Consider the following 57671-nt stretch of genomic DNA (forward strand, 5'->3'; position numbering starts at 1 on the left):
CTATCAGAAGAAACTTGCAAATCGAACAAAAATCAACCAGAGTTAAATAACACCTCTTTGTTCTTCCACCTGAGAGAAAAGGTGGTGCTTTGGTGTACCTGTATGTTTTTTAGCTAATATCAAAACGAGGTCAGAATCAATGAGTATGTCTACGAATTCAGCTGAGGAGAGCCAACCCAAGAAAAATGCGCCATTATCAATAATCTGTAATGATGCACCCTATGCGACTATCAGTGAACTTGCTGAAATTTACGATATTGAAACGAATATTGTTCAGCAACGCTTAGAAGCTCACTGGTCGCTAGAAAAAGCGTTGACCACTCATAATTAATTCGATTCGATCTTAGCCACTAAAAAGCCCACATTATCAAATAATGTGGGCTTTTCATTTGCATATACCAAACTTTACAAAGCTTAGATTATCACCAATTAGTGACTTCTCTTAACGCTTTACCAATGTCAGCTAAACTGCGAACTGTTTTAACGCCGGCATCTTCAAGTGCTGCAAATTTTTCAGCCGCTGTCCCCTTGCCTCCGGCAATAATCGCTCCAGCATGTCCCATGCGTTTACCCGCTGGTGCTGTTACCCCTGCAATATAAGAAACCACAGGCTTGGTTACATTTGCTTTGATATAAGCTGCCGCTTCTTCTTCAGCAGAACCGCCAATTTCACCTATCATCACAATCGCTTGAGTTTCATCGTCGGCTTCAAACAATGCCAAAATATCGATAAAACTAGCGCCAGGGATTGGGTCACCGCCAATACCAATACAACTAGATTGGCCGAATCCTTCATCTGTTGTCTGTTTTACCGCTTCATAGGTTAACGTTCCTGAACGCGACACAATCCCAACTTTACCAGGCAGATGAATGTGTCCGGGCATAATACCGATTTTGCACTGCCCCGGAGTAATAATCCCAGGGCAGTTAGGTCCTATCATCTGCACACCGGTCTGCTCAAGTTTTTGCTTCACAATAAGCATATCAAGTGTTGGGATACCTTCGGTAATGCAAACAATCAACTGAATCCCAGAATCAATCGCCTCTAAAATGGCATCTTTGCAAAACGGTGCAGGAACATAAATGACAGAAGCAGTTGCACCAGTGGCGTTGACAGCTTCTCGAACGGTATTAAATACAGGCAGACCTAAATGTTCGCTCCCACCTTTACCTGGAGAGACACCGCCCACTAATTGGGTTCCGTATTCCAGAGCTTGCTGCGAGTGGAATGTTCCTTGGCCTCCGGTAAAGCCCTGGCAGATCACTTTGGTATTTTTATCAATTAAAATACTCATTGCACTCCTCCTGCCGCTTTAACCACCTGACTTGCAGCATCAGACAAACTCTTTGCAGCAATGATATTTAGTCCCGAATCAGCCAGTTTTTTAGAACCAACATCGGCATTATTACCTTCTAAGCGGACAACCACAGGAACATGAACTCCAACCTCAGCAACAGCACCAATAATTCCGTCTGCAATCAAGTCGCAACGAACGATGCCGCCGAAAATATTAACTAGCACGGCTTTAACATTGCTGTCAGAGAGAATAATTTTAAACGCTTCAACCACGCGCTCTTTAGTTGCTCCGCCACCAACATCTAAGAAGTTGGCCGGCTCTCCACCATGAATTTTAATAATATCCATGGTTCCCATTGCAAGCCCTGCACCATTGACCATACAACCAATGTTGCCATCAAGTGCAACATAGTTTAGTTCCCACTGTTCGGCGCGTGCTTCACGCTCATCTTCTTGTGTTAAATCCTGCATATCACGCAATTTGGGCTGGCGATAAAGCGCATTATTATCAACATTAATTTTGCCGTCTAAGCACAATAAATCACCCTGCTGAGTAATAATCAGCGGGTTAATTTCAATCAATGAAAGATCATACTGCTGAAATAAAGTTGCAAGTCCCATAAACAATTTGACGAACTGTTTTTGTTGATTTGCATCTAAGTTAAGCTTAAACGCCAACTCACGAGCTTGATAAGGTTGAGGACCAGTTAGTGGGTCAATTGCTGCGGTATGAATCAACTCAGGTGATTCACTCGCCACTTTTTCAATTTCAACGCCACCTTCTGTCGAGGCCATAAACACAATTCGTTGACTGGCTCGGTCAACCACCGCACCTAAATACAGTTCTGAAGAAATATCAGATGCTTGTTCAACTAAAATTTTATGAACTGGCTGCCCTTTTTCATCGGTTTGATAAGTTACTAAATTTTTACCAAGCCAGTGCTGCGCAAACTGACGAATTTCTTCTTTACTACTTGTGACTTTCACGCCACCTGCTTTGCCTCGCCCACCTGCATGAACCTGACATTTTACAACCCATTTGTTGCCTCCTAGTGAGTCAACATTACGAGCAGCATCCTGCGGATTCTCAGCAACATATCCTTCCGGAACAGGCAGACCAAACTCGCGAAATAGCTGTTTTGCTTGATATTCGTGAAGATTCATGGTGTTTGTTTCCGTTCTGTTTGCATCTCTAAATTAATTATTATTTATACTTACTTGGTTATAGTTATACATCTAGAAGTAATCGTGCTGGATCTTCCAATAACTCTTTAATCGTAACCAAAAAGCTTACTGATTCACGACCATCAACTTGTCGATGATCATATGATAAAGCCAAATACATCATTGGTAAGATCTCAACTTTACCATCAACTGCCATTGGGCGATCTTGAATTTTATGCATTCCAAGAATCGCACTTTGTGGCGGATTAATAATTGGAGTTGACATCAAAGAGCCAAATACACCGCCATTAGTAATGGTGAAGTTGCCTCCCATCATTTCATCAACTGTTAATTTACCATCCCGACCTTTAATTGCTAACTCTTTAATTTTCTTCTCAATGTCAGCAAGCCCTAAGAGATCGCAATCGCGTAAAACAGGAGTGACTAACCCTCGAGGAGTCGAAACCGCGATGCTAACATCAAAATAGTTATGGTAAACAATATCCTCACCATCAATCGATGCGTTTACATCAGGGAAACGTTTAAGCGCCTCAACAACGGCTTTGACATAAAAAGACATAAAGCCTAAGCGAATACCATGACGCTCTTCAAATACATCACGATACTTCTTACGCAACTCCATAATTGGCTTCATGTTAACTTCGTTAAACGTGGTTAACATCGCCGTCGTATTTTTAGCTTCTAATAAACGCTCAGCCACTCGTCGGCGAAGCCGAGTCATCGGAACTCGTTTTTCACTTCGGCCAGGATGAGCTAACGCTTGGTCAAATTGAGCACTGGCTTTAGGTGCTTCTTTTGGCTGCTCAGGCGCTTTTTTAAGATGCGCTTCGATATCAGCTTTGGTGATTCGGCCATGTTTTCCACTACCTTTGACCTGACTAGCATCAAGAGAGTGTTCGGCCAAAAGACGCCGAATCGATGGCCCTACAGCATCTGTTGCGCTTTGGTCATCGCTATCATCCGATGATACAGCAGCTTGTTGAGCATGGGTTGGATCAACCGCTTTAGTTTCTTCACCCACAACAACATCTGTTCTTACAACACCGATAATTTGTTGGGCTGTAACTGTCTCACCTTCTGGACAATTAATGGCCTCAAGAACCCCACTTTCGAGAGCTGATACCTCTAACACAACTTTATCTGTTTCAATATCTACAATGACTTCGTCTCTTTCGACTGGATCGCCAACCTGTTTATGCCAAGTTGCAATTGTTGCATCTGCGACCGATTCGGGAAGATCAGGTACCTTGATTTCGATGGTCATTCCATAATTCCTATACTATTTATTCGTTTTAATTGTCAGCGCATCCTCTACTAATGCGCGCTGTTGCTCAAGGTGCAACGACATATAACCTACTGCAGGTGACGCAGAAGCCCGTCGACCTGCATATGATAAACTTGCCCCTTTAGGGATAGCGGCCAAGAAGTGATGTTGACTGCTATACCACGCCCCCTGGTTTTGTGGTTCTTCCTGACACCAAACAAAATGCTTCACATGTTCAAGGGGCGCTAAAACTTCTTGAATCTCTTCATAAGGGAACGGATATAACTGTTCGATTCGAATAATGGCGACGTTATTTTGCTGCGCTTTTCGTCTGGCATCGAGTAAATCGTAATAAACCTTACCCGAACACATCACCACTTGTTCAACTTCACTCGGATTAATGTCGTCAATCTCACCAAGGACGTTATAAAATCGACCATGAGCTAGCTCTTCTAGAGTTGAAACAGCCAGTGGGTGACGTAATAGTGATTTAGGAGACATCACAATCAATGGTCGGCGCACTTTGCGAATGTGCTGACGGCGTAACATATGGTACACCTGAGCTGGTGTTGAAGGGACGCACACCTGCATATTTTCTTCAGCACACAATTGCAGATAACGCTCTAAACGAGCCGATGAATGTTCTGGCCCCTGCCCCTCATACCCATGCGGAAGCAACATGACCAATCCACACATTCTTCCCCATTTTTGCTCTCCAGAAGAGAGGAATTGGTCGATAACAACCTGGGCACCATTGGCAAAGTCGCCAAACTGTGCTTCCCAGAGCACGAGTGACTCAGGTTGGGCAGTTGAATAACCATATTCGAATGCCAAAACGGCTGCTTCCGATAACACCGAATCATACAATGATAATACACCTTGATTATCACTGAGGTGCTTAAGCGGCATATAAACAGAACCATCTTCCTGACTGTGCAGTACTGCGTGACGGTGGAAGAACGTGCCTCGGCCTGAATCTTGTCCGGTTAATCGGATCCCTGCACCAATATCAAGTAATGTGGCATACGCTAAGTTTTCAGCAAAGCCCCAGTCCGCTGGTTTTTCGCCACGCGCCATAAGCTCGCGGTCTTCATACACTTTACGAACCCTAGGGTGCAATGTATGGTTACTCGGATAATGTGCAATCTTAGCGGCTAGTTCTTTTAAATGATCCAAGTCCATTCGCGTATCGTAATCAATATTCCACGAATGATTCAGAAAAGGTTTCCAGTTCACTGAATGGCCCGTCATCGGGCGCCACTCTTCAACAACGCATTCACCGCGATCGAGTTGATCACGATAACCATTCGCTAAAGCAATCACCTGCGAATCACTCAAGGTATTTTCACCGATCAGCTGATCGGCATATACTTTACGCGGCGTTGGATGCTTTTTAATCTTCTGATACATCAATGGCTGCGTTGCATTCGGCTCGTCAGCTTCGTTATGGCCATGACGGCGATAACAAACCAGCTCAATGACCACATCACGCTTAAAGGTATTACGAAAATCGAGCGCAAGCTGACTAACAAAAGCAACGGCTTGTGGATCGTCACCATTAACATGGAAAATAGGCGCCTGCACCATTTTTGCAATGTCGGTACAGTATTGGGTTGAGCGAGAATCCCGAGGGTTAGATGTGGTAAAACCAATTTGGTTGTTTATCACCACTCGCACAGTACCACCGACACTGTATCCACGAGTCTGCGACATATTAAAGGTTTCTTGGACAACGCCTTGCCCGGCAATGGCTGCATCCCCATGAATGGTGACCGGCAAACACTGTTCGCCTCGGCGATCCTGTCTGGCTCGCACTGAGCCCATCACGACAGGATTTACAATTTCCAAATGAGAGGGGTTAAACGCGAGCGATAAATGCACATTTCCAGCGGGCGTTGCAAAGTCTGAGCTAAATCCTTGATGATATTTCACATCACCTGTACCCCAACTGCCATCATGGCGACCTGCAAATTCATCAAATAATTCAGCTGACGTTTTACCTAAAACATTCACCAAGACATTTAACCGGCCACGGTGAGCCATACCAATGACAACTTCTTTAATACCACCTAATCCACTGGAGCGAATCAACTCTTTAAGCAAGACAATCAGGCTATCACCGCCTTCAAGTGAAAATCGCTTAGCTCCTGGGAATTTAGCCCCCAAATATTTTTCTAGACCTTCGGCTGCTGTTAGGCTTTTTAGCAACCGAATTTTATCATCCTGAGTGTATGTTCCACACCCTTCAACCGATTCAAGATGAGCCTGAATCCAACGTTTTTCTTCGGTGTCGGTGATATGCATATATTCAGCACCGATAGACCCGCAGTAGGTTTTCTGCAACGAGCGATAAAGCTCGTCAAGCTGCATGGTCTCTTTACCGATAGCATATGAACCGACATTAAAAGATTGTGAAAAATCAGATTCATCCAAGCTATGAAAAGCCGGATCAAGGTCCGGCACTCGAGGTTGCTTCCAAAGCTCTAGTGGATCAAGGTTTGCGTGCTGATGACCACGAAAACGGAAGGCGTTGATCAACTGTAAAACTTTGACCTGTTTAGACCCGGTTAATGGATCTTGTGCAACAGAATTAAACCGCGAGTTGTCTTTCGCTAAATGTTTAAAATATTCTTTTAAAGGTGAAAGCGGTATTTCTTGAGGGAGATTCTTTAACCGAGGTAGAGCGTTAAATACCTCTACCCAGTCTTCAGGAACAGATTCAGGATCTTCAAGATAGGCTTCATACAGCTCTTCAACGTAGGCGATATTGGCGCCATATAAGTGAGAAGAATCGAGCCAATCCTTCATCATGCTGTTTTGCATTAAACTTTCCCTTATACTCGTCTAATTTAGACAACTCAATTATTAGTTAAGTCTTCTTAAAATAGCCTGTCAAAAGCTAAATAGAAAGGCCATTTCAGTGATTTATCCCAATAATTACTTTAGAGAGCCTCTTTTATCAGCATTGTTTTAATTTTACCGATAGCTTTGGTCGGATTTAGCCCTTTTGGACAAACACTGACACAATTCATAATGCTGTGACAGCGGAAAACACTAAAGGCATCATCCAGCTCAGACAACCGAACTTGCTCTGCATTATCGCGACTGTCTGCCAACCAACGATAGGCGGCCAATAAACCAGCAGGCCCAACAAACTTGTCAGGATTCCACCAGAAAGATGGACACGATGTCGAACAACAAGCGCAAAGAATACATTCATACAAACCGTCTAGCTGCTCTCGTTGCTCAGGCGTTTGTAAATGTTCACGTGCCGGTGGTGGATTAACGCTATCTTCATGCATCAAGTAGGGTTTGATACGCTGATAATTTTCATAAAACTGATTCATGTCGATAATCAGATCGCGAACCACAGGTAGTCCAGGTAACGGGCGAATAACTACCTCACCTTGATTGAGCAGATCAGATAGCGGCGTGATGCAAGCAAGACCATTTTTACCATTCATATTCACGCCATCAGAACCACACACACCTTCACGACATGAGCGTCTAAAAGCTAATGATGGATCCTGCTCTTTGAGCTTAATTAATGCATCCAACACCATCATGTCAGAACCTTCCGGTACATCCAGCAAATAGTCTTTCATATACGGTTTGCTGTCCGCTGCTGGGTTGTAACGATAAATGGAAAATTTCACATTCATGATTGCCTCGGCATTAATAAGTTCTGATTTTTGGTGGGAATGCTTCGCGCAGGTGTGGATGCATATTGACGCTGCGACGCTGCATCTGTTTCGTACGCGGATTAAAGACGCTATGACACAACCAGTTTTCATCGTCTCGTTCTGGATAATCTTCACGGCTGTGAGCACCGCGGCTCTCGGTTCTAAAATTAGCGGCGCTAGCCGTTACCAATGCCGTGCTAAGCAGGTTATCCAACTCTAAACATTCAACACGCTGAGTATTAAAGTCACGCGATTTATCATCAAGACGCGCATTTGCCAACCGATCTTTAAGCTGTTTTAACTGCTCAAAACCTTCAGCCATAACGCTGCCTTCACGAAATACTGAAAAATGCATCTGCATACAGTGCTGGAGTTCCTTGCGGATGACGGATGGATCTTCGCCATCAGCTGATGAATCTTCCCAGCGCTGATAGCGAGCAAGCGCTTGGTCAATATCATCACTAACAGCATCTTGAGGCATTGCCGTTTCTGCTAGATATTGTCCTAAATATTTACCAGCTGCTCGGCCAAATACCACTAAGTCAAGAAGCGAATTACCACCTAAGCGGTTTGCTCCATGCACCGACACACAAGCGATTTCACCAACAGCAAATAATCCATTCACAATCTTATCTTGACCATTTTCGTCAAGACCAATGGCCTGGCCATGAATATTGGTTGGGATCCCGCCCATCTGATAGTGACAAGTCGGAATAACTGGAATTGGCTCTTTGACCGGGTCAACATGAGCGAATGTACGCGATAACTCACAGATGCCAGGTAATCTTGATTCGAGAACTTCTTGACCAAGATGATCTAGTTTTAATTTAAGATGCGTTCCCCATGGGCCATCACAACCACGACCTTCGCGAATTTCGGTCATCATTGAGCGGGCTACGACATCACGACTGGCTAAATCTTTCGCATTTGGCGCATAACGCTCCATAAAGCGCTCACCATCTTTATTTAGCAGATAGCCACCTTCACCACGACAGCCTTCGGTGACTAACACCCCAGCTCCAGCGATACCCGTTGGGTGAAATTGCCACATCTCCATATCTTGCACAGGTACGCCAGCGCGAACTGCCATTCCAATCCCATCGCCAGTATTGATGTGGGCATTGGTGGTTGAGGCAAAAATCCGCCCTGCACCACCGGTGGCTAAAACAGTTGCTCGCGCTTTAAAATAAACGAGTTCGCCCGTTTCAATGCAGATAGCGGTCACACCAACCACATCACCTTGGCTATTTTTAACGAGATCCAACGCATACCATTCAGAAAAAACAGTGGTCTTATTCTTAATATTTTGCTGATACAGCGTATGCAATAAGGCATGTCCCGTGCGATCTGCTGCTGCTGCGGTGCGAGAGGCCTGTTCTTTACCAAAATCTTTCGATTGGCCACCAAACGGACGCTGATAAATTTTGCCATTATCCAATCGAGAGAATGGCAGCCCCATATGTTCCAGTTCAATAATCGCTTCGGGACCTTCATGGCACATGTACTCAATTGCATCCTGATCACCGATGTAATCAGAACCTTTGACCGTATCATACATATGCCACTGCCAGTTATCTGGGTGCACATTTCCCAAAGCAACTGTTATTCCCCCCTGGGCCGAAACGGTATGAGAGCGGGTCGGAAAAACTTTAGAAACCAGTGCGCAACTATTACCTTGTTGCGAGATCTGTAAGGCTGCGCGCATGCCAGCTCCGCCAGCTCCTACTACAACTGCATCAAATTCACGAATAGAGATAGTCACTTTATACACTCCATAAAATCACAACACCGGCAGCAACATAAAATAATGCGACCAAATTAAGGACGCCCTGAAGAAACATCCGCCAATAGGTGTGATGAACATAATCACTGAGCACTTGCCAAAGGCCAATCCATGCATGCACAAGCATCGAAACAAGCGCTAATAACGTGAAAGCTTTGGTACTGACCTGACTAAAAAAACCTTGCCAGATTTGATAACTAAGGTCATGGCAGGCAATGAAACTCACTAAATAAATAAAGTACAATCCCAGCACAATTGCTGATGCTCGTACTAAAAGATAACTATGAGTTCCACTGCGTCCCAGTGTTGCCGCATTATTTACCATATGATTATCCCCATCAAAATGATCAAAACTAACGCGACGATAAAACAGATACGCGCGCTAGCTGTTGCACTGGTGAGTTCTTCCCAATAGCCACAGTCCATCACCATATGGCGGATACCGAATACCAAGTGGTAACAAAATACAGCCGCAATTAGCCATATAATCAATCTGACAAAAAACGAGTCAAACCAACTTGCAACCGTAGCAAAACCGTCAGCAGAGCCTAACGATTTTGCCAAAAGGCTCAATAAAATAGCTAAAGCAAAAAAAGTTATAACACCAGAAATTCGATGCAAAATTGAGGCAATTGCATTCACCGGAAAACGAATGGTTTGTAATTGTAAATTTACAGGTCTGGATTGCTTATTCACGATATTTATCCACTTGTGTCCATTTATTTAAGAGAAATATTTTGCACAAAAAATATTAAAATGTTTCTTAATTGTTAACACAAAATTACTATTATTTACTCATTAGAAGGCTGCATTTTCACAGCTAAATACCTATCTAAATCATTTAGTTGAATAACACACACCACAGCCAGTATAGTGAGCGGTTTTCACAAATACAATTAACAACTATGTAAACTATGATTTTTTTCAATTATGAGGGACATCTCACATACACATATTTAACAAATAGCTAACCTCATGTATTAGCTAATGTTAGTTCCTACTCGTTTGACAACCCCCTACATCAGGGTAATACTAATTTCACGTTTGAACGATATTAATAACAAGTATAGAGCAAGGGAGACGTGCTATGGCTGAGAAAGTGGCCACTTTACATCTGCCCGGACAGGAACCTATTGAACTTCCAATCATGTCTGGTACTGCAGGAAATGACGTGATTGATGTCCGGCAGTTAGGCTCAAAAGGCTATTTCACCTTTGATCCCGGGTTTTTAGCAACCGCTTCGTGTGAATCACAAATTACGTATATCGACGGTGAAAAAGGAATTTTGCTGCACCGTGGGTATCCTATTGAACAACTCGCCGAGAATTCCGAATATTTGGAAGTTTGTTACTTGCTATTGTTTGGTCAACGACCAACTGAAAAACAGTACGAACAATTCAAACAGACGGTTACTCGTCACACGATGGTTCATGAGCAGTTAATCCATTTTTTCCAGGGATTTAGACGCGATTCTCACCCAATGGCGATTATGGTCGCGGTTGTGGGAGCATTGTCGGCGTTTTATCATGACTCGTTAGATGTCACCAATGAACGCCACCGTGAAATAGCTGCATATCGGCTTTTATCTAAAATGCCTACATTGGCGGCCATGAGTTACAAATACTCAATTGGTCAGCCATTTGTCTATCCGCGCAATGATTTAAGTTATGCGGGCAACTTTTTAAATATGATGTTCTCAGTTCCAACTGAAGAATATATTGTGAACCCCGTTGTTGAAAAAGCGATGGACCGGATTTTCATGCTCCATGCTGATCATGAACAAAACGCGTCAACTTCAACGGTTCGTTTAGCAGGATCATCGGCATCTAACCCATTTGCTTGTATTGCAGCTGGGATTGCCTGTTTGTGGGGGCCTGCCCATGGTGGTGCCAACGAAGCTTGTCTGGCGATGCTTGAAGAGATAGGTTCAGTTGAGCGTATTCCAGAGTTTATTGAACGCGCCAAAGATAAAGATGACCCATTCCGTTTAATGGGCTTCGGTCACCGCGTTTATAAAAGCTACGATCCTCGAGCAAAAGTTATGCAACAAACATGTCATGACGTATTAGACGAGCTAAAAATTGATGATCCACTGCTAGATATTGCAATGGAACTGGAAAAAATCGCATTAACCGATGAGTATTTTATTGAGAAAAAACTCTATCCAAATGTCGATTTTTATTCCGGCATCGTGATGCGAGCAATCGGTATTCCAACGAGTATGTTTACAGTGATTTTTGCTCTCGCTCGAACCGTTGGTTGGATTGCCCACTGGATTGAAATGCTACAAACACCTGGCCAAAGAATTGGCCGACCTCGCCAGCTTTATACAGGCGAAGCAAAGCGTGATTTTCCAACGACACCTCGCAAAAAAGGATAAACAAAAAAGAAAAGGCCACGCGGCCTTTTCTTTTTCACATCACTAATTAAATCATAGTTAAATCAAAGAACTAACAGTGCTGTGACTGACTTAAAATAATCTTGCGAACTTTTTCTAAATCCTCTGCAGTATCTACCCCTACTCCAGGTTCAATTAAAGCTTTTGCGACATTAATTGCATAGCCATGCCAAAGTACACGCAATTGTTCAAGCTTTTCACTCAATTCAAGAGGTGAAGGGCTGAGGGTAACGTAGTGACGAATAAAGCCAGCTCGATACGCGTAGATACCGATATGGCGAAGATAATCATTAAGTGGCCAACTGCCTTCACGCGAATATGGAATAGGAGCGCGGCTAAAATAAATGGCTTGCCCTTTTTTATTGCAGACAACTTTCACCACATTGGGGTCCATAATACTTTCGTGCTCGGTAATTGGCGCACCTAACGTAGCCATTGGAGCCTGAGTATCACCTAATAAAAGATTCGCGACTTGATCGACAATCTGAGGAGGAATCAAAGGCTCATCACCCTGAATATTAACCACCACCTCGTCATCACTTAAATTTAATGTCGTCACCACCTCAGCCAAACGCTCGGTACCAGATTCGTGTGTTTTAGCGGTTAAACAAACCTTGCCACCAAAATCAAGCACACATTGCTCAATGCGCTCATCATCAGTCGCGACTACGACTGTCTGGGCTTGAGTCTTCAGCGCTTGTTCATAAACTCGCTGGATCATCGGTTTACCAGCAATATCTAATAGCGGTTTACCTGGTAGACGAGTCGATGCATATCGAGCTGGAATAACGATGGTATAACTCATTTCGGTAGCTCTTCGCTGGTTAAATCTCTTGCTTTATCTTCTAACAGAACAGGGATACCTTGGTCAATCGGATAAGCTAACCGGTCAGCTTTACAGATAAGTTCATCGTGCTCTTTATCGTAAACCAATTTCCCTTTGCATATTGGACACGCAACAATTTCTAATAAATTACTATCTAGTGGCATAAAAACTCTCCAACCGCTGCAATATAAACTGATAAAAATCATCTGGTAACTTTGCATTAACGCACAAATAATACCAATGTTCACCAGCTTTGTTTTGATACTTTAACGCATCTTTCTCTGTCATCAGCAATTGCTGATTCTGATACTGAGTGATCTGTGCATCACTCAATCGGCCATGATCTCCAACATCAATATATCCGTTTAGTGTAATGCCAAGATTTTGTAAGGTCTGGTAAAAACGCTCTGGATGACCTATTCCCGCAAAAGCAATGCCATCTTTAGGTGTTAATGATTGATCAACAATCTTGCCATCAGATACCCGTCGCCATTGTGTCGGGGTGAGACTCATCAAATCGCTTGAATAGTTTTTAAGGCAGCCACCATTACTAATAATCCGATCAACACTTTGCAAACGAGATAAAGGTTCTCTTAGCGGTCCGGCGGGTAAACAAAATCCATTGCCAAACTGGCGTGCCGCATCCACCACACAGATTTCAACATCACGCTCGAGCGGATAATGTTGCATGCCATCATCGGCAATAATCACATCACATTGTGGATATTGCTCGATTAAAAGACGGGCCGCTTGTGGCCTATTTGAACAGACGACTACCGGACACTGGCTTCGCAGCCTAATTAATAATGGTTCATCACCGGATAAAGCCGCGCTCGTTTGTGGTGTAACCTCTAATGCTCCTTCGGCATTGCCGCCATAGCCTCGGCTCACAACTCCCGGATGATAGCCTTTTGCCTTTAAAAACTCACATAGTGCCAACACAACTGGCGTTTTACCGTTGCCACCGACACTAATGTTTCCGACAATAATCACCGCAATAGGGCTACGATAACGCCGCTGTGGCTGTGATATAAAGCGACGGCGGCGCGCTTTAACAATTAGAGCGAATAAACAGCTTAGCGGCCATAAAATCCAAGTTAAAAGACTTCTTTTATACCAGATGTGCTCAAGCACTCTCACCACCAAATTGCATCTGATAAAGCTGGTAGTAAGCGCCTTGTTTAGCCATTAACTGATGATGATTACCACGTTCAATTAAATGACCATCATCAATCACAATGATCTCATCGGCATTTTCAATGGTGGATAAGCGGTGCGCAATAACAATCGCAGTACGATCTTGGCAAACTCGCTCAATCGCCTCTTGAATTTTACGCTCAGATGCAGTGTCCAAAGCTGAGGTTGCTTCATCGAGCACCAAAATAGGAGCATCTCTTAAAAGTGCTCTGGCAATCGCAACGCGTTGACGCTGACCACCAGAGAGCATTAATCCTCGTTCACCAATAATGGTATCTAAGCCATCCGGAAGACGCTCGGCAAATTCCATAACATTTGCCATTTCAGCAGCTTTAACAATCTGTTCTCGGCTAGCATTATCTTGCGCATATGCAATGTTTTCGGCAATCGTACCAGCAAACAGATGGACATTTTGAGACACCATCGAGAATTGATGGCGTAACGACGGCAATTTAAACTCATCAATAGAATGGCCGTCGATAGTGATGCTACCTTGCTGAATTTCATAAAAACGAGGTAACAAACTGGCAATGGTGGTTTTACCACTTCCTGAGCGGCCAACTAGAGCAACCGTTCGCCCGGCTGGAACATCAAAGCTAATATCGCGCAGCACTGGCTCATCTTTGGTTGGATAACTAAAGGTGACATGATCAAACACAATCTCACCCGTTACTCGATCTGGTGCGTATGTGCCGCCGTCAATTTCGGTTGGCTCATCCAAGACATTAAAAATACTGGTACACGCGGCCATACCGCGCTGGAAATTGGTATTTAATTGGGTAAGCTGCTTAATCGGCTGCAATAGCATCATCATCGATGTGACGATAACAGTGAAAGTCCCGGCTGAAAGCTCATGCATAATCTCAGGAAACGAAGCGATATATAACACCACGCCTAACCCCGAAACCGCCACGGCCTGAACGACTGGGTTCGCAATAGCAGATGTGGCCGACATTTTCATTTGTTGGCGACGAATCGTATTACTTACCTTTTTAAAGCGTTCGGTTTCTTTATCTTGGCCATTAAAAGCCAATACTTCTCGGTGGCCATTGAGCATCTGCTCTGAAACAGCTGTCACATTCCCCATGGCATCTTGCAAATTCTTACTAATGCGACGGAAACGACGACTTACAATTCGAATGGCAATTGCGACAATCGGACCAATAATCAAAAAGATCAGTGATAATTGCCAGCTGTTATAAAACATCATCGCTAGCAACCCAATCACTAAACCACCTTGCTTCACCATCGTGACGAGAGTCTTCGTTGAGGCATCAGCAATCTGATTGGTATCGTAAGTAATTTTAGAAAGCAGCGTGCCAATCGAATGTCGGTCAAAATATGCAATTGGCATGCTCATCAAATGAGCAAATATCTGTTGCTGCATTTTCATTACAACGTGGCTACCAACCCACGACATGCAATAAGAGGAAATAAAGTTAAAACTCCCCCTTAAAATGACAATACCGACCACAAAAAACGGCATGATTTTTAAAACGGAAGGATCTTTACCACTTAAACCTTCATCAATAAGAGGTTTAATTGAATAGATAAAGGTAACATCTACGCACGCATAGCCAATCATCCCAATGATTGCAGCAATAAGTCCGGCTTTTCGCTCGGAAACATAGGCTAATAGACGAGTGAAGTTGGACTTCTTGGGCAGTGTCGAATTCTCTTGAGCCATATACGTATCTATTTAAAAAAATGACGGTCATTCTAACGGTTTGGATACAGATCACCAACCGTTGTTCGTAATTAATAAGCGATTGTACCAAAAAGGAGCAACATTATTACGATAGCTGAGAATTTTCTCATGTGTATGAGTAAATAATATTGATATTTGCCCAAGTTCAGCCGTATTAAGCAGCATGGTATGCGATTTTTTATACCTAGATACAACAGCCGAATGCGGAAAATGATAGCTATTATGAAAACCACTACTAATCACGGCCCAGTGCGGTTGAATATCGTTCAGCCATTTTTGCGAAGATGAGCTGTTACTGCCATGGTGCGGCACGCTAATGCCATCCACCTTTTCATGAAAGGTTTTCAGCCACCACTGTTCAGCTGGCTTTTCGATATCTGCGGTAAGTAAAACGCGGTGGACCCCATCGCTGATTAATACCATACACGATAGATTATTCACTGATTGTAACGTTGTCGGAGGCTGAATATATTCAAGGATCAGTTGGTGCCAGTGCCTAACGCCTGTGCAATTATGTAACTTAAATCGCGGATCAGCGCCGAAAACCGAATCAGCTTTTGGGAAATGTTGATGTAACAGTGCATAACCACCAAAGTGGTCCATGTCTTTATGACTCACCACAATCTCATCAACATTAAGACGCCTTTCATTTAAAAAGGGAATAATGACCGCCTGAGCATATGAAAACCCGGTTGGATAGTAATTACCGGTATCATAAATAATCGCATCACTACCCTGTTCAATGACAACAGATAATCCCTGTCCAACATCCAAGAAGTCAACTCGCCAATCGGCCTTTGACCAAGGTAGACCAATTGCCAAAAAGCCACTGATAAGAGCGATAAGACCTATCCAAGGTTTACCGATAACCAAACTCAAGATAAACAGCACTCCGATAAGCAGCACAATAAACCAAATATGATGGGGGATCTCGAGCATCAATGGCACATGGTCACGCAGCAATGCCAGCGCGTTATCAACATAGCCAATAAGATGATTAGAAAGAGCAAAGCCAAACTGCGCAGCGCCAGTCAAGCCTATGAGAGCAGTTAGGCAGCTAATAAACAAACATGGCACGACAGCAAAAGAAAAATAAGGAATAAATAATAGGTTCAAAGGAACTGACCACAATGGCAAGTATCCAAATAAGAGAATTTGCAGCGGCAATAAAAGAATGAGTAACCCGATTTGTAGAAAAAGCATCCGCACAAGTTTGGTTTTGACTGGAAACCAAAGCAATATGATAAGAGCTAACATGGCAAAAAATGAAAGCCATAATCCTGCATTTAAAATCGAAAGAGGCCATAACGCAGTTAGGATAAACGCAGCGATAAGCCAAACCTCTATCCGAGTACAATTGAGATGTAAGGCTCGCAATCCCCACCAAATCAAGAGCATAGTCATTGCTCGCTGAGCCGATGCTGGCCAATTAGCAAGTTCACCGTATCCAAAAGCAAACAAAAGTGCGCAAGCTGGTGCCAGATAGCTTTTTATGCGGCTTTGGCCACAGGCTAAAAGAGAACCAATGAGATATCCCCAAAAACTCAAAATTCCAAGATGAAGCCCTGAGATTGCAAGCAAGTGGCCAATCCCAGAATTCATCCATAAATCGCGCTCTGTGGCACTGATATAACTGCGATCACCAACAACGAGCGCTTGGATAACACCTCGTTGAGACAAATCCTGCAAAAAAGGTTGTAACTTAGCCACGATATCTGCGTGAAATGAATGTCCAGAATGGATATAGGTAATTTTTCGAACGGTTCCCTGCGCGATTATCCGATGACTGACTAAATAGCGTTGATAATTAAACCCACCCTCATTTAAACTACTATGAGTTGGCTTAAGCTTTGCCTGAACATGAATTAAATCACCAGAGAAAAGTGGCAAAACAGCAGATTGTGGACCATTGAAGTACTGATTCAAGCGGATAAATTTACCATCTACGAGATGACCATCAGATCTATCTAGATGAGTGATCTGCAAAATAATTTTTCTTCGATATGGGTCATTCGATACTGCGCTAATTCTTCCTTCTATGGTATGGTTATAGGGACTTTTAGCGAGTTGTTGCACTGCATTTTGGTATGCGGCGGCTTGCCAACTAAAGTAACAGATAGCCAAGCATATTCCTGCGATAAAATAGCGTCTAAAATAAAACGCTATCGCCGCACCAGCGAGTAAAATGAATATGATCCAAAATGGTGGAATTTCCGGCCAAATGAGTGAGGAACTCAAAGCCAGTAACCAACCCCAAATAAACAGTTTCATGACTTTATTGATATATTTATTAGTATAATAACATGCCAAAAAGATTATTGCAGCGCATCATGCCTGACCCAGAGCAGTTAAAAACCAACAAGAATTTACGGTTTTTAGGTCGATGGTTACAAGATGGGAATCTCTGGCGACTCAATCGTCGTTCAGCAGCAGGAGCTTTTGCCGTTGGTTTGTTTATGGCATTTGTACCATTACCATCACAGATGATTATGGCCGCTGCCTTAGCAGTGCTATTTCGGGTAAATTTACCATTATCGGTTGCATTAGTTTGGGTCTCTAACCCACTGACAATGCCACCATTATTTTATTTTTGTTACCGTGTTGGGGCATATATCTTAAGAACGCCTGCGGAGGCTTTTCATTTCGAACTCACTTGGCAGTGGGTTATTGAAACGATGGCGCATATTGGCCCACCGTTCTTACTCGGGTGTCTTGTTTGCGGGGTTTTCTTCTCGTTTGTAGGATATTTAAGTATCAGCCAATTATGGCGTTATTCGACGATTCGTCGTTATCAAAATAGACGGCGGCGCTAAGCTGCCGCCTTTGCTTGTTAATGTGAGAGTTCATCAGCCGGGCGTATCAACCGCGCTCGGCTAGCTGGCCAAATTGTTGCGACAATTCCTATCAATGCGGCAGTAATACTGACGACCAGAACATTACCCAGTTGCAATTGGCTAGGTAAAAAGTCAATGAAATAAACATCTGGCGATAGCAATCGATGCCCTGTAATACGCTGCATCACATCAACTAAATCGGGTAGCCACCAACTTCCAAGAACGCCAAAGACGATTCCCCAAAAGCATCCAACAATTGCGTTATAAGCACCGTAGATCATAAAGCAACGAATAAGCAAGCCATCTTGAGCGCCCAACGTTTTAAGAATCGCTAGATCACGACGTTTATCAGCAACTGCTAAAATCAATGTCGAAACAATGTTAAAGCACGCAACAATCACAATCAGCAGCATAATGGCGTACATAATCGTTCGAACCATCTGAATGTCTTGATACAAATAGCCATAATTATGTGTCCAACTTTGCACATAAACGAGCTGTGGATATTGCAGACCAACGCGGCGCACAACATCGGAAGCTTGTAGCGGATGAGTCACTTTCAGCGCGACACCGCTGACCTCTTCAGCCGACCAACTTTTTATTTGCTGGGCTTGCTTTAAGCTCATAAATGCAAGTTGACCATCAATCTGACCGCCGACCGAAAAAGTCCCCAGAACCTTTAACCGCACTCGTTTAGGAGCTTTAAATTTACCGTTATCAGAGCGCTCTGCCAGCATCAATGTCAAATATTGGCCAGTTTTGACCTTGAGTTTAGCTGCCACTTGCGAGCCTAAAACAACGCCCGGTTGATTCTCGGTTAAACGTTGCCAAGCTAAAGATTGCACATAGGGCTTAATATTTGTCACTTTGAGCTGAGATTGGGGCGAGATCCCACGAATCGCAATTGCATCAACCTGACCGTTATAACTGATTAGCCCCGTTAAATTTACATACGGAGCTGCCGCGACTACGCCCTGCGTATTCTGGGCTATCTGGGTCAATTTATTGGCATTGCGCAGTGGTGGATGTACCGCTGGCAGCTCCCCTTGACTCACGACGGACAAAAATCGTTGATTCAACTCGCGCTCAAAGCCATTCATTACCGATAAACCAATAATGAGTACCGCAACACCCAATGCAATACCAATGGTTGAAGAGCGAGAGATAAACTTCACCAAACCTCGGCGTTGACCAAACCGGTGATAACGAAGCCCAATATAAAATGCTAAAAATGGTCGCATCAGGCAAGAGCCTCTGATTGTGCTGAAACTAATTGCCCATCGCTCATCTCAAGCTGGCGATTAAAACGGCTTGCCAGAGCGCGGTCATGCGTCACCACAACAAATGCAGTGCCATGTTCTTTGTTGAGCTCCAGCAATAAGTTATAAACTGAATCGGTTGTTTGGCTATCTAGGTTACCTGTTGGCTCATCGGCGAGGACCACGTCAGGGTTATTCACTAAAGCACGCGCGATAGCCGTGCGCTGGCGTTCACCACCGGACATTTCGCTTGGGCGACTATGCAATCGATGTGCAAGTCCAACACGCTTGAGGAGCTCTTGAGCTTTAGCCTGTGCGTGTTTGGTGCTTTGTCCTGCGATAAGCTGCGGCATCGCTACATTTTCAAGTGCACTAAATTCACCTAATAAATGATGAAACTGATACACAAAACCAAGGCGCTGATTTCGCACACTTGCCAATTTTCTAGAAGAAAGAGTGGTTAGTGATTGCCCTGCCAGGACAACATCTCCACTGGAGGGTTTATCTAATCCACCCAACAGATGAAGCAACGTACTTTTACCACTACCTGAGCTACCGACAATCGCCACGGACTCGCCAGAGCGAATCTGCAAATCAATTCCCTTGAGCACAGTCGTTTTCTGTTCACCATCCTGATAATACTTGGTGAGCTCACGGCAACTTAAAATTTGATCATTCATAACGCAATGCCTCTGCAGGTTGAATACGGCTGGCCTGCCAAGCAGGATATAGCGTAGCAAGTACACTTAAAATAATGGCTAAACAGGTAATTTCTATCACTTGTAACGGCTCAATGACAATAGGAACGCCGCCAACACCAAGAGCCATATTCAGCCCTAATAACTCTAATAATGGATTTAAATGATGAGTCAGTACAACGCCAGCACCCGCTCCGACAAACGCACCTAAACAACCACTCCAAGCACCTTGAATCATAAATATTCGCAATAGCAACCGCTTAGGCATACCCAACGTCTGCAAAATAGCGACATCAGATTGTTTATCACCGACCATCATCACCAATGCAGACAAAATATTAAATGCGGCCACAGCAATAACGAGGCAAAACAAAAAACTCATCATTGTCTTTTCCATTTTAACAGCAGAAAACAGCTGCCCGTAATAATGGCGCCAATCAAGTCCATGGGCCGGAAGATACTGGCTATATTTCTCAATATTAAGCGGGTCTGGAACAAATAAACGGGTCTGACTCACTTGCGAAAGCGGTTTACGTAACAATCGGGCAGCATCAGCATCATTAACCCAGATAAACTGATTATCAACTTCAGAGGCAAACTGAAAAACGCCCGCAACATGGAAGGTGCGCTGCGAAGGCATTTCACCAAATGGCGTATAGATTAAAGTATCGGTGGCAATAATTCGGACGTTTTCGCCAACGCTGACTCCCAATTGCTGAGCGATCTCTGAGCCAAGAATGACATTAAATTTGCCGCTTTTAAGACTAGCCAAGTGCCCTTGCAAAGTATGTCTCTCAAGCAAAACTCTATCAGGTTCTAATTTTGGATTGATACCTTGCATCTGCGCTGCATGTAACCCAGAAGTGCTTTGTAAAACAACTTTTGCGCTCACCAACGGGGCTTGAGGCAGCTGAGATAATGGCGCGGGAACTTTGCTGTGCGCAGGGATTTGCAAGTGCGGAACCACATTTAAAATTCGCTGCTCCAATTGATTTTGAAACCCGTTCATCACTGAGATAACCGTGATAAGAGCGGCAACGCCGAGGGTAATTCCGATAGTTGAAAAACCGCTGACAAAACTGGCAAATCGCTGTTTGCGACTGCCTTTTGAAAAACGCCACGCTATTTTAAATGCTAATTGCCAAGTACGTTGCACAAATATCAAGCCTTCGAATAAATTGCGCTTATCATACCGTGGCAAAACTTTTGCAACAAACCCAATACCCGCTTTTTTAAGAAATTTGCTATGATGTCGATTCAGGTTAACTTTTGGAGCTTTGGCTTAAATGAGTGATGAAACGTCTTTTTTTAGTGTAGCTTACCAACTCAATCTCAATGTTGAGCCATTGCCCGAGCAGACTGACCTGCCCGACCATGAGCAATTTCTCAATCAGATCCCTGAGTCGTTTAAATTAGCAAATGCGCAGCAAAATCAGCTCACCGATATTAGCTCAAGCCTACAATCATTAGGCGAAGCTGGTGGCGCGCTAAAACATTATTTAAAAGCACAGGCCGAAAAGCTTGATCGCGTGCTCACTTATGTTTTATCGCTGCAAGATGACCCTAACTTTCGCACGGATTCGACTCATTTTGGTGGTTCACAAATTCGCTTTAGCTGGAAAGATGAGTTAAAAGTTGGCCAACTCGTAAAAATGAAAATTTTCATCACCAGCGAAGCCTGCGCTATTTTTTGTTATGCACGAGTCGTTGACGTGATGAATCAGCAGCCATTCAATATTGCTTGTGAATATGCTTTAATTCGCGAGGAAGATAGAGAAGCACTTGTACGCGCCAGCTTGCATGTGCAATCCAAATTACTGCAAGAGCGAGCCAATGCCCGCCGTCAGCAAAACTAAACTTATTGCATCAATGCATTTCGATAGATAGGAAAATCTCAAAATAGTTATGACCGAGTTGTTTCCAAATTTTTCTCTGCCTGAAGGGCCAGGCGATCATAAACGAATTGGTCAGCTACCCGGCAGTAGTATCGCTCTAGCGGTTTATCAGTATATTCATGCCACACAGGCACCGATCATTATTTTAACTCCTGATACCCGCTCGGCAATTCGCTTAGAACATGAGCTAAATGGGTTAAATACAGGCCGCGATATTGCGATATTACCCGATTGGGAAACCCTGCCGTATGATCAGTTTTCGCCGCATCAGGAGATCATCTCGACTCGATTGCGTATTCTCTCGCAGATGTTTCTCAATCCGGGTTCACTGATTGTTATTACAACGGTTGCTACGTGGATGATGCGCTGTGCGCCCAAAAGCTATATTTTAGGTCGCTCTCTTTCGCTAAAAACGGCCCAGAGACTTAATATTGAAGCGTTTCGCGCCAATTTAGTTGAAGCTGGCTATCAACAAGTTGATCAGGTTATTGAGCATGGCGAATTTGCCATTCGCGGCAGCCTTTTAGATATTTTCCCAATGGGCTCAGATGTTCCCTATCGAATCGATTTTTTTGATGATGAAATAGACACCATTCGCAGCTTTGATCCAGATGATCAGCGAAGTCGTGAAACCATTGACCAAATTAACCTGCTACCCGCTCACGAGTTTCCAACCGACCCTAAAGCCATTGAGAACTTTCGCACCCGCTGGCGGGAGCGATTTGATGTTCCGCGCGAAAGCGAGTCAATCTATCAACAGGTTTCCAAAGGGATCTGGCCTGCGGGGATTGAATACTATCTGCCACTGTTTCATGAATCGACAGCAACGATTAGTGAGTTAATGCCCCAAGAGCTGTGCGTCATTACTATTGGCGACATTAACAGTGCGGCTCAGCAATTTTGGCAAAGTATCCATGAGCGATTTGAAAATCGCCGCCATGACCGACTCCGGCCACTGCTTGAACCCAACGAACTTTATCAAAATGTCGAACAATGCTTTGAAGCAATCAAGCAATTTGCTCGTTTATCAATGCAACAAGAACCTTGGACAGCAGCGCCTGGGCGAACCAATCTCGATTTAGAGCCACTGCCAGATATTGCATTTAACCATCAGCTGAGTGAAACCACTCAAAAGCTTCGGCAATTCATTGAGCAAAATGACCACACCATCTGTTTTGTCGTGGAATCAGCCGGACGCCGAGAAGCCTTATCAGCGCTATTAAAACCACTAAAACTGCCACTTAAAAGTATCACTAGTATTGAGCAAATCACCGAATCTAACCGCTTTTATCTTTTTATTGCGCCATTAGAACAAGGCTTTATGGCGCCTAGCCAAAAATTAGTTTTTATCGGTGAAAGTGACCTGCTCGGCAAGCAAGTTGTGCGAAATCGCTCGAGAAAATCGCACTCTTCTGTTAACCCTGATGCGATGATTCGTAACCTTGCTGAATTATCCATCGGTCAGCCGGTGGTACATTTAGAACACGGGGTTGGACGTTATCAAGGATTAAACACATTGGATGCAGGCGGTGTGACAACTGAGTTTTTAACACTGCTGTATGCTAACGATGCCAAGCTTTATGTTCCTGTTTCATCATTGCACTTAATTAGCCGTTACAGCGGTAGCTCAGAAGACAGCGCACCGCTAAATAAACTGGGTAGTGATGCCTGGCAGAAAGCTCGTAAAAAAGCCGCAGAGAAAGTCCGTGATGTGGCCGCAGAACTCCTTAATATTTACGCTAAACGCGCTGCCAAACCAGGTTATCCATTTAAACTCAATGACGATGACTACCAGCAGTTCTGCAGCGAATTTCCATTTGAAGAAACCGACGATCAAATCAATGCCATCAATGCAGTTGTCAGTGATATGAGCCGACCAGAGGCGATGGACCGGCTTGTTTGTGGCGATGTTGGCTTTGGTAAAACTGAGGTTGCAATGCGCGGGGCATTTGTCGCGGTGAGCGATAACAAACAGGTTGCAGTGTTAGTGCCAACCACTTTGTTGGCCCAGCAACACTATGATAACTTCTGTGACCGCTTTGCCAACTGGCCAGTGCGCATTGAGGTTTTATCTCGGTTTAAAACAGCCAAGCAACAAAGCGTTATTTTACAAGATCTCGCCGATGGCAAAGTCGATATCGTCATTGGCACGCACAAATTACTCTCAAGTAACATTAAATTTGCCGACCTTGGTTTATTGATTGTTGATGAAGAGCACCGCTTTGGCGTTCGTCACAAAGAAAAAATTAAAGCGATGCGCGCCGATGTAGATATTCTTACTCTGACCGCGACGCCAATCCCCCGAACACTGAATATGGCAATGAGTGGCATGCGAGATCTGTCGATTATCGCAACGCCACCGGCTCGGCGTCTGTCAGTTAAAACATTTGTGAGACGCCGCGATGAAGCGCTGATTAAAGAAGCCATTACTCGTGAAATCACCCGCGGTGGACAAGTCTATTTTCTGCATAATAATGTTGAAACCATTGAGCGCATTGCCCAAGAGCTGCAGCAAGCACTGCCTCAAGCTCGCGTCGGCATCGGTCACGGTCAGATGCGTGAACGACAACTCGAACAGGTCATGTCTGATTTTCACCATCAGCGTTTTAACGTGTTAGTTTGTACCACAATCATCGAAACTGGTATTGATATTCCAAATGCCAACACGATTATCATTGATAGAGCCGATAACTTTGGGCTGGCACAATTGCATCAGCTCCGTGGCCGTGTTGGCCGCTCACATCATCAAGCCTACGCATATTTGTTAACACCTCATCCTAAGGCAATGACTCGCGATGCTAAATTACGTCTTGATGCTATTTCCGAACTTGAAGATTTGGGCGCAGGCTTCACCCTTGCGACCCACGATTTAGAAATTCGTGGTGCTGGTGAACTGCTTGGCGAAGAGCAAAGCGGTCAGATTGAAGCAGTTGGCTTTACCCTCTACATGGAAATGCTTGAGCGCGCAGTTAATGCCTTAAAATCTGGTAAAGAACCGTCTCTTGATCTGTTAGAAAGTAATCAAGCTGATGTTGAGCTTAAAATTCCAGCATTACTGCCAGATAGCTACATTAGTGATGTTAACACCCGCCTCTCTATCTACAAACGGTTAGCTAACTGTGAAGATGAACTGGCAATGCGCGAGCTGCAAGTTGAGCTGATTGACCGATTCGGGTTACTGCCAGATGCGGCTAAAAATCTGTTTAGCGTACAACAACTCAAACAACAAGCCACACAGTTAGGGCTTAAACGCGTCGAAGCAGGCAATAAAACTGGCATTATCGAATTTAGTCAACAATCAAGTGTTGACCCAACGTATCTCGTATCTCTTTTGCAAAAAGCAGATAATCAGTACCACATGGACGGCCCAACTCGCTTAAAATTCAATGTGCAAAGTGTGGATCGCCGAGAAAAAATGGAGCAGATCAAACAACTTCTCGATGACTTCACTAATCACCAACTTCCGGAAGCCCGCTATGCTTAAACGAATCGTGTCTTTGGTCATTTTATCTCTATTAACAACCGCTGCTGCATTGCCGGCAAGCGCCCGACCATTTGATATCGAATTAATTATCTTTAAACGCAATAATCCACAGCCAAGCCCGGAATATTGGGATCAATCCCAACAGCAATTAAAAATTGCCCCCAAACATTGGTTGTTATCGCCGTTATTAAATTGCCAGGGCCCAAATTGTCTTAAAAACAGTTCGATTCCCAGCATTCCTAGCCTCATTAATGGTAGTGATTGGCCTAAATTGGCACCGGTGCAAGTGCAGGTACTACCGAGTTCGCAGTTTAAACTCAACGCTCAGTGGCAACGTCTGGCGAGTTCATCGCGTTACACCCCTATGTTGCATATGGCCTGGCGACAAAATATTCATTCGCCTAATCGCGCCGCCTATCTTGGGGTGATTGCGGGGAAACATTTGGACCCTAATTTGGTTAATCCCGTAGAGGGGCCGTTTTGGGAACTGCAAGGTGGTATCAAAATATCCCTGCAACATTACCTATATATCGACTCCAAACTGCTATTAACCGAGCCAAACCCAGCTGCTCGCCAAAGCAATCCAGCACCTGGTGTAAACAATCTTGATAATGGGATGGCTACAACAAATGCCGGACAAGTGCCTACACCACAGCCGGCACTACTGAGTTATAAATTCGATCAAAAAAGGCGGGTACGCTCTGGAGAGATCCATTATTTTGACCACCCTAAATTTGGCGTAATCATTCAGATCCGTAAAATTGCTAACCAAAATTAACCAACTCATGCGGTGGCTATGCCTATTTGGCTAGCCGCCGTTCAATTGCATATAAAGCTGCGATGGTAATTGCATCGGTTATTTCACCTCGCTCAACCATCGCAATTGCTTCGCTTAGAGCAAGTTTCTTAACGCTAATATCTTCGCTTTCTTCAAGCTCTTGTTCGCCAGCTTGCAACTGCGTTGCTAAAAATAGATACGCCGTTTCATCGGTCACTGAATTAGATAAATGCATCTTAAATAGCGGCTCGATGCTATTTGCGATTAATCCAGTCTCTTCGCGCAGCTCTCGTTTAGCTGCATCTTCAACTGCTTCGTTTTCAGGGCATCCGCCTTCGGGAATTTCCCATGAATAGCAATTGAGCGCATACCGGCTTTGCCCCACCAAATAAATTTGCTGGTCATCGGTTAATGCAACAACACCAACTGCCCGATTTTTAAAATGGACTATGCCATATTGAGCAGGATTACCCGCAGGATTTATTACGCTATGATCTTCAACGCGTAACCATGGGTTTTCAAAAACCACCTTTTTCGACTTGGTTTGCCAAGGCATTCTTTGCTCCTTTCGGCCTAAAATAGAACTCTATCATAACCAGAATAGGCGATATTAGATATCTATCTGGCCCTTAACAAAAAGGCCCGCTTAATAAGCGAGCCTTGATAAATTATAAAACGAACTGATTTGATTAATGCAGTTTGAGTTTTGGTCGTAACACTTGGTTTAAGCGTCCAACCAACATAATTAGCCCTGTTTTTAGATAACCAAACAGCGCAATCTGATGCATCCGGTACAAAGAAATATACATCACCCGAGCGATTCGACCTTCAACTTTCATCGAGCCCCGCATTAAGTTCCCCATCAGCGAACCAACAGTAGAATAATTACTCAATGAAACGAGTGAACCATAATCTTTATAAACATATTCTTTTGGCTGTTTGCCTTTAATACCCGCTAAGATATTTTCGTAAACGCACGATGCCATCTGATGCGCGGACTGAGCACGAGGCGGAACAGTTTTACCAGAATCATCAATTGGGCAACTTGCACAATCACCAATCGCATAAATAGCATCATCGCTAGTCGTCTGTAGCGTTTTACGCACAACTAACTGGTTGATACGGTTCGTTTCTAGGCCACCTAACTCTTTCATGAAATCAGGACATTTAATTCCCGCAGCCCATACCATTAAGTCTGCTCGAATGAGTTCACCATCTTTAGTGGTAAGACCTTCTTCAGAAGCTTCTGTCACCATTGTTGCGGTGCGAACATCAACGCCCATTTTACTGAGCTCGTTATGTGCAGCGCCAGAAATACGCTCAGGCAATGCAGGCAGAATACGAGGGCCAGCTTCGACAAGAGTCACGGCTAAGCATTCGTTTGAAACGTTTGGCACTCCATAGGCTTTTAACTGCTCAGCGGCATTATGCAGCTCGGCTGAAAGCTCAACCCCGGTTGCCCCACCACCAACAATCGCGATACGCACTTTTTCATCTGAACTTGGGTGCTCAGGATCAACCGCTTGTGAAGAAAACTGTAAAAATCGGTTTAATAAACGTTGGTGGAAAAGTTGAGCACGAGCAGGATTATCAAGGAAGATACAGTGATCTTTAACGCCTTTAGTTCCAAAATCATTTGAAACTGAACCAATCGCCATTACCAAAATGTCATAGCTAATAGTTCGTTCCGGAACCAACTCTTTGCCTTCTTCATGAATAGGCGCAAGATGAATTGTTTTATTTTCGCGGTCCAAGCCGCTCATTTCACCTTTTTGATAACTAAAGCCGCAATGAGCCGCATGTGAGCGATAACTTAAAGCATCAATGCCAGAATCCATTGAACCGGCTGCAACTTCATGTAACAACGGTTTCCAAAGATGGGTACGATCCCGGTCGACCAGAGTAATTTCGGCTTTGTTCTTACGCCCTAACTTACGACCTAATTTAGTGGCTAGCTCTAATCCACCAGCTCCACCACCGACTACCACAATCTTCAACATGGACACACGTCTCCAAATTTATACCAACTGAATTTCTATCTCTGATTGGAAACGACGCTATTTATTATTAAGCGTCAAATACGCTCAGATGATAATAATGGCCATGATTATAAAGAAAAACTGGTGACTTTCATCACATTTTTTTAGCAAATAGTCGTTTTTATGCAACAAAAAGTAAAAATCAACAAGATAGCCCATTTTACTAATAAAACTCTTATATTTCATCCTTAAAATGGGACACTATTTCATTTTTTAATACCACTAGACCAATTTCAGCACTCTATTTCGAGAAGATTTCGCACGCGATGATATCGCTCACTTTGGTCAAGATCATGCCAACTCGGAGCCGGTTTGTTAGCTTGAAGTGCCAATGCTTTATCATGACAATAACCTTGATCTAGGCCATCGAGCAACTGTTCACTGGCATTTCTATCGTTACAGGCTAGTAACAGATCGCACCCTGCACCCAGTGCTAATTGAGCTCGCTCTAAAACGCTCCCCGCTATGTGAGCCGCCTGCATGGATAAATCATCACTGAAAATAAGGCCTTTAAAGCCTAAATATTCTTTTAAAATGCTATTTATCCAATATTTAGAAAATCCTGCAGGCTTATCATCAACTTCACAATAGATAACATGAGCAGGCATGACAGCATCTAACTGGTTGCTTTTTATCAACTCTTGAAAGGGTTTTAGGTCACTTTTTTCAATGACAGAAAAAGCTCTGTTATCAATGGGCTGAGCAATATGAGAATCTGCTTGGACACTACCATGACCTGGAAAATGCTTCCCCACGCAGCGCATCGACCACTCACGCATACCTTCAATATAACTTTGCGCAAATTGAACAACGCCCGCGGCGTCACTGGCAAATGCGCGATTACCGATGACATTACTAATACCATTAATATCTAACACTGGGGCTAAGCTTAAATCGATATCAGAAGCACGCAGCTCTGCTGCCATCAACCAACCAATCTCACGACAGACATGTTGAGGAGCAAGTTGGTGAGCGTTAGCCAATGCTTCAAGTTCACCAGCGGCAGGTAAAGCGCTAAATTCGTTACGAAAACGCTGTACTCGCCCCCCCTCTTGATCCACAACAATCAGCAACGGCTCTTTTCGAGCCTCTCTAATCTGACGCACCAAATCGATAAGCTGGCGTCTTTCAACATAATTGCGCGTAAATAAAATAACGCCCGCGACCAGAGGGTGCGAAAGCATTTCTCGCTCAACAGAATCAACTTCAACGCCAGTTAAATCTAAAAATAATGGTCCCATCTTACCAACCAAATAATGAGCGTTTGGCGTCTTTGCGGATCTGTGTTTCATCAGCCCAAACTAATAACCCAGTTTTAAGATCCATCAGGCGCATCGTCATTTTGTAATAGACATCTTTAGTTGAGCTATTTGATTTAACAATGCTAGATAAGTTGCCATACAACATGTACTGGGCACCGACTTGATGACCAAAACGCACAGCTTTGTCAGGGTCAACCATGCCGCTCTGGTTTTGATAATTAAGCTGTTTACGAACCGCATTCACGCGAGTCATATCAACAAATTGGAACTTGCCAGACTGCAATAATTTTGTCGAAATTGAGTTAGTAATCGATTCAGTATCAATATGTTCACTGGTTTTATTTTTAATCCCTTCAACATAAATAACTGGGGTTTTACCCTGCGCCGAAAGTTTTTGCGTAAACCCAGAGGCAAGCAGTGAATCGGTCATGTTGTTCGCAATTTTTTGCAAATCAGTTGAACCAAAATTCACATTCACGGTTTCTACCGCTTGGGCATCGCCATAACTGACTTTTTCGGCGCACCCGGTTAAACCCAGCGCAGCAATTACTGCAGAGGTGACCAATAAAGATGTTTTCTTACTCATACGGACTCCTGTTAGTCAGCCTGACGGACGTAAAAGCGAAATGCGCTAGCATTGCTAGTTTTCGCGGTAGATTGCAACTGCTGTTGTTCTTGCCCATGCAAAACAGTTGAAAGCCAAGGTGTTTGCTCGACCTGTTGATGATTGGCATCATACCAATAAAAACGATATTGCAAATGCTGATCATAGTTGCTTTGCGAACTCAGTGTAATAAATGCCTGCTTGCGACCATCAGCAAGTGCTTTTATCCCCGCGTGCTCAAAGCGAACACTCCGGCCAAGTAGTGAATTATCATTTTTTTGCAATTGAGCTGGCATGTCCGTTGCCGCAATCACTGGTGTTCCAACACCCGCTGAATAAGTAGCACATCCACTTAATATCAATGCAGCTCCAATCGCTACAATTGTATTGCGACGCATAACGCCTCCTTAAAGAGTAAAAACCTGAGCTTTCCACACTTGGCCAATTGATGATGCAATCACGATGGTAATCGATTGCTTTTTAACTGGCACTGCAACTGTCTGCCCAAGAGGTGAAAATTTTAAATTAATTGTACCCGGCGCAAATGCACCTGCAGCAAAACGCACGGTTGCGGGTAAAGTTTCCCAACTGCGAGTATCAGCATGTTCACTGACTGCATTATAAAGGTTAGTCAGTAGCCCTAACCAACCATTTTGCCGATTCATCTGATCGGCTAACACACTTTTACTGCTTAAACGTAATAGCTGGCGAACAATCATCCCAGGGAGCTCATCTTTTAACGCTCTACCCGCTAAAGATTGTAACTGCGTGCTCACCTGTGCTTGCATGACTTGTCCTTGCGCATGAATCGTCACGTTCGCACTCGGCTTAATTGAGTCAGGAAGGACAGGAAATGCCACTGACCAATATTGAAACTGGTGATTAACCGGTACTGGCAAACGCACTGCAAATTCACGCCGATAAGGAATTAAATTCTGCTCTACAAACACCCACACCATTCCTTTGGTGTCATTCAAATCAAGTTTAGGATAACGAGCTTTTAAAGCACTCGCATCGGGCATTGCTTGTTGCTCAGCCAAATAACGGGTAAGTGAACCGATGGAGCGATTATCAGGTGCGACTTTAAGTGCTCGTTTTAAATCGATATAGGCATCGTTAGGTTGATTTGCAGCTAAATACAGTGCACTACTAAACAGGTAGGTATAGCTATTTTGATACTGACTGCTGCTTTGGCTAATCAACTCACTCATTGAAGGATACTGTGACATCACAGACTGCACTTGCGAACGATAACGCTCCTCATCAGCGCTTTGTTCATCAGAGTGATTATCTAACGCCTTTTGCTGGAGCTGTTCTGCTTTGCGAACTTCAACTAGCGCGCCCGTTAAATTGTTTTGATGCAGGTAATTGACGGCTTGATATTGGTGCAACATAACCTGCTCGAACACAGGAATTTGATAGCTTCTGGCACTATCATTGGTAAGCATAGCCGCTGTATTTTGTATGCCGTGCGAAAGCCGATACTGGGCCTGATTTGAGAGCCAATCTAAATAATCAGCGACAATCTTAAAATGTTGTTCACTGCCTTGATAATTACCCGCTAGCTGCTCAAGGCGCCCTAACTCTAGCTGTCTGAGGTAATAACTGGTGTTATGAGCAGAACCTGGGTCAACGTCATCAATGGCCTGCTTAATATCACCATCATTAACGCTATGTCGCATATCAGACATTTGCGAGCTATAAGTTTGAATGAGATCTCGCCCAGTTAATGACGAGCATCCCACCATCGCGAGCAAGCTAATTGAAACCGCAGCAACGCGACCAAAGGCGACTAATTTACCCATGTATTATCGACTCAATAAAGGGCCTAGCGGTTTGCCTCCGAGCAGATGCATATGTAGATGGAAAACTTCCTGTCCCCCAAACTCATTACAATTAATGACTAAACGATAGCCATCTTCAGCTATGCCTTTTTCGGTTGCAATCTGACGTGCAACATTGACCATATGACCAATGGTTTGCTCATCTTCAGCCGTCACATCATTCACCGTTGGAATTAATTTATTAGGGACAATTAAAACGTGAACCGGAGCTTGTGGAGAAATATCGGCAAAGGCAGTGACTAACTCGTCCTGAAAAAGTAACTCTGTGGGAATCTCTTTGCGGATAATTTTGCTAAAAATAGTTTCTTCAGTCATGCGTACCTCCAAGGTAAGCAAATGATAATTAACATATAGGTGAATTAGCTTAATCGAGCATGCCGCATAAATCTATGAGATTATGATGAATAACGGCAAGTCCCTTTACGATAATTTGACTTATTTGGATGTTTCGTACGCATTTGAACTAAAGATAACCAAAATAAGCAATAATCGTTTTATGATAACTCTTCAATTGCACCTTTGCCGACACCTTCATAGGCATGGACTCTAATGCTCTGATTTGGATGAGATAGCTTCACTTGCGAGGCAATATGATGAGCCAAGTTTTCAACCGTTGTATCGCAAGGCAACATATCGCATTCACTCATGGGCACAGCTAATTCGAAAAAGCCCTGAGGCGCATGATATGCAAAGCCATAATGGTTATCGAGCGCAGCTTGAGCGGCAAAACTTAAATCTGCGACATCCACACAGTCTTCCTGGCTTCCTAAATAAATATTGCGCCATTTCATCGCCCAGCTGGCACATAACTCATCATCCAACTCATCATCGACAAAAATTTCGATCATAGAGCGATGCCCATGCGCAATACGCTGGCAATTTCCCTGATGTTTTTTCAAACCATGACTGTAATGATAATAAGGCCCTTCAATCTGTTCATTACGCAACGAGATAGTCAAGTCATTAATATTATCAGGTAAATGTGGCCGAAGTGTTTCAATCAGATGATGAACCAACGCAGTCTCAGTAATCTCAAGGCAATCGACAAAACAAAATGCCTGTTTAGGACAGCACAAAAAAATATCACTTTGCCCAGAGCGAGAAAAACTTAGCTGAACGCGCTCATCATCTTGCTCATTAATCTGGCATTGTGGTGAGCGTTTCGGCACTAAAAGTTTATGATCGACATAGGCATCGATAATTTTTTTTATCGTTTTTTTAACAACGCCAAAATCCAGCAGCATATTCATCTGGTTCAATTCGCCGCTTAATTCGATGTCGACAATCCAGCTTTCGCCAACTAACCCCCTGTCAGGACAGAGAAAAGTGGAATCGATAACCGTTAAATCGTTAACAAAAAGTTTCATTCAAGTTGTTCTATTACTTTATGATTGATGTCTAGATCCGCTATTATACCTACACCACTGATTAATTGAACGGATCCTCCCCCATGCGACGATTATTAATTAAAAACGCAACACTGGTAAATGAAAACAACATCAGCGTCGGCGATGTACGAATTCAAGGCGAACGAATCGAAACCATCGCTAGCGAACTTTCTGCCCGACCTGGTGAACAGGTCTTAGACGCTGAAGGGCTGCATTTATTACCCGGTGTTATTGATGATCAAGTTCATTTTCGGGAACCAGGATTAATGCACAAAGGCAACATCCAGAGTGAATCACGCGCAGCAGTCGCTGGCGGGATCACCAGCTTTATGGAGATGCCGAACGTTAATCCACAAACCACGACACTTGATGAGCTCGAAGCGAAATACCAGCGAGCTGCTGGTCGTGCCTATGCTAACCATAGCTTTTATTTAGGTGCCACCAATGACAATTTAGATGTCATTAAAGCACTTGATCCAAATGCAGCCTGCGGCGTTAAAATTTTCATGGGCGCAAGTACTGGGAATATGCTCGTTGATGATGAACAAATTCTCGCCGGTATTTTTGCAAACTCACCGGTATTAATTGCAACCCACTGCGAAAACACGCCAATGATTCAAGCGTTGGAAAATGAATACCGCCACCGCTATGGCGATAATATTCCAATGGAATTGCATGCAGAAATCCGCAGCCGCGAAGCCTGTTATGATTCTTCTTCGCAAGCCATTGCTTTAGCTAAAAAACATAATGCTAGACTGCATGTTCTGCATTTAACAACCGCAGAAGAGTTACAACAGTTCCCACCGATTACCCATTTGCATGATTTAGCCTCAGCGACTGTTACCGCTGAAGCATGTGTGCACCATCTATGGTTTAACAAAGATGATTATGCAACCAAAGGCAGCTTGATTAAATGTAACCCGGCCATCAAACTTCGCTCAGACCAATTAGCGCTGCAGCAAGCGGTTAATGATGACCGAATTGCCATCATCGCCACCGACCATGCTCCGCACACCAAAGAAGAAAAAGACAACAGCTACTTTCAGGCGCCATCAGGTATGCCATTAGTCCAGCACATGTTGCCAGCTCTTCTTGAGCTTTATCATCAAGGTGTATTCAGTTTAGAGCGAATTGTTCGTAAGACATCTCATGCTGTTGCAGAGCGTTATCAGCTTAAAGACCGCGGCTATCTGCGCGAAGGATATTTCGCCGATTTAACATTGGTGAACTTAAATCAGCCAAATACGGTAGCCGCTGATAATATTATGTATCACTGTGGCTGGTCACCATTTGAAGGGCAAACATTCCAAAGTGCTATTCAGACGACTTTGGTCAATGGTGAAATCGTTTATCACCAAGGCGAAATTAAATGTGAAGCCCATGGGCAACGCCTCGGTTTCAACCGCCTTTAATCGATTGATTCATTGATGCCAAAAGCCCGCTTTAAACGCGGGCTTTGTTTTATCACGAGCTACTCGTTGGTCTCAGAGCCGCCTGTTGCTCTTCGAAGCTGTTCTTTTAAGTTTGGTGGCAAGCCAACAACAGTTAACGTATCTGTTTGAGGGTCGTAGGTTACCCGCTCACCAAGCAGCGCCTGATCAAAGCTAATGGTCATCCCTTTGCCTTGGCCAAAATACTTCGTGAGTTTTTTTAGCGAGCTTCTATCAGCTGGAAATTGTTCCTCAATGGGGAAATTTTGCGCAGCGTATGAATAAAAATCCCCAGCAGGGCCTTCATTACTAGGGAGGCGAGCTGAGAGTTCTTTAACTTGGATCTCTTCGCCATCTTTGAGTTGTTGGTCGCAATATGATTTAACCTGCGAGCGATACTCTGTTTTCTCCTGAGCATCGAGGTTTGCAACATCGCAAAACTCATCGACAGCACTCATCAGCATGGCATTTTGCTGCTTAACATCAAGTCCTTCTTCACAGCTTAAAAAATCAACGAAAAAATCAGCAACTTTTCGCCCAGCTCGACCACGAATAAACGACACATAGCGTTTCGACTCACTATTGCGCTGCATTTCAGTAATATCAATGCGAGCAGCTAATTGAATTGAAGATGTCTCTAAATAATGGCTTGCAGTGATTTCCATCTGTTCGTTCACAGCAGGAGCGGCTTTATCCTGCAATAACATGATTTGCAGGTAGTCACTACCGATGAACTCATAATAGGCTATCAATAAAATGCCCTGTTCGGTGAGTTCATAATGGTTAATTCTATCAACCAGCTCTTTGGCTAATTCCCCCGAAAAAGGAATAAATTCTTGCTCAAGAGATAAAAATTGCTGTAATTGCGCTGGCAAACGAGCCTCAGGGTCGGCAAAATATCCAAATCCTTTCGAGGGTTTACTATTATAAGTTAGATGTAGATTTTCAATTAACTCAAGCGCATTGTCGGTAACAGCTGGCTCCTGCGAACGTAAATTAAGGGACACTTCACCCTGTTCGTTTAAGCCAATAGAATGTAAAACTAAGTGTTTTAGCGATAAGCTCATAGTCGTTTTGTTAGTTTTTGTGCCTTGGGTACGGTATTATACGCATCTTTTCTTTTGGAATCAGACGAACAACATGGCTATCATTTCAAAATACCCATCTGAAAAAGTTGAACAAATGCTTCAAGAAATCATGACAATTTTAGATAATCATCAAGCACCCAATGATTTAGCATTGATGGTATTGGGTAATGCGGCAACGAATATTATAAATACACGAATCGCTGCAGATCAAAGACAAAAATTAGCCGAAAGTTTTGGTAAAGCTCTAAAAAGCTCAATTGAGTCGCCAAAACACTCGTAGTATGTAAGGAACAGCCAGCAATATGGTCCAAGGCGAGCTAAAATATCGCGACAAAGTGTCTCAGCTGATAAGCTGGGGCCACTGGTTTTGTTTAGGAAATATCGTCATTACGCTGCTGATAGCGATTCGCTATCTGTATATAGCCCATTGGCCTGATACTTTGCTAGGTCAGGCTTATATGTTTGTCAGTTGGCTAGGACAGTTTTCTTTTCTACCTTTCATGGTCTTTTTGCTCACGTTATTTCCGTTGAGCTTTTTGCTGCCCAGCAGCCGCACTCTTCGTTTTCTCGGGGCAATAATTGCCACAATGGGCGTTAGTGCTCTGGCAATCGATACTCAAGTTTTTTCACGTTTTTATGTGCATCTTAATCCGATGCTGTGGCAGTTACTCATTGATAAAGAGAATAACCGCCAGAGCACGGACGTGAATCTCATCTTTATTCTCGTACCACTCATTTTCTTTGTTGAGCTTTTATTGGCGCGGCTAAGCTGGGTGAGCCTGCGTAATTTAGAGCGCCGCAAACTCGGTAAACCCTTAGCGGTTGGCTTTTTTATCTGCTTCTTTCTAACCCATGTGGTTCACGTTTGGGCTGATGCAACAATTTATCGACCGATTACCGCGCAGAAAATTAACTACCCGCTGTTTTATCCAATGACAGCACGTAACCTGCTCAACTCTTATGGCTTAATTGACATTGACCGTATTCGTGAAAAATCACGCAAAGCGGGTTTACACGATGGTAACTCACTCAATTACCCAGAGCATTCACTGCAATACACTAAATTAAGCGCTCAGCCGTTTAATTTATTGGTCGTCGTTGTTGAAGGATTGCGTTTTGATGCGTTGAATGACAAAAGCATGCCAAACAGTTATCAGTTTGCCCAACAGTCATTGAATTTTACTAACCATTTCAGCGGCAGTAATAACCACCAACTCGGGTTATATTCACTCTTTTATGGTTTACCAACGACATATTGGCAAAGCATTGATGAAGCCCATTTGCAGCCAATCTTATTTAATGCGCTCAATAAACGCGATTATCAGCTTGGCGTATTTTCCAGTGCAGGCTTTAAAGACGAGCAGTTAAATCAAACTGTCTGGAAGGATATTCCAACAAAAGAGCTAACTCAAACGACCCAGTTAAGCGGCGCTAAAGCGGATGAACAAACCGTTGCAAGTTGGCAGCGATGGCAAAACGAACATAGCTCAGCCAAAGCCCCTTGGTTTAATTATATCGATTTAACTGGCGTTCTTGATTTAGATACGCAACATGCAGTCAAGCCAAAATCGGTTAAAGATAGAAATCAGTGGATGAAAGTTTATCGGCATGCGGCTATGGCTGCCGATGAAAAAATAGGTCAGATTATTACGACTCTGAGAAACAATAATGAGCTCGCGGATACGGTGGTCGTCATCACCTCTGATCATGGTCAACAGTTTGGTGATGGGCATCATCTAAATAGTTGGGGATATGGAAATAATCTCTCTCGCTATCAAAGTAAAGTCCCGCTAATCATCCATTGGCCGGGACGTGGCAGCGCAACCATTCAACATGATACAAGTCACTTAGACATTGTACCGACGCTCGCTCAATCGTTATTAGGCGTTCAGAATCCCACTGATGATTACTCAACCGGTACAAATCTATTTGCGCCCTCTCGGCCTTCCTGGATTTTAGTCGGAAGTGATGATGAACAAGCGATTTACCAAAAAGATAAAATCACTTTGTTTAATAATCACGGCGATTATCAAGTTCGCAATCGCGATTATCGCAAAATAGCGGCTCGCGCGGATATGCCAACCATTTTGCAAGTGCTTAATGAACTGCGACGCTTTTACCGCGATGACTCTTAAATGATGCTGCACAAAAGTTCAGCAAACAGCTTGATAAGACACAATAATCAGTTGCAAGAGCTAATAAAAAAAGTAATATAACTGCGTGCTCGGAACGTAGCGCAGCCTGGTAGCGCACCGTCATGGGGTGTCGGGGGTCGGAGGTTCAAATCCTCTCGTTCCGACCATTAAAAAGCCAACCTTAGGGTTGGTTTTTTAATATGTATCTATTCTTATTTTTTATCATTTTCTCCACACCTTGAGCTTTATTTGCCAAACTAAACCAGTAATGCTGTTCATCAGAAGGAATTGATATCGACTATGGATTTTGTAATTACAAAACTTACGACTAAATCAATTGATCAACTGGCCATTCTCAATAAGCAACTCATCGAAGATGAAGGAAATGCAAAAAATTTGTCTCATCATTATCTTTGTCAGCGGATGAAAGGCTGGCTAAAGAACAACCATTACTTTGGTTTTGGTATCGAAATTGATGGACAGGTAAAAGCCTACTTACTCGCCTGCTATGAAGATGATTTCGTCTATTTGCGTCAATTAGTCACAGACCGCGACTACCGCCGTCATGGCATGGCGAGTGCGTTAATTAAGCATCTTGAGAAATTTCTAGGGCCATCACAACAATTACGTCTCGATGTCTTAATGAGCAATAAAAATGCGATGTATTTTTATGCAAAATTAGGTTTTCAGCCTTTTTATATGGCAATGCTCAAACATACTGGTTAAACAAGCTTAGCCACCAAGAAAAACACCTCAATGAGGCGCGTTAACTAGATACGTCAAATATTAGTCTATACTTATTTGCACATAACTAATTTGGCGATCAACCTCATGTTTTTTAAAAGCAAATCAGCGAAAACCGAGAAAGTTGAAGCAAACGCTCAAGTCACGAAAACGATGACCGTTCATAGCTCATCATTATCCAGTGAGCAGCTTCAAACTTTAAACTTTGCAAAAGGTACATCTCTAGTTATTGCTTATATTTCGCCCAATCCTAATTTTGCCAGTACAGTTGATAAACTTCAGAGCCTGTTAAGTTTTGCCAAAACTGTATTATGCGTTATGACTGCCGGTGAATTAGGCGGCCGACAAACACCGTTTTATCACGCCACGGGGAATAATGACGACGGCATCGTTTTACATAGTTATAGTCAGGAAATTTTACCCAAAGTTAGCGCCCACAGTATCAAACTTCTGGAACCATCGGCCCCGCAAGTAACTGCCAAACGCGTAGAGTTCATTCAAAAACAACTTGCAGATGTTAAACCACCTTTTTCAATTGATAGCCATAACACCGTGGCCTTAACCTATTTTGATGGTTTAACTTCCAGTGAAAACTTTTTTACCCAAGCCCTTTATCAGATAAACACCCTTCCCTGTTATTTCATCGGCGGCAGTGCCGGTGGTAAATTAGATTTCACACAGGCATCCGTTGCCTTAAATGGCAAAGTATTAGCACAATCAGCAGTGCTTGTTTTTTGTAAAGTCGCGCCTGAATATCGCTATGGGATCTTAAAAACCCATAATTTTGAGCCATCTGGATTTTCATTAGATGTCGCTGAATTTGACCCTTTTAGTCGTACTTTGAAAGCCGTTCTATCGAAACAAAAAACACTCATCTCACCCGTAGAAGCGCTGTGTAGTTACTTTCATTGCAACAAAGAGAAATTAAACGATGCCTTGAATGGATTTTCCTTCGGTGTGTATATTGGTTCATCTATCTATATTCGCTCTATCGCGGCGATTAATGATGATGGCTCAATCACTTATTTTAGTGACTTAGAGTTTGGCGAGCAGTTATTGCTTGTCAAAGCGCATAACTTTGTTGAAACGACCCAAAGAGACTACGATGCATTTCTTCGCGATAAGCCAGCTAAACCAGTTGCAATGATTGCCAATGACTGCATATTACGCCGCCTCAATAATGATAATAATCTAAAAAATCTCCACTGCTTTGATGATATCTGCGCTTCGGGTTATTCATCTTTTGGCGAAATGCTTGGCGTCCACCAAAACCAGACGCTTACGGCTCTGGCATTTTTTAAAGTTGGCTCGCAAGAATCGTTTTATGATAACTATGCCAATAACTACGCTTTTTACTATGCCACTTTTAAAAACTACCACACGCAAACAGCTCTAATCAGTATGCAGCGAATCTATCAATTGCAAACGCAAGTGATTCAAACCATGCAAGAGTATCAGCCACAGCTGCGTTCATCGACCGAACACTTGCGACAAATCGCGACGTTAACCGCAGATTCAGCAACGCGTCAGCATAGTCTTAAACAAAGCTTTGACAGTTTTATGACTCAGATTAACCAACAGGAGGCACAGCGCGAATCTCTCGCTCAGAGTATGATTCAACTGAAAGAAAACTCTAATCAGATTATCGATATCATCCATTCAATTAGCGGAATTGCCGAACAAACCAATTTGTTGGCGCTGAACGCTGCTATTGAAGCCGCCCGAGCAGGTGAAGCGGGTCGCGGATTTGCCGTTGTCGCCGATGAAGTACGAGCGCTATCACAGCGGACCCAATCAAGCTTAGATGAAACGGCTCAAACGATTGATCGCGTTTCAAATTCGGTGAAAGATATCGATTCGCTGGTCAGTCAAATTAATCAGGTATTAGAGCAGATTACTCAGGATTCAGGAACACTCGGTAATGAGCTTACAGAGCTTGCGAATGAAAGCGATAACATGTCACAAAGTGCAGAGGTGGGACTTCAAGAAGCTGATGTAGTCGAAGAACAAATGGGAGAAGTCGAACGAGATGCGGCATTGATCAACCATTTATCAACACAATTACGGCATATTCCAACTAAATTGAGATAATCGTTTACATAGACTCGAACTTAATTTTCGCGTAAAATATTTAACAATCTGTAACTTTTTTCCGTTATTTTTAATCACTCATAATGGCTATATTCTTAAGTTACACTTATTTTTGTTACAGATATACCTCTGTAACTATTTATATTTCCTATATTTATAATATTTTATGCACCCAGAGAATAATTTACATCTTCAAGATATCATTGATAACCCGTTGATCGAACAAATGCGGGCTGAAAATAAAAAGATAGGCCATTTAGATCTGGATTATCAGCGTGTCTGGGTAAAACGTTGTGAACAAACCAAATCAAATTTATTTCATTGCTCAGTTTACGCCCTAACCCACATGAAAATACTCATGCCGGTTGCCAATAAGAGCGCGGAACAGAGCCTAGAATTTGAAGCATCAAAATTAAAATTGTTAGCAGAACTTGGGGTGAATGTCCCGAAAGTGATTGGTCACGATGAACAATTTTTATATCTTGCTGATACAGGCCGAGATCTTAGAAGTTACTTTAAAAAGACGCCTCTTGATAAAGAACAACGAACAGAAGTCATTTTAAAGGCACTTGAGCAATTAGCTAAAATTCATAATGCTGGAAATTATCACGCTGGCGCGCAGATAAAAAATTATACAATTGATGAATCCGGAATGGTCTCAGCGATTGATTTTGAAGATAGTTTTGATGATCAATGGCCGTTGATTGATATTCAATTTCGAGATCTGTTTTTATTTTTGTTCTCGTTAAGCTCATTAGGAGATCAAGGTATTTATGCAAAAGTACTTGAACGCTATTTAGAGCTCACAGGGAATATAGAAATACAACAACGCCTAACGCACACTGCTAAGCGACTAACACCGCTATTAAAATTGGTCGGTTTCTTTGCTAAGCACAACCACCTCAGCCATGACATTATGGGTGTTTATACGCTGTTATATTTTCTCTCAGGTCTTGGCTAATTAGCTAGATTGTCGATAAATATAGCTCTTGAACAAAATTCTGTAGATACAAAAAATCCGATATCCTAAGATATCGGATTTTTACGTTATACACGTTTACAATCAGCGCTAAGCGGCCGTGCCTGCACCAAGTAAGCGGTTAACACGCTGAACAAAATCAGCTGGATTCTCTAAGCTTCCTTTTTCTGCTAATTCAGCTTGCTGTAATAACAGTTGAGTCCACTCAGCAAATTGCTGTTCATCTTGTTGATCAGCAAGTTGTTTAACCAAGCTATGATCAGGGTTTAGCTCAAAGATATATTTCTGTTCAGGAACGCTTTGACCTGCGGCCTGCATCAGTTTGATCATCTGAGTACTCATATCGTTTTCACCAACCACAATACACGATGGTGTATCGGTTAAACGATAAGTCAAACGAACATCTTTTACTTTATCACCCAGGACTTCTTTTACTCGGTCAATAAAGGATGCGTATTCGCTTTCATCCTGTTCTTTACGTTTTTTCAGCTCTTCGTCATCTTCCAACTTACCTAGGTCTAAATCACCTTTAGTAACGGAAACAAACTCTTTGCCGTCAAACTCAGTTAAATGGTTCATCAACCATTCATCGATGCGCTCATGCATCAACAACACTTCGATGCCTTTCTTACGGAAGATCTCAAGGTGCGGACTGTGGGCTGCGGCTTCATAACTGTCGGCAGTAATATAGTAAATTTTATCCTGCCCTTCTTTCATGCGACTCACGTAATCTTCTAAAGAAACCGTTGGTTCTGAGCTATCAGTATGAGTCGAGGCAAAACGCAACAGCTTAGCGATACGTTCACGATTAGCAAAATCTTCCGCTGGGCCTTCTTTTAATACATTCCCGAATTCTTTATAGAATTTCTGGTAATCATCGCCTTCACGTTTAGCCAATTTTTCCAACATGCTCAACGCACGTTTTGTACATGCTTGACGCAAGTTAGCGGTGATTTTTGTGTCTTGCAAAATTTCACGCGAAACGTTCAGCGGCAAATCGTTTGAATCAAGAACACCTTTTACAAAACGCAGGTAATTTGGCATAAACTGTTCAGCATCATCCATAATGAACACACGCTGTACATAAAGTTTCAAGCCATGTTGATGATCACGGTTCCACATATCCCAAGGTGCTTTGGAAGGAATATAAAGCAAGCTAGTATACTGCTGTTTACCTTCAACCTTGTTATGGCTCCAAATTAATGGATCAGCGAAGTCATGTGAGATATGTTTATAAAACTCTTTATATTCATCATCAGTGACTTCTGATTTTGAACGAGTCCATAAGGCCTGAGCCCGGTTAATCGCTTCCCACTGCCCTTCAGTTGCAGGAATTTTCTCGCCATCTTCACCGTCTTTTTCCGGTTCACCTTCTTTATACATTTCAACCGGAATGCTGATGTGATCAGAATATTTCGTCACTAGAGAACGAAGTTTCCAATCATTGAGGAACTCTTGTTCATCATCACGAAGATGTAAAATAATTCGAGTACCGCGATCGGCTTTTTCAATATCGGTGATCTCAAACTCACCTTTACCTTCAGAAACCCAGCGAACGCCTTGTGATTTATCACCACCAGCAACTCGTGTTTCAACCGTTACTTTATCAGCGACAATAAATGCTGAGTAAAAGCCGACCCCAAACTGACCAATCAATTGAGAATCAGCAGCTTGATCGCCCGTTAAGTTTCCAAAAAACTCTTTGGTTCCAGATTTTGCGATGGTTCCGAGATTATCGATCACCTCTTCGCGAGTCATACCAATCCCATTATCATCAATGGTGATGGTATGAGCATCTTTATCGAAACTGATTCGAACTCGAAGATTCGCATCGTTTTCATACAATGCATTATTTTCTAATGCCTTGAAGCGAAGCTTATCAGCAGCATCCGCAGCATTAGAGACTAATTCCCGAAGAAAAATCTCTTTATTGGAATACAATGAATGAATCATTAAATGCAGCAGCTGTTCAGTGTGCGCATTAAACTTATGATTTTCGGTGTGTTGTTCTGCCATTATTTGCAAATCTCCACGCTATTTTGGCTTCTATCCAATTTGATGGGATATATTTGAGGTCACTAACGTTGGTTTTCAATGGCTAAGCCAGAATTTTTATAAAAGAGCGTGATAATCACAACAAATAAACTTGCTAATGGTCACAATTTAGCCAAATTTAGCCTATCTAGTCCACTCTTAAACTATACTGAAAGTGTAAGAAAGCTCCTTGCATAGAAACTCAAAACGTTACCTTTTTAAAGGTAACCGGGCCCGGAATGAGAACCCGGGCCCTTCTTTTTATCTTAAAATAATTTTTAAATTTAGAGGGCTCTTTGCCAAATCGTTTTATGCCCAAATCCCAAGCGATTATTGGTCATTTTGAGCATTTGTGCTTCTAATAACCAAATTGGTGCAGGTTTAGCTCTGGCAATCGGAAAGACCTTATAATAAAGCTTTCGTGCTCGCTTCTGTGCCTCATCCGCTAACAACACCGCGTTTGCCGTAAATTGTATTCCTTGCAAATGGGCAATGGTTTGCTCTTGTGTTGCCACGGTGCCACAAATTTGAGGTGAATCTTGCATAATCTGGCCATGGCGGGTTTTAAGAGAACTTAGAATCACAAAACCTTTATCAACATGGGACCAGACATAAAAACAATTAGCGGCCCACACGCCTTGTTCATCAACGCCGGCAACACTTAACACATGATGAGATGTGAGATAATCAATAAGAGGTTGAGCAATCGGTTCATCTGACAAATTACGACTCATAGGCATCTAGCTTCTTAATCAATGATAATAAAGAGGGACTCTCATTAGTTTTCCACTTAAATCGAGTCTTTGTTATCAGGACAAGTTTCACACCAATAACAAATCATCCTACTTTCTGAAATTACTTATAATTATATCATAGAGTTACCATAATCCCTCAAAGCTCTCCTTTTCCCCGAAGTCTATAGCTCATAAAATACCGCACCAATTAAAAGCCCAATTATTGTGCAATTGAACCAAAATAGATATAGATTTCTAGACGTCTAGATTGACAAACGTCTAAATAGAGATAGAATGTCGAAAAATTTTAGTGTGGTTAATATAAAAATGAGTCAAGAAAAGGACCTCAATCCAAAGCCAAGTGCGATTGCATTGCTTCCTATCGCAATATTTCTAATCTTATTTATAGGTGTCGGTGCTTATTTTCAGCACCTAGGTACAAAATACGCCTTTTATCAGCTGCCATCGCCAGTGGCAATTCTGCCAGCCTTAGCTCTAGCATTATTGCTAAGCAAACAGCGATTAAATAAAGCCATCGATCAGATGATTAGTGGCATGGGACACAACAATATCATTACGATGTGTCTTATCTATTTATTAGCGGGTGGATTCAGTGTCGTTGCCAAAGCAACCGGTGGTGTTGATGCGGTAGTTGGCATTGGTTTAAGCGTTATTCCAAGTTGGTTTTTAGTCCCTGGCTTATTTTTGGTTTCCGCTTTTATTGCAACCGCGATGGGAACTTCCATGGGCACCATCAGTGCAGTTGGCCCCATTGCAGTTGGGATCTCCCAAACCGCAGGGATCCCAGCGCCATTAATGGCTGGAGCCGTGATCAGTGGTGCTATGTTTGGCGATAACTTATCGATTATCTCTGATACAACGATTGCTGCGACTCGTACACAAAATTGTGAAATGAAAGATAAGTTTCGTGAAAACTTCTGGATTGCTTTACCTGCGGCAATCATCACTTTTGCAATTTTTTGGTATCTCAGTGGCAGTGCTCAAGCACCGACTCATGACTACAGTATTTGGCCAGCAATTCCTTATCTATTCATTCTATTTTTAGCCATTATCGGCGTGAATGTGTTTGTTGTTTTGGCACTCGGTATTTTAATCGCGGGATTATTTGGCATTATCGGGATGGATTACGCATGGCTCACCTTTGCAAAAGATATTTACAAAGGATTCACCAGCATGCAGGAAATCTTCATTTTATCGCTAATGATCGGCGGGCTCAGCGAGCTAATGCGTCGCCAAGGTGGCCTACATTACCTGCAAAAACTCGTGACCAAATTAGTCTCTATATTTGGAACGAGCAAAGGGACTGCACAACTGGGGATCGCCATTTTAGTGATGCTGACCAATATCTGTACAGCCAATAACACCATTGCTATTTTGATTGCTGGCAGTGTTGCGAAAGAAGTAGCTGATGAGCATGAAATTTCAGGCCGGCGCAGCGCATCTATTCTAGATATCTTTGCCTGTGTCGTTCAAGGGTTGATCCCGTATGGTGCTCAGGCTTTACTATTAGGCAGTTTATTTGGATTATCGCCATTAACCGTCTCATTAATGGCTATCTATCCAATGACATTAGGCGTTGTTTCACTCATTGCCCTGTTCCTTCGTCATCGCCAAAAACCAACCAGTCAGCAGGCATAATCAGCTGACCCGCATCAATCTAAAATAAAAAAATCCGATATCAATTTCTGATATCGGATTTTTTATGGTCAATATTAATTTTTAAACTAAAACTTATCGGCTTAGGCGAGCATTACTACCTTTGAGCATTGCCGCACGGATTTCCGGTTCAGTCACTAAGTTTAAGTCACCACTGATAGAGAGTTTCAATACACTAGCAGCGATAGCAAACTCAATTGTTTCTTGTGGGTCAAGTTTATTAACCAAACCATGAACGAGACCGGCCCCAAATGCATCACCAGCTGCAACACCTTCCATCACATTAATATTATGTACAGGCGTTTCATAGAAAGTATCGTTTTGATATAAAATTGCCATCCAGTCGCTTTGTTCAACTGAATTAATGTTACGCAGAACACTGGCAACAATTTTACAGTTTGGATATTGCTGAGTAATTGCTTTCATCCCTTCACAGAAATCTGCTTTCTGTTCAATCCCGTGCGATAAATCACCATCAAATGCTTTGATCCCGAGCACAGCTTCGAAATCTTCATCATTAGCGACGCAAACATCAACAAATGGCATCACCTGAGCCATAACTTCTTGCGCTTTTTCTGGCTTCCACATTTTGCCACGATAGTTCAAGTCACAGACAACGGTAATTTTATGCTCTTTACAGTAGCTCAACGCCTCTTTGAGCGCTGTTTCTAAATCGCTAGAAATCGCAGGAGTGATGCCAGAAAAATAGAAAACGCCCACATCAGCTAAAATTTCAGACCAGTTAAACTCAGAGCTTTCAGCAGTTGCGACTGAACTTCCAGCACGGTCATAAACGACGCTAGTTGAACGAGCCCCGTTGCCTTTTTCAAAAAAATACATGCCAAGGCGAGGACCGCCGCGTAAGATTTTGCTGGTATCAACGCCATATTTACGTAACGTTCCAATCGCTGCTTCTCCAAGAGGATTTTCAGGGAGTTTCGTTAAATAGGCAGCGTCATGGTGTAACTGCGCCAAAGAAACAGCAACATTGGCTTCTGCGCCACCATATGCAGCTTCAAAGCCACTGGTTTGGATAATACGTTCAAACCCAAGCGGTTTTAAACGCAACATCATTTCACCAAACGTTAATACTTTCATTGAATTATCCTTTTGCTTGTGAGATTGAGCCAGCAACAATCACTCATATAGATGAACAATTGTCACAACTCTCTACCCTGTCAACACTTTGCACCGGAACTTTATCTACAGAAGTTCCAGTGAACACAAAAATGGTCAATCTTCTAACGAATTGAATACAAAAGACTTTCGAAGAGAAGACAAAAAATGAAATCGGAGCACGTCTTTTGATCAAAGAAGCTGTAAACGCAGCCAAAACCAAATTGCTCAACAATCTACCGACGTTATTTTACCTGCTATTCAAGCAAATATATTGTTATGAAACAACTTTTCATATTAACTTTTATGCAAAGTAGAAAATTGAAATAAAAAGTTATCCACAGCTATAGGTAATTGACTCCACCGATTCACTCAGATACAGCGATAGGCTTTAAGGCGTAAAAGACAAAAGCTGGAATCATAAGATTGAATGAGTTAATTTCATTAAGCCGATTGGCTTATGCGGCACTTATTTATCACGGATACAGCGACGATTAAGGTATATCAATGGCAGCGCAGTTAACTGTTTTATATGTTGCAGAATCAACCCGAGGTCTTGCGTGGCAAAAACAAATACAACAAGATTCACCGAACATCCGGTTTTATGTCTGGCCCGAAGATACCGTTGATTTAGCTTCTGTCGATATACTCGTTATGTGGCGTATTCCGCAAGCTCTGCTAAGCCAGCTGACCAATTTAAAAGCCATCTTTACTGTTTCGGCTGGGATTGATCAACTGGATATAAAAACAATTCCAGAGCACATCGATATCATTCGAATGATTGATGATGATTTATCCGATCAATTGGCTGAATATTCAGTGATGTCAGTCTTAATGCTATACCGTCAAGCATTTGAGTATCTTGACCAACAAACGAAACATCAATGGCAAAAATTTAAATTGCCACCAGCTAATACCATCAATATTGGCCTTATGGGCCTTGGTCATCAGGGGCAAAAAATCATTCAAGCTCTTCGACCATTTGGATTTAATCTTCTGGGGTGGTCGCGCTCACAACACAAAATACACGGAGTTAGCTGCTACGATGCTCATCATCTCGAACAGTTTCTATCACAATTAAATATATTAATCTGTGTATTACCACTGACTAAGCAAACCGATGGTATTTTAAATCGACAATTATTGAATCAATTGCCTAAAGGCAGTTCAATTATTAATATCGGTCGAGGTAAACACTTAATCATTGACGATCTCATAGAATGTTTAGATTCCGGGCACATTCACCGAGCGATTATTGATGTGATGGCAAACGAGCCACTTGAAGTAGACAGTTGTTTGTGGGATCACCCGAAAATTTTTGTTACTCCCCATATTGCTGGAGACACAAGAGCTGAGTCAGGCTATCGAACTTTGTTAACGAGTATCACAACTTGGGTTGATGGTGGAGAGCCAAAAGGATTAGTGCCGCGAACCCGGGGTTATTAATGAATCTATCCCTGACTATTATAAAGATAGTTAAATCGGCCGCTGCGTCCCCAAATAGTAGACCAATGATTCACATCGCTACCATAACCGAAATAAATCATCCCATCAGTGCTGCATATGTCCTGAAAAGCTGATTTTTCTTGATTAATAAAAGCTGCAGCACTGGTTAATAGATCTGAATAAGCTTCACCACCTGTGAGCAACCAGATAAAATCGTCGCGCCACTCTTGCTTAGCAATGGCATCAATAGGTGAATAAATCATGTTCAATTGTTGAAACTGACCAATTTGTTCCGAGGTAACATTACAAGCAATGGCATATTTATCGTCAACTCCAACACCACCGCTATAGGATGATAGGTCAAAATCGAGACTCTCAGTTAATGGCTGAAAACCTAAAATCTTTTCTAAACGCTCCAAACTCAACTTCGAATCTAAATTTGAGCTCTGATAACGATATTCGATTCCGTCATAGTTATGCATGGTAGATAAAGTCTCTGTATTTATGATCCAGATATAAGCGGCTGTCCCCAACTAAAGCGGATATCTAAAATAGCTAACGCTTATCGAGTTGACTCATTGCTTTTATAAATCATGCGCTAACTTACAGCCTCTGGCAATAAACTTAATACTTCCCTAGCGAGAATTCTCATCACTGGGCATAACTTTGATTCTATTCTCAAGTTGAAGATCTGTTACTAAGTTAATAACAGTTGTTGAAGTAGCATCAGGTGTTTGGCGTCAAAAAGATATGAATCGAACTGGCTAAATCCGTGCAGAGCCGTTTCTATGCCCGCTGGATTTAAAGTCCCTTCGCTTTGCAGGTATTCTTCAATGATAAGCGCTTCATCGATACCAATAGCTTGCAAAATAAAGGCAATCACGACACCCGTTCTATCCTTCCCGGCACTGCAATGAATAAGCAGCGGCAGCCTATTTGTTTCACAAATACTCGAAATAACCTGATTAAGCCAATATCGAACCTTATGGTGAGTGCTTTGATAGTTTTCAACACTGTCAACGGCTGGAATATGCAACTGGGTAACAGTCGAAAACTCTTTATCAATCCCGGTACGCAAATTAATCATTGTTTTTATTTGAGGTAATTCAGATTCATCAAAAAGCGCATTCACTGTTCCGCCACGATACAAAACGCCCTCTTTTAGGATCTCTTCACCATAAAGAATATTAATGGTTTCACCAACATCGCGTAAATTTGGAATCATACGACAGCCATTACTAATCAAACATCAACTTACTCAATAGGCTTTAGTCTACAAAAACCAGGGATCAGCAGCAATATATCGATAGATCTGAATCGAGCATCTCAATAGCACTAGAAGTTCGATATTAGCTCAGGTAGCCTGTCATAAAACTGTTAACCAATGTGACTTAACAGCAAATAATAAAAACTGAGCGAAATTCGATAAGAATAAACCGGACCTATCAATGCAAATGCAGATTCAAGCCAACACATTCGAACTAACCAACATTCCTGAACCTCATATTTATGAGCAGTTACCTTGCCCGCAGCTTTCGCAAGAAACCATTGATGAACGTTTGCGCAAAATTCTAACATTAATGCATTCGCATCATCTTGATAAATTAGTTATCTATGCCGACAAGGAACACGGGAGTAACTTTGAGTATTTAAGCGGCTTTATCCCTCGCTTTGAAGAGGCATTACTCGTTATAAGCGATGATGGTACAGCGACTTACATCATGGGTAATGAAAACCTAAAATTAGTTCCTCATGCTCGACTTAAAGGCCAATGTTTGCATGCACCCGTTTTCTCTCTTCCCAATCAACCGATGGCACACGATGCACCACTAACTGATGTATTCAAAGCCGCAGGAATTGAGTCACATCATAACGTTGGTATGGTTGGTTGGAAGCTCTTCAGCACAGAAACCGTCGCGCAAGATGGCCAATTTGATGTTCCCTACTTCATCGTTTTTGCACTTAAATCACTCATTGCCTCAAGCCAACTTCACAATGCAACAGCTTTGTTTATCGCTCCAGGGATTGGTTCGAGAACCACTAATAATGCCAATGAAATTGCCCATTATGAATATGGGGCAAACCTTGCTTCAACCCAAGTTTTAAAGGCGATGAATGCAATTGAACTAGGCAAAACAGAGAAGATGGTAGCCAGTGTTCTCTCCGCTGACGGACAACCGAACAGCGTTGTTCAAATTGCCGCCACTGGGGAGCGATTTAATGATGCACAGCTCTATCCGCGTGATAAAGCGATTCAACTCGGCGATAAATTTTCGCTCACAACAGGTTACAAAGGCGGATTAACTAGCCGTGCAGCCTATGTTGTTCACAACGCTAGCGAGCTTGCCCCAAATATTCAAGATTACTGTGAAGTTGTTGTTAAGCCTTACTACAATGCAGTCATCCACTGGCTCGAAAACCTTCAGTTGGGCATCACAGGAAAAGAGCTTTATCTGCTAATTGATGCAGTTTTACCGCGCCAAAAATATCACTGGCACCTTAATCCTGGCCATTTTGTTGCTGATGAAGAGTGGCTTAGCTCTGCTATTAGTGCCGACTCAGAGGTAAAGCTTACCAGCGGCATGCTATTGCAGATTGATATCATTCCATCAGTTGCAGGTTATGCGGGGGCAAGCATTGAAGACACCGTGGCGCTAGCTGATGAGCAATTACGCCAAGCGCTTAGACAAGCCTATCCCGAGCTTTGGGCTCGAATATCAGCGCGGCGAGATTATCTATGCGACATTCTGCACATTCATTTACCCGAGTGTGTATTGCCTCTTTCAAATACCGTTGGATATCTGCGTCCCTATCTTTTGAATAAACAAATGGCACTAACTTTAAGCAATCGACCAGTGCAATAACGAAAACCATCCAATGAGTCCCAAAATCACTGGGGATGGTTGGTTTTACATTGAATATTAATTATCTAGATTGGAGTCATTCACAATGATTCAATATGCCTTAGTTGCAGATATTGGCGGAACCAATGCCCGCTTTGCACTTTGCGATAAACAAAATGGCGCAATTTCTCACATTGATGTTTTAGCTGGCGCTGACTTTGCGAGCTTTGCTGATGCTACACGACACTATCTTGGCAGCGTATCCTGCAAGATTAAACAAGCCTGCATCGCCATTGCCGCGCCAATTAAAGATGGCTACATCAATATGCCCAATACGCCTTGGCAATTTCATGTCGATGAGCTTAAACAAGAGCTCGCTTTGGATGCTCTGTTTGTTATTAACGACTTTGAAGCGATCTCATATGCTTTGCCAATGCTTGAGCCTTCAGATTTAGTTAAATTAGGTGGCGATAAACCACTAAAAGGTTCTCCAAATGTGATTTACGGACCAGGCACAGGGCTTGGAGTGGCTTACACAACCACCGTCAATGACCAATACATTGTCTTACCCAGCGAAACAGGTCATGCGAAAACAGGCCCTCTGCATAAAGACGAATTACCGGTCTTCACCCAGTTGTTCAAAATGATTGAAGATGTTGAAGGACAAACCCTAATTTCAGGCCAAGGAATCGTCAATATTTACCGCGCACTGATACTTAGCCGCAATCGCACACCTGTTTATGACCATCCAGCCAAAATTACTGAACTTGCACTTGCTGGCAGTTGCCAAGATTGCATTGATACTCTGGATTTTTTCTGCTGCTATCTGGGAAGATTTGGTGGGGATTTAGCGCTATCGCTTAATACTTGGGGCGGCGTTTACATAGCTGGCGGCATTGCTCCGAAAATTATCGAGTTCCTGAAACAATCACGGTTTCGCCAGGGCTTTGAAGATAAAGGTAAACAGAGCGACTTACTACGCCCTGTCCCTGTTTATGTCATTATGCATCATAACCCTGGTTTGCTAGGCGCAGGTTTTTATCTAAGAGAAATAGCAGTCCAATGCTGTGGCAATTAAGCTTTTGTGATTAGTTTTGATCTGAGGCGGATTAAGCAAGGCAAACGTTTTGCTACGTAGTCGTTATTGCCTGCAAAAACGTTTAGTGCTGGATAAATCCGCCTTAGTACCACCGACCATTTTACACCGCCGTTTATCGCTTAAATCATATAGCAGATTAAGCGTGATTGAGCATGGCATCAAAATAGTTGAACCATCGCTCTGTCTAATAGTTTCAACTTAACGATGGGCTTATCCCAAGTTCGTTCTGCTTACGCTTGCTCAAACTTGATGCCACAATTTTATAAGATTGAGATAAATAATATCTTAAATCATCGTCTAAAGGACCTGATGTTTCAATTTGTGCTATCCACTTTAGACCGCGACTTGCAAAATAAGGCGCTGGAATATATCCATCATATTCACGCAAAAATTCAAAATTAAGATCGCTGGTTTTAAATGTAAATGCAGGTTGGGCGTTTCTACTTTGCCAACCAATCGCAAAAACTTTACCAGCAACTTTCCAAACATCTGAGTTTCCCCACTGCACAACGTGGGTTGTCGCGGGGAATGTGCTGCAAAATAGATTGAATTGTTCACAGTCCATAAAACTCTCTACTCGTAGTATTGAACGCCAATTTGAATCGGTTCACGACCATTTTGCTGACGCCAGTCGTTAGTGTCACGCAGCGAATACGCACAACCGCAGTATTCTTGCTGGTAAAAACGCTCTCGCTTCGCAATTTCGACCATGCGATTTGCCCCACCTTTTTTACGCCAATTAAATGTCCAATAATGCAAGTTTGGATACGTTTTGGCAGCGCGCAACCCACAGTTGTTAATTTGCTCCATATTTTTCCAGCGAGAGATCCCCAAACAACTGGTGAATGTGTCAAAGCCATGCTCATGAGCATATAGCGCAGTGCGCTCAAAACGCATATCAAAGCATTCGGTGCAGCGAGCTCCGCGCTCTGGTTCCCACTCCAATCCTTTTACACGCTCAAACCAATCTCTCACATCATAGTCAGCATCAACAAATGGCACTCCTAGCTTTTCGGCAAACCGGATGTTCTCTTCTTTGCGGATCAAATATTCTTTTTTAGGATGAATATTAGGGTTGTAAAAAAAGATGGTAAATTTTATCCCGGCGTTGGCCATTCGTTCCATCACATCCCCTGAACATGGTGCACAGCAAGAATGTAACAATACGTGATTAGATGCGGTTGGTGTTTCAAGAACAATGGTATCTTTCGCCATTTCAGCCCCTTAAGCAAATCACCCCGTAGCCGCAATTTGCTCGATAAAAGAAATAGTTACGTATCCTAGATGTTAACAACTTGTTTTTCAAACATAGTTACCTCACTACAGGAACATCCTAAACCTTGTATCTTGACAGCATAAATAACTGGTTTTTAATTTATTTATAAACGTAAATTTTGGAACATTACGATAAATGACAGTTTTAATTTTTTAACAGCCTAATATATTTACCAAAACTTATTCTTTGAATAAATTTATTTGCTGATAAATAACTTTATTTAGCCAACCCAATATTGGCGATCTCGCGGATATTTGAAGTTTCGACATGGTAGTTCAACATTACTATTTTGGCTTCATGTTGATTTTATTCGGTATTATACAGATATTATATTGTTCTAATAATTTACAAATGATTCTATTCTTTTAAAGAAATATCTTACTCTTATAGCCTATTTAATGAAGTTTATTCCTTTTTGGCATTGACACTCTAGAGCCCAACCGCTTAAATGTGTGTCCCCGCAAACACAGAAAACCAAAGAATTATGATAACGCTTGAAAGTGTTAGCAAGCACTACAAACAAAATAAGCAAGTTTTAAGTGCAGTTAACAATGTCTCACTCTCCATCAATCAAGGTGAAATTTTTGGCCTGATGGGTTATTCCGGTGCCGGAAAATCAACCCTTTTAAGGCTCATTAATCTTTTAGAGCATCCCGATGAAGGTAAAGTATTTGTTGCCGATCAGGAGCTAACTCAATTGCCGATTGGTCAACTTCGTCAAGCTCGTCAAAAAATTGGTATGGTGTTTCAGCATTTTAATTTAATGGCTAATCGAACTGTCGCTGACAACATTGGATTTGCACTTAAGGTTGCTGGTACCCCAGCGGCTAAAATTGCGCAACGCGTAAAAGAATGTTTAGACATTGTCGGCCTATCGGATAGAGCCGATCACTATCCAGCGCAGCTTTCTGGTGGACAAAAACAACGCGTTGGGATAGCTCGGGCTTTAGCGCCCAACCCTAAAGTAATTTTGGCCGATGAGCCAACCTCAGCTCTTGATCCGCTCACCACAAGAAGTGTCTTAGACTGCCTGCAGAACATTAACCAGGAATTTGGTGTGACCGTTGTTATCGTCACTCATGAAATAGCCGTTTTAGAAAAACTTTGCCATCGTACGGCCCTGCTTAATCACGGCAAATTGGTTGAAACATTGCCAGTAGTTAATGGCAAGTTGCAACCAAGCTCAGAACTAGGAAAAAGCTTGATCCAGGAGGCTCTATAATGGCGATTGATGCAGTAATCACTTCATGGCTATCAGATATTTGGTCCATGCATGATGATATTCTTAAAGCAACCTGGCAGACCTGCGTGATGGTGGGGATCTCAACAGCCCTGGCAACTATTATTGGGACCATCATTGGCATGGCACTGTATGCATTAGGAAATCGCAGTTTGTACTATCACCCCAAATTGTATTTCCAATTGGATGCATTAGTCAGCCTGATGCGAGCATTCCCATTTGTTATTTTAATGATTGCTCTAAGTCCTTTAGCCTCAATTATTGCAGGTACCGGAATTGGGCCTGTCGCCGCCTCGGTGACCTTAACCATTGCTGGGATTTTCTTCTTTGCTCGTTTGGTTGAACAAAATTTAAAAGAGATCCCAACTGGGATGATTGAAGCTGCAACCGCGATGGGGGCGCACCCACTGCGTATTTTAGTAAGCGTGTTGCTCGTTGAAGCCCGGGCCAGTATGGTTTTAAGTATCACCGTACTGACCATCAGTATTTTGTCTTATAGCGCAGCTGCTGGCATGATCGGCGGTGGCGGTTTAGGCGACTTAGCCATTCGTTACGGTTATTACCGTTACGATACAGGCATGATTGTATTTATCGTGGGATTACTGATTTTAATGGTAATTGCACTACAAGCTATCGGCAATAAAATTGCTGCACATCTGGATAAACGTTAATAGGAAGTTGATATGATTCGCACCACTTTAGCTGCGGCATTGATTGCCGCGGTTTCATGTAATGTTGCACTGGCTAAAGACGCCCATAAAGACACAATTGTATTTGGTGCCACTGTTGGCGATCATGCTGATATGTTTAAGGCCGCGGTAAAGCCGACTCTTGAAAAAGAAGGTTACAAAGTTAAAGTTATTGAATTTACAGATTATATTCGCCCTAACCTAGCGTTAGCTCAGCATGATCTGGACGTTAATGAATTCCAACACAAACCGTACCTTGATCAATTTAAACAAGCTCACAATTTAAAACTGACCAATGTGCAACAGTCTCCGACCGCACCAATGGGACTGTATGCTGGTAGAAAATCATCACTAAAAGATATTGCTGATGGTGACTCTATCTCTTTGCCAAACGATCCATCTAATGAAGCTCGCGCTTTATTGCTCGCCCAAGATTTGGGTTTGATTAAAATGGATAAAAAGGTCAACCCACTGACGGTATCGCCAAAAAATATTGCAGAAAATCCGCATCACATTAAATTTGTCGAGCTAGAAGCCGCTCAGCTGCCTCGCTCTCGTCAGGATGTTGATTTTGCATTGGTGCCAGGAAACTATGCAACATCTTCAGGTATGGCTCTGACCAGTGCTATTAATTTAGAGCACAACCGCCGCTATATTAACTGGGTTGTTGTGCGTACTAGCGATGTCAACAAGCCTTGGGTAAAAGATGTCGAAGCCGCTTACAATGCACCAATTTTCAAAAAATGGGTTCATCAGCATTTTAAAGGCTATCTGCTGCCTGATTCATGGTCTAAATAACCATTGCTATTATGCCCTGCGCTCTGTGGGGCATAATTTTAACTATCTCCAGCATCTTCTTAAATAAATACTCTATTCACTGTTTTAGATAAGCCAGCTTAATTTATAACCTGAGCATTAATCATTCAAACTCTTTATAGAGAATAACAACGTAGTGTGGAACACACATAATCCCATTATCCAACTTTTTTAAATTAGCTATCACAATTTTTGGCAACTGAGTCAACAGTATATCTACATCAAATGGCTTATTAGTATAAATAACGCCACTGGGCGATTTATAATTTTCTTCACCGACAGCCAATATCGAAACATCCTGCTTAGCTAAGAGCACTAACAGCGCTTCAATATCACTGCAAATCCATGTCTGCCACTGCTCTTTGGAAAGCCATCGATAAATAGAGCTGGAATACATGGCCATAAGAAAACAAACTCCAAATAAATAAAATCACATTATCAAAGCGATTATGCTTTGATAACGCATCTAACTGCGGCTCTAGATACGATTCGACAATATACTTATTCTTGCAATATAGATTTAAGGCGGTTAATTAACCGACGAATCTTGCCATCTATCATCGCTTTAGCAAATAAACCTTGATGATATTTCTGATGAACTAACATATCACGAAAAACATACCCTATTTGAGCAAGTGAGAGAGTTTCAATTTTGCCATCATCAAAAACCGACGACATATCAACTGGTTGAATATTAGCGTTAAACCTAAAGGCAGTGTCAAGTAAATCGATTAAATCCACTAAAGCCGGGATATAACCATCCCACATAACAGCATCACCACTTTCATATAATTCCATACTATTGTGA

Annotated in this window: 53 protein-coding genes, 1 tRNA gene and 1 pseudogene (2 of these 55 cut by a window edge); 21 read left to right on the top strand and 34 right to left on the bottom strand. The window is 42.7% G+C overall.

What is annotated here, in order from left to right; all coding sequences use genetic code 11:
• Window positions 1-46, top strand: partial view of a pleiotropic regulatory protein RsmS gene (gene rsmS, locus ABTQ23_RS05945; RefSeq protein ID WP_408614746.1) — the 3' end only. The gene continues 119 nt to the left of window position 1, outside the view; the window shows 46 of its 165 coding nt (coding positions 120-165); the start codon falls outside the window, past its left edge; it ends in the stop codon at window positions 44-46.
• A gap of 93 nt (window positions 47-139) precedes the next feature.
• Window positions 140-331: a hypothetical protein gene (locus tag ABTQ23_RS05950; protein WP_408614747.1), complete on the top strand. Its 192-nt coding sequence runs from the start codon at window positions 140-142 to the stop codon at window positions 329-331.
• Between the two features lie 91 nt (window positions 332-422).
• Here ABTQ23_RS05950 and sucD read toward each other — a convergent pair whose 3' ends face one another.
• From sucD to sdhC, 8 genes are all read right to left on the bottom strand, one after another.
• Window positions 423-1295 (bottom strand): succinate--CoA ligase subunit alpha, encoded by an 873-nt coding sequence (gene sucD, locus ABTQ23_RS05955; RefSeq protein ID WP_408614748.1) that lies wholly within the window; start codon window positions 1293-1295, stop codon window positions 423-425.
• Window positions 1292-2461: an ADP-forming succinate--CoA ligase subunit beta gene (gene sucC / locus ABTQ23_RS05960; RefSeq protein ID WP_408614749.1), complete on the bottom strand. Its 1170-nt coding sequence runs from the start codon at window positions 2459-2461 to the stop codon at window positions 1292-1294. Before sucC ends, sucD begins: the two co-directional genes overlap by 4 nt.
• 64 nt (window positions 2462-2525) lie before the next feature.
• Window positions 2526-3746: a 2-oxoglutarate dehydrogenase complex dihydrolipoyllysine-residue succinyltransferase gene (gene odhB / locus ABTQ23_RS05965; protein ID WP_408614750.1), complete on the bottom strand. Its 1221-nt coding sequence runs from the start codon at window positions 3744-3746 to the stop codon at window positions 2526-2528.
• Between the two features lie 15 nt (window positions 3747-3761).
• Window positions 3762-6569: a 2-oxoglutarate dehydrogenase E1 component gene (gene sucA, locus ABTQ23_RS05970; protein ID WP_408614751.1), complete on the bottom strand. Its 2808-nt coding sequence runs from the start codon at window positions 6567-6569 to the stop codon at window positions 3762-3764.
• Between the two features lie 119 nt (window positions 6570-6688).
• Window positions 6689-7408: a succinate dehydrogenase iron-sulfur subunit gene (locus ABTQ23_RS05975; protein WP_408614752.1), complete on the bottom strand. Its 720-nt coding sequence runs from the start codon at window positions 7406-7408 to the stop codon at window positions 6689-6691.
• Window positions 7409-7421: 13 nt separating this feature from the next.
• On the bottom strand, window positions 7422-9134 hold the full coding sequence (gene sdhA / locus ABTQ23_RS05980) for a succinate dehydrogenase flavoprotein subunit (protein WP_408614829.1): 1713 nt from the start codon (window positions 9132-9134) through the stop codon (window positions 7422-7424).
• A gap of 58 nt (window positions 9135-9192) precedes the next feature.
• Window positions 9193-9537 (bottom strand): succinate dehydrogenase, hydrophobic membrane anchor protein, encoded by a 345-nt coding sequence (sdhD, locus tag ABTQ23_RS05985; protein ID WP_408614753.1) that lies wholly within the window; start codon window positions 9535-9537, stop codon window positions 9193-9195.
• Window positions 9531-9908 carry a succinate dehydrogenase, cytochrome b556 subunit gene (gene sdhC / locus ABTQ23_RS05990; RefSeq protein ID WP_408614754.1) on the bottom strand — a complete coding sequence of 126 codons (378 nt, stop codon included), beginning with the start codon at window positions 9906-9908 and terminating at the stop codon, window positions 9531-9533. The genes sdhD and sdhC overlap by 7 nt, the downstream gene beginning before the upstream one ends.
• A gap of 391 nt (window positions 9909-10299) precedes the next feature.
• Here sdhC and ABTQ23_RS05995 point away from each other — a divergent pair, with 391 nt between their 5' ends.
• A complete protein-coding gene (locus ABTQ23_RS05995; protein WP_408614755.1) occupies window positions 10300-11592 on the top strand; it encodes a citrate synthase in 1293 nt (430 codons plus the stop codon).
• 70 nt (window positions 11593-11662) lie between these two features.
• On the opposite strand, the gene kdsB is transcribed toward ABTQ23_RS05995, so the two are convergent.
• Genes kdsB through ABTQ23_RS06020 form a run of 5 tightly spaced genes read right to left on the bottom strand, consistent with a single transcriptional unit; the run spans window position 11663 to window position 17612 of the window.
• Entirely contained in the window at window positions 11663-12415 is a 753-nt protein-coding gene (kdsB, locus tag ABTQ23_RS06000) for a 3-deoxy-manno-octulosonate cytidylyltransferase (protein ID WP_408614756.1), read from the bottom strand.
• On the bottom strand, window positions 12412-12600 hold the full coding sequence (locus ABTQ23_RS06005; RefSeq protein ID WP_408614757.1) for a Trm112 family protein: 189 nt from the start codon (window positions 12598-12600) through the stop codon (window positions 12412-12414). The genes kdsB and ABTQ23_RS06005 overlap by 4 nt, the downstream gene beginning before the upstream one ends.
• Complete coding sequence (gene lpxK / locus ABTQ23_RS06010) at window positions 12587-13570, bottom strand: tetraacyldisaccharide 4'-kinase (protein WP_408614758.1); 984 nt, start codon at window positions 13568-13570, stop codon at window positions 12587-12589. The genes ABTQ23_RS06005 and lpxK overlap by 14 nt, the downstream gene beginning before the upstream one ends.
• A complete protein-coding gene (gene msbA, locus ABTQ23_RS06015) occupies window positions 13563-15320 on the bottom strand; it encodes a lipid A export permease/ATP-binding protein MsbA (RefSeq protein WP_408614759.1) in 1758 nt (585 codons plus the stop codon). The genes lpxK and msbA overlap by 8 nt, the downstream gene beginning before the upstream one ends.
• A gap of 51 nt (window positions 15321-15371) precedes the next feature.
• On the bottom strand, window positions 15372-17612 hold the full coding sequence (locus ABTQ23_RS06020) for a DNA internalization-related competence protein ComEC/Rec2 (RefSeq protein ID WP_408614760.1): 2241 nt from the start codon (window positions 17610-17612) through the stop codon (window positions 15372-15374).
• Between the two features lie 32 nt (window positions 17613-17644).
• Here ABTQ23_RS06020 and ABTQ23_RS06025 point away from each other — a divergent pair, with 32 nt between their 5' ends.
• A complete protein-coding gene (locus tag ABTQ23_RS06025) occupies window positions 17645-18154 on the top strand; it encodes a DUF2062 domain-containing protein (RefSeq protein WP_408614761.1) in 510 nt (169 codons plus the stop codon).
• A 17-nt stretch (window positions 18155-18171) separates the two neighbouring features.
• Here the strand turns inward: ABTQ23_RS06025 and lolE are convergent, their stop codons facing one another.
• From lolE to ABTQ23_RS06040, 3 genes are read right to left on the bottom strand one after another with little or no spacing between them, the layout of a single operon-like run.
• Window positions 18172-19416 carry a lipoprotein-releasing ABC transporter permease subunit LolE gene (gene lolE / locus ABTQ23_RS06030; protein ID WP_408614762.1) on the bottom strand — a complete coding sequence of 415 codons (1245 nt, stop codon included), beginning with the start codon at window positions 19414-19416 and terminating at the stop codon, window positions 18172-18174.
• On the bottom strand, window positions 19416-20114 hold the full coding sequence (lolD, locus tag ABTQ23_RS06035) for a lipoprotein-releasing ABC transporter ATP-binding protein LolD (RefSeq protein ID WP_408614763.1): 699 nt from the start codon (window positions 20112-20114) through the stop codon (window positions 19416-19418). The genes lolE and lolD overlap by 1 nt, the downstream gene beginning before the upstream one ends.
• A complete protein-coding gene (locus ABTQ23_RS06040; protein ID WP_408614764.1) occupies window positions 20107-21288 on the bottom strand; it encodes a lipoprotein-releasing ABC transporter permease subunit in 1182 nt (393 codons plus the stop codon). The genes lolD and ABTQ23_RS06040 overlap by 8 nt, the downstream gene beginning before the upstream one ends.
• Before the next feature lie 130 nt (window positions 21289-21418).
• Between ABTQ23_RS06040 and ABTQ23_RS06045 the strand changes: the two genes are divergently transcribed.
• From ABTQ23_RS06045 to ABTQ23_RS06055, 3 genes are read left to right on the top strand one after another with little or no spacing between them, the layout of a single operon-like run.
• Window positions 21419-21988 (top strand): PilZ domain-containing protein, encoded by a 570-nt coding sequence (locus ABTQ23_RS06045; RefSeq protein WP_408614765.1) that lies wholly within the window; start codon window positions 21419-21421, stop codon window positions 21986-21988.
• A 49-nt stretch (window positions 21989-22037) separates the two neighbouring features.
• A complete protein-coding gene (gene mfd / locus ABTQ23_RS06050; protein ID WP_408614766.1) occupies window positions 22038-25511 on the top strand; it encodes a transcription-repair coupling factor in 3474 nt (1157 codons plus the stop codon).
• Entirely contained in the window at window positions 25504-26289 is a 786-nt protein-coding gene (locus tag ABTQ23_RS06055; protein ID WP_408614767.1) for a peptidoglycan binding protein CsiV, read from the top strand. The genes mfd and ABTQ23_RS06055 overlap by 8 nt, the downstream gene beginning before the upstream one ends.
• 22 nt (window positions 26290-26311) lie before the next feature.
• Here ABTQ23_RS06055 and ABTQ23_RS06060 read toward each other — a convergent pair whose 3' ends face one another.
• The 8 genes from ABTQ23_RS06060 to ABTQ23_RS06095 all read right to left on the bottom strand — a co-directional run bounded on the left by ABTQ23_RS06060 (window position 26312) and on the right by ABTQ23_RS06095 (window position 33405).
• A complete protein-coding gene (locus tag ABTQ23_RS06060; RefSeq protein ID WP_408614768.1) occupies window positions 26312-26845 on the bottom strand; it encodes an NUDIX domain-containing protein in 534 nt (177 codons plus the stop codon).
• A gap of 133 nt (window positions 26846-26978) precedes the next feature.
• Window positions 26979-28289 (bottom strand): NAD(P)/FAD-dependent oxidoreductase, encoded by a 1311-nt coding sequence (locus ABTQ23_RS06065; RefSeq protein ID WP_408614769.1) that lies wholly within the window; start codon window positions 28287-28289, stop codon window positions 26979-26981.
• 272 nt (window positions 28290-28561) lie between these two features.
• Window positions 28562-29569 (bottom strand): beta-N-acetylhexosaminidase, encoded by a 1008-nt coding sequence (nagZ, locus tag ABTQ23_RS06070; RefSeq protein ID WP_408614770.1) that lies wholly within the window; start codon window positions 29567-29569, stop codon window positions 28562-28564.
• A gap of 1 nt (window position 29570) precedes the next feature.
• A complete protein-coding gene (gene lpoB / locus ABTQ23_RS06075) occupies window positions 29571-30176 on the bottom strand; it encodes a penicillin-binding protein activator LpoB (protein WP_408614771.1) in 606 nt (201 codons plus the stop codon).
• A gap of 11 nt (window positions 30177-30187) precedes the next feature.
• Complete coding sequence (locus ABTQ23_RS06080) at window positions 30188-30592, bottom strand: YcfL family putative periplasmic lipoprotein (RefSeq protein WP_408614772.1); 405 nt, start codon at window positions 30590-30592, stop codon at window positions 30188-30190.
• Window positions 30593-30601: 9 nt separating this feature from the next.
• Window positions 30602-31999, bottom strand: a complete 1398-nt coding sequence (locus tag ABTQ23_RS06085; RefSeq protein ID WP_408614773.1) for a COG3014 family protein — start codon at window positions 31997-31999, stop codon at window positions 30602-30604.
• Window positions 32000-32002: 3 nt separating this feature from the next.
• Window positions 32003-32353: an HIT domain-containing protein gene (locus ABTQ23_RS06090; protein WP_408614774.1), complete on the bottom strand. Its 351-nt coding sequence runs from the start codon at window positions 32351-32353 to the stop codon at window positions 32003-32005.
• A gap of 179 nt (window positions 32354-32532) precedes the next feature.
• Entirely contained in the window at window positions 32533-33405 is an 873-nt protein-coding gene (locus tag ABTQ23_RS06095; RefSeq protein WP_408614775.1) for a 6-pyruvoyl trahydropterin synthase family protein, read from the bottom strand.
• An 83-nt stretch (window positions 33406-33488) separates the two neighbouring features.
• Here ABTQ23_RS06095 and ABTQ23_RS06100 point away from each other — a divergent pair, with 83 nt between their 5' ends.
• Window positions 33489-34838 carry a dihydroorotase gene (locus tag ABTQ23_RS06100; RefSeq protein ID WP_408614776.1) on the top strand — a complete coding sequence of 450 codons (1350 nt, stop codon included), beginning with the start codon at window positions 33489-33491 and terminating at the stop codon, window positions 34836-34838.
• 59 nt (window positions 34839-34897) lie between these two features.
• Here the strand turns inward: ABTQ23_RS06100 and yejK are convergent, their stop codons facing one another.
• Entirely contained in the window at window positions 34898-35923 is a 1026-nt protein-coding gene (gene yejK, locus ABTQ23_RS06105; RefSeq protein WP_408614777.1) for a nucleoid-associated protein YejK, read from the bottom strand.
• A 73-nt stretch (window positions 35924-35996) separates the two neighbouring features.
• Here yejK and ABTQ23_RS06110 point away from each other — a divergent pair, with 73 nt between their 5' ends.
• The 6 genes and pseudogenes from ABTQ23_RS06110 to ABTQ23_RS06135 all read left to right on the top strand — a co-directional run bounded on the left by ABTQ23_RS06110 (window position 35997) and on the right by ABTQ23_RS06135 (window position 41875).
• The gene (locus tag ABTQ23_RS06110) at window positions 35997-36224 is read left to right on the top strand and encodes a YejL family protein (RefSeq protein ID WP_408614778.1); all 228 of its coding nucleotides are present in this window, start codon (window positions 35997-35999) and stop codon (window positions 36222-36224) included.
• Between the two features lie 22 nt (window positions 36225-36246).
• Window positions 36247-38079: a DUF3413 domain-containing protein gene (locus ABTQ23_RS06115; RefSeq protein WP_408614779.1), complete on the top strand. Its 1833-nt coding sequence runs from the start codon at window positions 36247-36249 to the stop codon at window positions 38077-38079.
• A 90-nt stretch (window positions 38080-38169) separates the two neighbouring features.
• Window positions 38170-38246: transfer RNA gene (locus tag ABTQ23_RS06120), tRNA-Pro, on the top strand.
• A gap of 133 nt (window positions 38247-38379) precedes the next feature.
• Window positions 38380-38805 carry a GNAT family N-acetyltransferase gene (locus ABTQ23_RS06125; protein ID WP_408614780.1) on the top strand — a complete coding sequence of 142 codons (426 nt, stop codon included), beginning with the start codon at window positions 38380-38382 and terminating at the stop codon, window positions 38803-38805.
• 252 nt (window positions 38806-39057) lie between these two features.
• Window positions 39058-40779 (top strand): annotated as a pseudogene (locus ABTQ23_RS06130) (methyl-accepting chemotaxis protein); the annotation flags it as partial.
• 301 nt (window positions 40780-41080) lie between these two features.
• Complete coding sequence (locus ABTQ23_RS06135; protein WP_408614781.1) at window positions 41081-41875, top strand: phosphotransferase; 795 nt, start codon at window positions 41081-41083, stop codon at window positions 41873-41875.
• 108 nt (window positions 41876-41983) lie between these two features.
• Here ABTQ23_RS06135 and htpG read toward each other — a convergent pair whose 3' ends face one another.
• Together htpG and ABTQ23_RS06145 are read right to left on the bottom strand one after the other, a co-directional pair.
• Entirely contained in the window at window positions 41984-43909 is a 1926-nt protein-coding gene (htpG, locus tag ABTQ23_RS06140) for a molecular chaperone HtpG (RefSeq protein WP_408614782.1), read from the bottom strand.
• Window positions 43910-44211: 302 nt separating this feature from the next.
• Window positions 44212-44661 carry a pyridoxamine 5'-phosphate oxidase family protein gene (locus ABTQ23_RS06145; RefSeq protein ID WP_408614783.1) on the bottom strand — a complete coding sequence of 150 codons (450 nt, stop codon included), beginning with the start codon at window positions 44659-44661 and terminating at the stop codon, window positions 44212-44214.
• 294 nt (window positions 44662-44955) lie between these two features.
• On the opposite strand from ABTQ23_RS06145, the gene ABTQ23_RS06150 reads away from it, so the two are divergent.
• Entirely contained in the window at window positions 44956-46320 is a 1365-nt protein-coding gene (locus ABTQ23_RS06150; protein WP_408614784.1) for a Na+/H+ antiporter NhaC family protein, read from the top strand.
• 93 nt (window positions 46321-46413) lie between these two features.
• Here ABTQ23_RS06150 and ABTQ23_RS06155 read toward each other — a convergent pair whose 3' ends face one another.
• Entirely contained in the window at window positions 46414-47436 is a 1023-nt protein-coding gene (locus ABTQ23_RS06155) for a sugar kinase (RefSeq protein ID WP_408614785.1), read from the bottom strand.
• 525 nt (window positions 47437-47961) lie between these two features.
• Here ABTQ23_RS06155 and ABTQ23_RS06160 point away from each other — a divergent pair.
• Window positions 47962-48900 carry a 2-hydroxyacid dehydrogenase gene (locus ABTQ23_RS06160; RefSeq protein ID WP_408614786.1) on the top strand — a complete coding sequence of 313 codons (939 nt, stop codon included), beginning with the start codon at window positions 47962-47964 and terminating at the stop codon, window positions 48898-48900.
• A 5-nt stretch (window positions 48901-48905) separates the two neighbouring features.
• Here ABTQ23_RS06160 and ABTQ23_RS06165 read toward each other — a convergent pair whose 3' ends face one another.
• Window positions 48906-49382 (bottom strand): hypothetical protein, encoded by a 477-nt coding sequence (locus ABTQ23_RS06165; protein ID WP_408614787.1) that lies wholly within the window; start codon window positions 49380-49382, stop codon window positions 48906-48908.
• A gap of 215 nt (window positions 49383-49597) precedes the next feature.
• Window positions 49598-50125: a tyrosine-protein phosphatase gene (locus ABTQ23_RS06170; RefSeq protein WP_408614788.1), complete on the bottom strand. Its 528-nt coding sequence runs from the start codon at window positions 50123-50125 to the stop codon at window positions 49598-49600.
• A 229-nt stretch (window positions 50126-50354) separates the two neighbouring features.
• Between ABTQ23_RS06170 and ABTQ23_RS06175 the strand changes: the two genes are divergently transcribed.
• Window positions 50355-51764 carry a M24 family metallopeptidase gene (locus ABTQ23_RS06175; protein WP_408614830.1) on the top strand — a complete coding sequence of 470 codons (1410 nt, stop codon included), beginning with the start codon at window positions 50355-50357 and terminating at the stop codon, window positions 51762-51764.
• An 85-nt stretch (window positions 51765-51849) separates the two neighbouring features.
• The gene (glk, locus tag ABTQ23_RS06180) at window positions 51850-52821 is read left to right on the top strand and encodes a glucokinase (RefSeq protein WP_408614789.1); all 972 of its coding nucleotides are present in this window, start codon (window positions 51850-51852) and stop codon (window positions 52819-52821) included.
• Between the two features lie 214 nt (window positions 52822-53035).
• On the opposite strand, the gene ABTQ23_RS06185 is transcribed toward glk, so the two are convergent.
• Window positions 53036-53407 (bottom strand): MmcQ/YjbR family DNA-binding protein, encoded by a 372-nt coding sequence (locus tag ABTQ23_RS06185; RefSeq protein WP_408614790.1) that lies wholly within the window; start codon window positions 53405-53407, stop codon window positions 53036-53038.
• A gap of 8 nt (window positions 53408-53415) precedes the next feature.
• Window positions 53416-54057 carry an epoxyqueuosine reductase QueH gene (locus tag ABTQ23_RS06190; RefSeq protein ID WP_408614791.1) on the bottom strand — a complete coding sequence of 214 codons (642 nt, stop codon included), beginning with the start codon at window positions 54055-54057 and terminating at the stop codon, window positions 53416-53418.
• Window positions 54058-54602: 545 nt separating this feature from the next.
• On the opposite strand from ABTQ23_RS06190, the gene ABTQ23_RS06195 reads away from it, so the two are divergent.
• The 3 genes from ABTQ23_RS06195 to ABTQ23_RS06205 are packed head-to-tail and all read left to right on the top strand — an operon-like array spanning window position 54603 to window position 56845.
• The gene (locus ABTQ23_RS06195; protein WP_408614792.1) at window positions 54603-55340 is read left to right on the top strand and encodes a methionine ABC transporter ATP-binding protein; all 738 of its coding nucleotides are present in this window, start codon (window positions 54603-54605) and stop codon (window positions 55338-55340) included.
• The gene (locus tag ABTQ23_RS06200; RefSeq protein ID WP_408614793.1) at window positions 55340-56029 is read left to right on the top strand and encodes a methionine ABC transporter permease; all 690 of its coding nucleotides are present in this window, start codon (window positions 55340-55342) and stop codon (window positions 56027-56029) included. The genes ABTQ23_RS06195 and ABTQ23_RS06200 overlap by 1 nt, the downstream gene beginning before the upstream one ends.
• Window positions 56030-56041: 12 nt before the next feature.
• A complete protein-coding gene (locus tag ABTQ23_RS06205) occupies window positions 56042-56845 on the top strand; it encodes a MetQ/NlpA family ABC transporter substrate-binding protein (protein ID WP_408614794.1) in 804 nt (267 codons plus the stop codon).
• Window positions 56846-56966: 121 nt separating this feature from the next.
• Here the strand turns inward: ABTQ23_RS06205 and ABTQ23_RS06210 are convergent, their stop codons facing one another.
• Together ABTQ23_RS06210 and ABTQ23_RS06215 are read right to left on the bottom strand one after the other, a co-directional pair.
• Window positions 56967-57266 (bottom strand): hypothetical protein, encoded by a 300-nt coding sequence (locus ABTQ23_RS06210; protein WP_408614796.1) that lies wholly within the window; start codon window positions 57264-57266, stop codon window positions 56967-56969.
• 98 nt (window positions 57267-57364) lie between these two features.
• Window positions 57365-57671 carry the 3' portion of a hypothetical protein gene (locus tag ABTQ23_RS06215; protein ID WP_408614797.1) on the bottom strand. Its footprint extends 77 nt past the window's final position, so the window shows 307 of its 384 coding nt (coding positions 78-384); its start codon lies beyond the right edge, outside the window; it ends in the stop codon at window positions 57365-57367.

The organism is Celerinatantimonas sediminis, assembly GCF_046054195.1.
Taxonomy (GTDB): Bacteria; Pseudomonadota; Gammaproteobacteria; order Enterobacterales; family Celerinatantimonadaceae; genus Celerinatantimonas.

What these genes read in the sequence shown, in the direction of transcription:
- ABTQ23_RS06150 (WP_408614784.1), top strand. Translation starts at nt 44,956, where the DNA reads ATGTCGAAAAATTTTAGTGTGGTTAATATAAAAATGAGTCAAGAAAAG.
- ABTQ23_RS06165 (WP_408614787.1), bottom strand. Translation starts at nt 49,382, where the DNA reads ATGCATAACTATGACGGAATCGAATATCGTTATCAGAGCTCAAATTTA.
- sucA (WP_408614751.1), bottom strand. Translation starts at nt 6,569, where the DNA reads ATGCAAAACAGCATGATGAAGGATTGGCTCGATTCTTCTCACTTATAT.
- lpoB (WP_408614771.1), bottom strand. Translation starts at nt 30,176, where the DNA reads ATGAGTAAGAAAACATCTTTATTGGTCACCTCTGCAGTAATTGCTGCG.
- ABTQ23_RS06185 (WP_408614790.1), bottom strand. Translation starts at nt 53,407, where the DNA reads ATGGACTGTGAACAATTCAATCTATTTTGCAGCACATTCCCCGCGACA.
- ABTQ23_RS06085 (WP_408614773.1), bottom strand. Translation starts at nt 31,999, where the DNA reads ATGGGTAAATTAGTCGCCTTTGGTCGCGTTGCTGCGGTTTCAATTAGC.
- ABTQ23_RS06045 (WP_408614765.1), top strand. Translation starts at nt 21,419, where the DNA reads ATGAGTGATGAAACGTCTTTTTTTAGTGTAGCTTACCAACTCAATCTC.
- mfd (WP_408614766.1), top strand. Translation starts at nt 22,038, where the DNA reads ATGACCGAGTTGTTTCCAAATTTTTCTCTGCCTGAAGGGCCAGGCGAT.
- nagZ (WP_408614770.1), bottom strand. Translation starts at nt 29,569, where the DNA reads ATGGGACCATTATTTTTAGATTTAACTGGCGTTGAAGTTGATTCTGTT.
- ABTQ23_RS06155 (WP_408614785.1), bottom strand. Translation starts at nt 47,436, where the DNA reads ATGAAAGTATTAACGTTTGGTGAAATGATGTTGCGTTTAAAACCGCTT.
- ABTQ23_RS06205 (WP_408614794.1), top strand. Translation starts at nt 56,042, where the DNA reads ATGATTCGCACCACTTTAGCTGCGGCATTGATTGCCGCGGTTTCATGT.
- ABTQ23_RS06020 (WP_408614760.1), bottom strand. Translation starts at nt 17,612, where the DNA reads ATGAAACTGTTTATTTGGGGTTGGTTACTGGCTTTGAGTTCCTCACTC.
- ABTQ23_RS06115 (WP_408614779.1), top strand. Translation starts at nt 36,247, where the DNA reads ATGGTCCAAGGCGAGCTAAAATATCGCGACAAAGTGTCTCAGCTGATA.
- sucC (WP_408614749.1), bottom strand. Translation starts at nt 2,461, where the DNA reads ATGAATCTTCACGAATATCAAGCAAAACAGCTATTTCGCGAGTTTGGT.
- ABTQ23_RS06095 (WP_408614775.1), bottom strand. Translation starts at nt 33,405, where the DNA reads ATGAAACTTTTTGTTAACGATTTAACGGTTATCGATTCCACTTTTCTC.
- htpG (WP_408614782.1), bottom strand. Translation starts at nt 43,909, where the DNA reads ATGGCAGAACAACACACCGAAAATCATAAGTTTAATGCGCACACTGAA.
- ABTQ23_RS06100 (WP_408614776.1), top strand. Translation starts at nt 33,489, where the DNA reads ATGCGACGATTATTAATTAAAAACGCAACACTGGTAAATGAAAACAAC.
- msbA (WP_408614759.1), bottom strand. Translation starts at nt 15,320, where the DNA reads ATGGCTCAAGAGAATTCGACACTGCCCAAGAAGTCCAACTTCACTCGT.
- ABTQ23_RS05975 (WP_408614752.1), bottom strand. Translation starts at nt 7,408, where the DNA reads ATGAATGTGAAATTTTCCATTTATCGTTACAACCCAGCAGCGGACAGC.
- ABTQ23_RS06090 (WP_408614774.1), bottom strand. Translation starts at nt 32,353, where the DNA reads ATGACTGAAGAAACTATTTTTAGCAAAATTATCCGCAAAGAGATTCCC.
- odhB (WP_408614750.1), bottom strand. Translation starts at nt 3,746, where the DNA reads ATGACCATCGAAATCAAGGTACCTGATCTTCCCGAATCGGTCGCAGAT.
- ABTQ23_RS06200 (WP_408614793.1), top strand. Translation starts at nt 55,340, where the DNA reads ATGGCGATTGATGCAGTAATCACTTCATGGCTATCAGATATTTGGTCC.
- ABTQ23_RS06080 (WP_408614772.1), bottom strand. Translation starts at nt 30,592, where the DNA reads ATGCGTCGCAATACAATTGTAGCGATTGGAGCTGCATTGATATTAAGT.
- ABTQ23_RS06110 (WP_408614778.1), top strand. Translation starts at nt 35,997, where the DNA reads ATGGCTATCATTTCAAAATACCCATCTGAAAAAGTTGAACAAATGCTT.
- ABTQ23_RS06175 (WP_408614830.1), top strand. Translation starts at nt 50,355, where the DNA reads ATGCAGATTCAAGCCAACACATTCGAACTAACCAACATTCCTGAACCT.
- glk (WP_408614789.1), top strand. Translation starts at nt 51,850, where the DNA reads ATGATTCAATATGCCTTAGTTGCAGATATTGGCGGAACCAATGCCCGC.
- ABTQ23_RS06025 (WP_408614761.1), top strand. Translation starts at nt 17,645, where the DNA reads ATGCCAAAAAGATTATTGCAGCGCATCATGCCTGACCCAGAGCAGTTA.
- ABTQ23_RS06190 (WP_408614791.1), bottom strand. Translation starts at nt 54,057, where the DNA reads ATGGCGAAAGATACCATTGTTCTTGAAACACCAACCGCATCTAATCAC.
- ABTQ23_RS05950 (WP_408614747.1), top strand. Translation starts at nt 140, where the DNA reads ATGAGTATGTCTACGAATTCAGCTGAGGAGAGCCAACCCAAGAAAAAT.
- ABTQ23_RS06210 (WP_408614796.1), bottom strand. Translation starts at nt 57,266, where the DNA reads ATGGCCATGTATTCCAGCTCTATTTATCGATGGCTTTCCAAAGAGCAG.
- ABTQ23_RS05995 (WP_408614755.1), top strand. Translation starts at nt 10,300, where the DNA reads ATGGCTGAGAAAGTGGCCACTTTACATCTGCCCGGACAGGAACCTATT.
- ABTQ23_RS06065 (WP_408614769.1), bottom strand. Translation starts at nt 28,289, where the DNA reads ATGTTGAAGATTGTGGTAGTCGGTGGTGGAGCTGGTGGATTAGAGCTA.
- ABTQ23_RS06060 (WP_408614768.1), bottom strand. Translation starts at nt 26,845, where the DNA reads ATGCCTTGGCAAACCAAGTCGAAAAAGGTGGTTTTTGAAAACCCATGG.
- ABTQ23_RS06145 (WP_408614783.1), bottom strand. Translation starts at nt 44,661, where the DNA reads ATGAGTCGTAATTTGTCAGATGAACCGATTGCTCAACCTCTTATTGAT.
- ABTQ23_RS06195 (WP_408614792.1), top strand. Translation starts at nt 54,603, where the DNA reads ATGATAACGCTTGAAAGTGTTAGCAAGCACTACAAACAAAATAAGCAA.
- lolE (WP_408614762.1), bottom strand. Translation starts at nt 19,416, where the DNA reads ATGCGACCATTTTTAGCATTTTATATTGGGCTTCGTTATCACCGGTTT.
- ABTQ23_RS06055 (WP_408614767.1), top strand. Translation starts at nt 25,504, where the DNA reads ATGCTTAAACGAATCGTGTCTTTGGTCATTTTATCTCTATTAACAACC.
- sucD (WP_408614748.1), bottom strand. Translation starts at nt 1,295, where the DNA reads ATGAGTATTTTAATTGATAAAAATACCAAAGTGATCTGCCAGGGCTTT.
- ABTQ23_RS06160 (WP_408614786.1), top strand. Translation starts at nt 47,962, where the DNA reads ATGGCAGCGCAGTTAACTGTTTTATATGTTGCAGAATCAACCCGAGGT.
- ABTQ23_RS06005 (WP_408614757.1), bottom strand. Translation starts at nt 12,600, where the DNA reads ATGCCACTAGATAGTAATTTATTAGAAATTGTTGCGTGTCCAATATGC.
- ABTQ23_RS06170 (WP_408614788.1), bottom strand. Translation starts at nt 50,125, where the DNA reads ATGATTCCAAATTTACGCGATGTTGGTGAAACCATTAATATTCTTTAT.
- sdhA (WP_408614829.1), bottom strand. Translation starts at nt 9,134, where the DNA reads ATGCGCGCAGCCTTACAGATCTCGCAACAAGGTAATAGTTGCGCACTG.
- yejK (WP_408614777.1), bottom strand. Translation starts at nt 35,923, where the DNA reads ATGAGCTTATCGCTAAAACACTTAGTTTTACATTCTATTGGCTTAAAC.
- ABTQ23_RS06125 (WP_408614780.1), top strand. Translation starts at nt 38,380, where the DNA reads ATGGATTTTGTAATTACAAAACTTACGACTAAATCAATTGATCAACTG.
- kdsB (WP_408614756.1), bottom strand. Translation starts at nt 12,415, where the DNA reads ATGAGTTATACCATCGTTATTCCAGCTCGATATGCATCGACTCGTCTA.
- lolD (WP_408614763.1), bottom strand. Translation starts at nt 20,114, where the DNA reads ATGAATGATCAAATTTTAAGTTGCCGTGAGCTCACCAAGTATTATCAG.
- ABTQ23_RS06135 (WP_408614781.1), top strand. Translation starts at nt 41,081, where the DNA reads ATGCACCCAGAGAATAATTTACATCTTCAAGATATCATTGATAACCCG.
- sdhD (WP_408614753.1), bottom strand. Translation starts at nt 9,537, where the DNA reads ATGGTAAATAATGCGGCAACACTGGGACGCAGTGGAACTCATAGTTAT.